The organism is Streptomyces sp. NPDC047706 (assembly GCF_043204795.1).
Lineage (GTDB): Bacteria > Actinomycetota > Actinomycetes > Streptomycetales > Streptomycetaceae > Streptomyces.
This window is the reverse complement of sequence record NZ_JBIDCW010000001.1, coordinates 113,137-170,432: the sequence shown is the minus strand read 5'-3', so window position 1 is coordinate 170,432 and position 57,296 is coordinate 113,137. Positions and strand designations below refer to the sequence as shown.

50 protein-coding genes and 3 pseudogenes (2 of these 53 only partly in view) are annotated in these 57,296 nt (G+C 71.1%); 17 read left to right on the top strand and 36 right to left on the bottom strand.

Features of this window, described 5'->3' with window-relative positions; all coding sequences use genetic code 11:
- Positions 1–449, bottom strand: partial view of an aldehyde dehydrogenase family protein gene (locus ACGF8A_RS00805; RefSeq protein WP_393102783.1) — the 5' end (the start) only. 937 nt of this gene lie to the left of the window's left edge; the window shows 449 of its 1,386 coding nt (coding positions 1–449); the start codon lies at positions 447–449; its stop codon lies off the left edge, out of view.
- A gap of 8 nt (positions 450–457) precedes the next feature.
- Positions 458–1,816, bottom strand: coding sequence for a glutamine synthetase family protein (locus ACGF8A_RS00800; RefSeq protein ID WP_393102781.1), 1,359 nt, complete (start codon positions 1,814–1,816; stop codon positions 458–460).
- 117 nt (positions 1,817–1,933) lie between these two features.
- Between ACGF8A_RS00800 and ACGF8A_RS00795 the strand changes: the two genes are divergently transcribed.
- The 3 genes from ACGF8A_RS00795 (at position 1,934) to ACGF8A_RS00785 (ending at position 5,044) form a co-directional block, all read left to right on the top strand.
- On the top strand, positions 1,934–2,677 hold the full coding sequence (locus tag ACGF8A_RS00795; protein WP_393102779.1) for a FadR/GntR family transcriptional regulator: 744 nt from the start codon (positions 1,934–1,936) through the stop codon (positions 2,675–2,677).
- Between the two features lie 174 nt (positions 2,678–2,851).
- Complete coding sequence (gene eat, locus ACGF8A_RS00790; protein WP_393102777.1) at positions 2,852–4,297, top strand: ethanolamine permease; 1,446 nt, start codon at positions 2,852–2,854, stop codon at positions 4,295–4,297.
- A gap of 66 nt (positions 4,298–4,363) precedes the next feature.
- Positions 4,364–5,044 carry a gamma-glutamyl-gamma-aminobutyrate hydrolase family protein gene (locus ACGF8A_RS00785; protein ID WP_393102775.1) on the top strand — a complete coding sequence of 227 codons (681 nt, stop codon included), beginning with the start codon at positions 4,364–4,366 and terminating at the stop codon, positions 5,042–5,044.
- 20 nt (positions 5,045–5,064) lie between these two features.
- Here the strand turns inward: ACGF8A_RS00785 and ACGF8A_RS00780 are convergent, their stop codons facing one another.
- Positions 5,065–6,018 (bottom strand): LysR family transcriptional regulator, encoded by a 954-nt coding sequence (locus ACGF8A_RS00780; protein WP_393102773.1) that lies wholly within the window; start codon positions 6,016–6,018, stop codon positions 5,065–5,067.
- A gap of 70 nt (positions 6,019–6,088) precedes the next feature.
- On the opposite strand from ACGF8A_RS00780, the gene ACGF8A_RS00775 reads away from it, so the two are divergent.
- On the top strand, positions 6,089–7,213 hold the full coding sequence (locus ACGF8A_RS00775; protein ID WP_393103165.1) for a TDT family transporter: 1,125 nt from the start codon (positions 6,089–6,091) through the stop codon (positions 7,211–7,213).
- Here the strand turns inward: ACGF8A_RS00775 and ACGF8A_RS00770 are convergent.
- The 4 genes and pseudogenes from ACGF8A_RS00770 to ACGF8A_RS00755 form a co-directional block, all read right to left on the bottom strand.
- Entirely contained in the window at positions 7,140–7,859 is a 720-nt protein-coding gene (locus ACGF8A_RS00770; RefSeq protein ID WP_393102771.1) for a helical backbone metal receptor, read from the bottom strand. The genes ACGF8A_RS00775 and ACGF8A_RS00770 overlap by 74 nt on opposite strands.
- A gap of 2 nt (positions 7,860–7,861) precedes the next feature.
- On the bottom strand, positions 7,862–8,428 hold the full coding sequence (locus ACGF8A_RS00765; protein ID WP_393102769.1) for a helix-turn-helix domain-containing protein: 567 nt from the start codon (positions 8,426–8,428) through the stop codon (positions 7,862–7,864).
- Positions 8,429–9,013: 585 nt separating this feature from the next.
- Positions 9,014–9,404 (bottom strand): annotated as a pseudogene (locus ACGF8A_RS00760) (glycine betaine ABC transporter substrate-binding protein); the annotation flags it as partial.
- Between the two features lie 12 nt (positions 9,405–9,416).
- A pseudogene (locus tag ACGF8A_RS00755) lies at positions 9,417–9,606 on the bottom strand (glycine/betaine ABC transporter ATP-binding protein); the annotation flags it as partial.
- A gap of 255 nt (positions 9,607–9,861) precedes the next feature.
- Here ACGF8A_RS00755 and ACGF8A_RS00750 point away from each other — a divergent pair.
- The 3 genes from ACGF8A_RS00750 to ACGF8A_RS00740 all read left to right on the top strand — a co-directional run bounded on the left by ACGF8A_RS00750 (position 9,862) and on the right by ACGF8A_RS00740 (position 12,831).
- On the top strand, positions 9,862–10,806 hold the full coding sequence (locus ACGF8A_RS00750) for a 5'-3' exonuclease H3TH domain-containing protein (protein ID WP_393102767.1): 945 nt from the start codon (positions 9,862–9,864) through the stop codon (positions 10,804–10,806).
- Between the two features lie 126 nt (positions 10,807–10,932).
- The gene (locus ACGF8A_RS00745; RefSeq protein ID WP_393102765.1) at positions 10,933–11,784 is read left to right on the top strand and encodes a siderophore-interacting protein; all 852 of its coding nucleotides are present in this window, start codon (positions 10,933–10,935) and stop codon (positions 11,782–11,784) included.
- Between the two features lie 90 nt (positions 11,785–11,874).
- Positions 11,875–12,831, top strand: coding sequence for an RluA family pseudouridine synthase (locus ACGF8A_RS00740; RefSeq protein ID WP_393102763.1), 957 nt, complete (start codon positions 11,875–11,877; stop codon positions 12,829–12,831).
- A 328-nt stretch (positions 12,832–13,159) separates the two neighbouring features.
- On the opposite strand, the gene ACGF8A_RS00735 is transcribed toward ACGF8A_RS00740, so the two are convergent.
- The 16 genes from ACGF8A_RS00735 to ACGF8A_RS00660 all read right to left on the bottom strand — a co-directional run bounded on the left by ACGF8A_RS00735 (position 13,160) and on the right by ACGF8A_RS00660 (position 29,696).
- Positions 13,160–14,680, bottom strand: a complete 1,521-nt coding sequence (locus ACGF8A_RS00735; protein ID WP_393102761.1) for a cytochrome P450 — start codon at positions 14,678–14,680, stop codon at positions 13,160–13,162.
- Positions 14,681–14,749: 69 nt separating this feature from the next.
- The gene (locus ACGF8A_RS00730; protein ID WP_393102759.1) at positions 14,750–15,370 is read right to left on the bottom strand and encodes an ATP/GTP-binding protein; all 621 of its coding nucleotides are present in this window, start codon (positions 15,368–15,370) and stop codon (positions 14,750–14,752) included.
- On the bottom strand, positions 15,351–15,800 hold the full coding sequence (locus ACGF8A_RS00725; protein WP_393102757.1) for a DUF742 domain-containing protein: 450 nt from the start codon (positions 15,798–15,800) through the stop codon (positions 15,351–15,353). Before ACGF8A_RS00725 ends, ACGF8A_RS00730 begins: the two co-directional genes overlap by 20 nt.
- Positions 15,797–16,204, bottom strand: a complete 408-nt coding sequence (locus ACGF8A_RS00720; RefSeq protein ID WP_189699588.1) for a roadblock/LC7 domain-containing protein — start codon at positions 16,202–16,204, stop codon at positions 15,797–15,799. Before ACGF8A_RS00720 ends, ACGF8A_RS00725 begins: the two co-directional genes overlap by 4 nt.
- Positions 16,201–17,802 (bottom strand): sensor histidine kinase, encoded by a 1,602-nt coding sequence (locus tag ACGF8A_RS00715; RefSeq protein ID WP_393102755.1) that lies wholly within the window; start codon positions 17,800–17,802, stop codon positions 16,201–16,203. The genes ACGF8A_RS00720 and ACGF8A_RS00715 overlap by 4 nt, the downstream gene beginning before the upstream one ends.
- 401 nt (positions 17,803–18,203) lie before the next feature.
- Positions 18,204–21,053 (bottom strand): DEAD/DEAH box helicase, encoded by a 2,850-nt coding sequence (locus tag ACGF8A_RS00710; RefSeq protein WP_393102753.1) that lies wholly within the window; start codon positions 21,051–21,053, stop codon positions 18,204–18,206.
- 212 nt (positions 21,054–21,265) lie between these two features.
- Entirely contained in the window at positions 21,266–22,222 is a 957-nt protein-coding gene (gene tatC / locus ACGF8A_RS00705; protein ID WP_393102751.1) for a twin-arginine translocase subunit TatC, read from the bottom strand.
- A gap of 47 nt (positions 22,223–22,269) precedes the next feature.
- Positions 22,270–22,554, bottom strand: a complete 285-nt coding sequence (tatA, locus tag ACGF8A_RS00700; protein ID WP_393102749.1) for a Sec-independent protein translocase subunit TatA — start codon at positions 22,552–22,554, stop codon at positions 22,270–22,272.
- 269 nt (positions 22,555–22,823) lie between these two features.
- Entirely contained in the window at positions 22,824–23,018 is a 195-nt protein-coding gene (locus ACGF8A_RS00695; RefSeq protein WP_393102747.1) for a hypothetical protein, read from the bottom strand.
- Positions 23,019–23,074: 56 nt separating this feature from the next.
- Positions 23,075–23,335, bottom strand: a complete 261-nt coding sequence (locus ACGF8A_RS00690) for a hypothetical protein (protein WP_393103163.1) — start codon at positions 23,333–23,335, stop codon at positions 23,075–23,077.
- A 26-nt stretch (positions 23,336–23,361) separates the two neighbouring features.
- On the bottom strand, positions 23,362–24,411 hold the full coding sequence (locus ACGF8A_RS00685) for a helix-turn-helix transcriptional regulator (RefSeq protein ID WP_393102745.1): 1,050 nt from the start codon (positions 24,409–24,411) through the stop codon (positions 23,362–23,364).
- A gap of 19 nt (positions 24,412–24,430) precedes the next feature.
- On the bottom strand, positions 24,431–25,384 hold the full coding sequence (locus tag ACGF8A_RS00680; RefSeq protein WP_393102743.1) for a helix-turn-helix transcriptional regulator: 954 nt from the start codon (positions 25,382–25,384) through the stop codon (positions 24,431–24,433).
- Between the two features lie 122 nt (positions 25,385–25,506).
- Positions 25,507–25,878 (bottom strand): FKBP-type peptidyl-prolyl cis-trans isomerase, encoded by a 372-nt coding sequence (locus ACGF8A_RS00675; protein ID WP_393102741.1) that lies wholly within the window; start codon positions 25,876–25,878, stop codon positions 25,507–25,509.
- 60 nt (positions 25,879–25,938) lie between these two features.
- Positions 25,939–26,940, bottom strand: coding sequence for an FKBP-type peptidyl-prolyl cis-trans isomerase (locus tag ACGF8A_RS00670; protein ID WP_393102739.1), 1,002 nt, complete (start codon positions 26,938–26,940; stop codon positions 25,939–25,941).
- Between the two features lie 125 nt (positions 26,941–27,065).
- Positions 27,066–28,427 carry a Pup--protein ligase gene (pafA, locus tag ACGF8A_RS00665; RefSeq protein WP_393102737.1) on the bottom strand — a complete coding sequence of 454 codons (1,362 nt, stop codon included), beginning with the start codon at positions 28,425–28,427 and terminating at the stop codon, positions 27,066–27,068.
- A 9-nt stretch (positions 28,428–28,436) separates the two neighbouring features.
- On the bottom strand, positions 28,437–29,696 hold the full coding sequence (locus ACGF8A_RS00660; RefSeq protein WP_393102735.1) for an MFS transporter: 1,260 nt from the start codon (positions 29,694–29,696) through the stop codon (positions 28,437–28,439).
- Between the two features lie 113 nt (positions 29,697–29,809).
- Here ACGF8A_RS00660 and ACGF8A_RS00655 point away from each other — a divergent pair, with 113 nt between their 5' ends.
- Positions 29,810–30,820, top strand: coding sequence for a LacI family DNA-binding transcriptional regulator (locus tag ACGF8A_RS00655; RefSeq protein ID WP_393102733.1), 1,011 nt, complete (start codon positions 29,810–29,812; stop codon positions 30,818–30,820).
- 71 nt (positions 30,821–30,891) lie between these two features.
- Here ACGF8A_RS00655 and prcA read toward each other — a convergent pair whose 3' ends face one another.
- The 6 genes from prcA to arc form a co-directional block, all read right to left on the bottom strand.
- Positions 30,892–31,641 carry a proteasome subunit alpha gene (gene prcA, locus ACGF8A_RS00650; protein WP_393102731.1) on the bottom strand — a complete coding sequence of 250 codons (750 nt, stop codon included), beginning with the start codon at positions 31,639–31,641 and terminating at the stop codon, positions 30,892–30,894.
- Between the two features lie 61 nt (positions 31,642–31,702).
- A complete protein-coding gene (gene prcB / locus ACGF8A_RS00645; protein ID WP_393102729.1) occupies positions 31,703–32,548 on the bottom strand; it encodes a proteasome subunit beta in 846 nt (281 codons plus the stop codon).
- Complete coding sequence (locus ACGF8A_RS00640; RefSeq protein ID WP_393103161.1) at positions 32,500–32,676, bottom strand: endonuclease domain-containing protein; 177 nt, start codon at positions 32,674–32,676, stop codon at positions 32,500–32,502. The genes prcB and ACGF8A_RS00640 overlap by 49 nt, the downstream gene beginning before the upstream one ends.
- Positions 32,677–32,826: 150 nt before the next feature.
- Complete coding sequence (locus ACGF8A_RS00635; RefSeq protein ID WP_393102727.1) at positions 32,827–33,045, bottom strand: ubiquitin-like protein Pup; 219 nt, start codon at positions 33,043–33,045, stop codon at positions 32,827–32,829.
- Positions 33,046–33,226: 181 nt separating this feature from the next.
- A complete protein-coding gene (gene dop / locus ACGF8A_RS00630; RefSeq protein ID WP_393102725.1) occupies positions 33,227–34,738 on the bottom strand; it encodes a depupylase/deamidase Dop in 1,512 nt (503 codons plus the stop codon).
- 234 nt (positions 34,739–34,972) lie between these two features.
- The gene (gene arc, locus ACGF8A_RS00625; protein ID WP_393102723.1) at positions 34,973–36,739 is read right to left on the bottom strand and encodes a proteasome ATPase; all 1,767 of its coding nucleotides are present in this window, start codon (positions 36,737–36,739) and stop codon (positions 34,973–34,975) included.
- A gap of 244 nt (positions 36,740–36,983) precedes the next feature.
- Between arc and ACGF8A_RS00620 the strand changes: the two genes are divergently transcribed.
- Positions 36,984–37,289 carry a ferredoxin gene (locus ACGF8A_RS00620; RefSeq protein ID WP_393102721.1) on the top strand — a complete coding sequence of 102 codons (306 nt, stop codon included), beginning with the start codon at positions 36,984–36,986 and terminating at the stop codon, positions 37,287–37,289.
- A 58-nt stretch (positions 37,290–37,347) separates the two neighbouring features.
- On the opposite strand, the gene ACGF8A_RS00615 is transcribed toward ACGF8A_RS00620, so the two are convergent.
- From ACGF8A_RS00615 to ACGF8A_RS00605, 3 genes are all read right to left on the bottom strand, one after another.
- Positions 37,348–37,911, bottom strand: a complete 564-nt coding sequence (locus tag ACGF8A_RS00615; RefSeq protein ID WP_393102719.1) for a hypothetical protein — start codon at positions 37,909–37,911, stop codon at positions 37,348–37,350.
- A gap of 191 nt (positions 37,912–38,102) precedes the next feature.
- Positions 38,103–39,005 carry a tRNA (adenine-N1)-methyltransferase gene (locus ACGF8A_RS00610; RefSeq protein WP_393102717.1) on the bottom strand — a complete coding sequence of 301 codons (903 nt, stop codon included), beginning with the start codon at positions 39,003–39,005 and terminating at the stop codon, positions 38,103–38,105.
- Positions 39,006–39,043: 38 nt separating this feature from the next.
- On the bottom strand, positions 39,044–40,534 hold the full coding sequence (locus tag ACGF8A_RS00605) for a site-2 protease family protein (RefSeq protein WP_393102715.1): 1,491 nt from the start codon (positions 40,532–40,534) through the stop codon (positions 39,044–39,046).
- A 176-nt stretch (positions 40,535–40,710) separates the two neighbouring features.
- Between ACGF8A_RS00605 and ACGF8A_RS00600 the strand changes: the two genes are divergently transcribed.
- Together ACGF8A_RS00600 and ACGF8A_RS00595 are read left to right on the top strand one after the other, a co-directional pair.
- Positions 40,711–41,769 carry a RecB family exonuclease gene (locus tag ACGF8A_RS00600; protein ID WP_393102713.1) on the top strand — a complete coding sequence of 353 codons (1,059 nt, stop codon included), beginning with the start codon at positions 40,711–40,713 and terminating at the stop codon, positions 41,767–41,769.
- Positions 41,770–41,783: 14 nt separating this feature from the next.
- Positions 41,784–42,455, top strand: coding sequence for a response regulator (locus ACGF8A_RS00595; protein WP_393102711.1), 672 nt, complete (start codon positions 41,784–41,786; stop codon positions 42,453–42,455).
- Between the two features lie 78 nt (positions 42,456–42,533).
- Here ACGF8A_RS00595 and ACGF8A_RS00590 read toward each other — a convergent pair whose 3' ends face one another.
- The 4 genes from ACGF8A_RS00590 to metH all read right to left on the bottom strand — a co-directional run bounded on the left by ACGF8A_RS00590 (position 42,534) and on the right by metH (position 50,548).
- The gene (locus tag ACGF8A_RS00590) at positions 42,534–44,114 is read right to left on the bottom strand and encodes an ABC transporter substrate-binding protein (protein ID WP_393102709.1); all 1,581 of its coding nucleotides are present in this window, start codon (positions 44,112–44,114) and stop codon (positions 42,534–42,536) included.
- Positions 44,115–44,184: 70 nt separating this feature from the next.
- Complete coding sequence (locus ACGF8A_RS00585) at positions 44,185–45,786, bottom strand: ABC transporter substrate-binding protein (protein WP_393102707.1); 1,602 nt, start codon at positions 45,784–45,786, stop codon at positions 44,185–44,187.
- Between the two features lie 424 nt (positions 45,787–46,210).
- The gene (locus ACGF8A_RS00580) at positions 46,211–46,903 is read right to left on the bottom strand and encodes an HAD family hydrolase (RefSeq protein ID WP_393102705.1); all 693 of its coding nucleotides are present in this window, start codon (positions 46,901–46,903) and stop codon (positions 46,211–46,213) included.
- A gap of 129 nt (positions 46,904–47,032) precedes the next feature.
- A complete protein-coding gene (metH, locus tag ACGF8A_RS00575) occupies positions 47,033–50,548 on the bottom strand; it encodes a methionine synthase (RefSeq protein WP_393102702.1) in 3,516 nt (1,171 codons plus the stop codon).
- Positions 50,549–50,861: 313 nt separating this feature from the next.
- Between metH and ACGF8A_RS00570 the strand changes: the two genes are divergently transcribed.
- From ACGF8A_RS00570 to ACGF8A_RS00545, 6 genes and pseudogenes are all read left to right on the top strand, one after another.
- Positions 50,862–51,626 carry an IclR family transcriptional regulator gene (locus ACGF8A_RS00570; protein WP_393102700.1) on the top strand — a complete coding sequence of 255 codons (765 nt, stop codon included), beginning with the start codon at positions 50,862–50,864 and terminating at the stop codon, positions 51,624–51,626.
- Between the two features lie 343 nt (positions 51,627–51,969).
- Entirely contained in the window at positions 51,970–52,764 is a 795-nt protein-coding gene (locus ACGF8A_RS00565) for an MIP/aquaporin family protein (RefSeq protein ID WP_393102698.1), read from the top strand.
- Between the two features lie 80 nt (positions 52,765–52,844).
- Positions 52,845–54,386, top strand: coding sequence for a glycerol kinase GlpK (gene glpK, locus ACGF8A_RS00560; RefSeq protein ID WP_393102696.1), 1,542 nt, complete (start codon positions 52,845–52,847; stop codon positions 54,384–54,386).
- A 49-nt stretch (positions 54,387–54,435) separates the two neighbouring features.
- Positions 54,436–56,052: an FAD-dependent oxidoreductase gene (locus tag ACGF8A_RS00555; RefSeq protein ID WP_393102694.1), complete on the top strand. Its 1,617-nt coding sequence runs from the start codon at positions 54,436–54,438 to the stop codon at positions 56,050–56,052.
- Positions 56,053–56,146: 94 nt separating this feature from the next.
- A pseudogene (locus tag ACGF8A_RS00550) lies at positions 56,147–56,667 on the top strand (FadR/GntR family transcriptional regulator); the annotation flags it as partial.
- Between the two features lie 166 nt (positions 56,668–56,833).
- Positions 56,834–57,296, top strand: partial view of a PAC2 family protein gene (locus ACGF8A_RS00545; protein ID WP_393102692.1) — the start only. It continues 491 nt past the right edge of the window; 463 of the gene's 954 nt are visible here — the first part of the coding sequence; its start codon is at positions 56,834–56,836; its stop codon lies beyond the right edge, outside the window.

The window sequence follows — 57,296 nt, the reverse complement described above, 5'->3', positions numbered from 1 at the left end:
TTGCCCGCCGCGAGGGCCGGTGCCGTGCCCCACGCCGCGATCGGCATGGGGAAGTTCCAGGGCGCGATGACGCCGACCACGCCGAGCGGTTCGAGGATCGTGACGTCGAGGCCGCCCGGCACCGGGATCTGACGTCCGGTCAGCCGCTCCACTCCCCCGGCCACGTAGTCGAGCAGGTCGCGGACGTTGCCGGCCTCCCAGCGCGCGTTGCCGATCACGTGCCCGGCCTCGCGGACCTCCAGCTGAGCCAGCTCTTCGATGTGTTCGTCGACCGTGACGGCGAACCGGCGCAGCAGACGGGCGCGTTCGCCCGGTGCCAGCGCGGCCCAGCCGGCCTGTGCCTTCGTGGCCCGTACGACCGCCGCGTCCACGTCCTGCGCCGTGGCGGCCGGGACGGAGGCGACGACCTCCTCCGTCGCGGGGTTGAGTACGTCGAGCAGTTGCGACACGTGATGCCTCACAGACGTTCGAAGGAGCGGCGCAGCTCCCAGTCGGTCACCGCGGCGTCGAAGGCTTCCAGCTCGACGCGCGCCATGTTGCGGTAGTGCGCGACCACCTCGTCACCGAAGGCGGCCTTGGCGATCGGGCTGTTGCCCCAGAGCTCGGCGGCCTCGCGCAGGGTGGTCGGCACCTGCGCGAAGCCGGCGGTGTACGCGTTGCCGGGGCACGCCTCGGGCAGTTCCAGCTTCTGCTCGACGCCGTACAGGCCCGCCGCCACCATCCCCGCCACCGCGAGGTAGGGGTTGACGTCGCCGCCGGGCAGCCGGTTCTCGAAGCGCAGGGAGTGTCCGTGGCCGACGACCCGCAGCGCGCAGGTGCGGTTGTCGTGCCCCCAGGCGACGGCCGTCGGGGCGAAGGACCCCGGCTGGAACCGCTTGTAGGAGTTGATGTGGGGCGCGTAGAGCAGCGAGAAGTCCCGCAACGCGGCGAGCTGCCCGGCGAGGAAGTGCCGCATGAGCTCGGACATGCCGTCCTCGCCGGGCATGGCGCTGCGGCCCTGGTCGTCGGCCAGCGACAGGTGGATGTGGCAGGAGTTGCCCTCCCGCTCGTCGTACTTGGCCATGAAGGTGAGCGACATGCCCTCCTGGGCGGCGATCTCCTTGGCGCCGGTCTTGTAGATCGCGTGCTGGTCGCAGGTGACGAGGGCCTCGGCGTAGCGGAAGACGATCTCGTGCTGGCCGGGGTTGCACTCGCCCTTGGCCGACTCGACGGTCATACCGGCGCCGGCCATCTCGTTGCGGATGCGGCGCAGCAGGGGCTCGACGCGGCCGGTGCCGAGGACCGAGTAGTCGATGTTGTACTGGTTGGCCGGTGTGAGCCCGCGGTAGCCCAAGTCCCAGGCCTGCTCGTAGGTGTCCCGGAAGACGATGAACTCCAGCTCGGTGCCGACCTGCGCGCTCAGGCCGAGCTCGGCGAGCCGGTCGAGCTGCCGGCGCAGGATCTGCCGGGGCGCGGCCACGACCGGGGAGCCGTCGGCCCAGGCGAGGTCGGCGACGAGCAGGACGGTGGCCTGGTTCCACGGGACGCGGCGCAGGGTGCTCAGGTCGGGGTGGAGGGCGAAGTCGCCGTAGCCGCGGTCCCAGGAGGACATCTCGTAGCCGTCGACGGTGTTCATCTCGACGTCGACGGCGAGGAGGTAGTTGCAGCCCTCCGTGCCGTGCTCCAGCACGTCGTCGAGGAAGAAGCGCGCGGCGAACCGCTTGCCCTGCAGTCGCCCCTGCATGTCCGGGAAGGCCAGGACGACGGTGTCGATCTCACCGCCCGCGACGAGGGCGTGCAGTTCCTCGACGCTGAGCGGGGGTGTGCGGTCTGCCACGGAGGGCCTCCTTGGGGCTTCTTCCGTCGTCTGCCGGCTGCTGTGAGGCTGTCGCCGGCCGGGCCGAGAGCCATAAGGTATTGCGGAGAACCATTGCTTGGGAAGGGGGCTCGCAAGATGGCGCTGGATCCGGTGGATTCCGACGGCGGCAGCGGTGACCGGCTGGCACCGGTGCTGCGGCCCGTGCGCGCCGGCAACGGCTTCGAGGAGGCGCTGGAGCAGATCCTGCAGGTCGTACGGCTCGGCCTGGTGCCGGGCGGTGAGCGGCTGCCCGCCGAGCGGGAGCTGGCCGAGCGGCTCGGGATCAGCCGGGTGACGCTGCGCGAGGTGCTGAAGGTGCTTCAGGACCAGGGCCTGGTGGAGGCGCGGCGCGGACGGTACGGCGGGACGTTCGTCCGGCCGCGCACGGACGCCGGCGGCGAGGACGAGCTGCGGCGGCGGGTGGCCGGGGTCGACATCGAGGACGTGCTGCGCTTGCGCGAGGTGCTGGAGGTGGGCGCGGCCGGGCTGTGCGCGGCGCACGGGCTCACGGACCGGCAGGCGGAGCGGCTGCGGCAGGCGCTGACGGCGACGCACGAGGCACCGCTGGCCGACTACCGGCGGCTGGACACACTGCTGCACCTCACGCTCGCCGAACTCTCCGGGTCACCGACGCTGACCGCGCAGTACGCGGCGGTCCGGGCCACCGTGAACGACCTGCTGGACTGCATCCCGCTGCTGGTGCGCAACCTGGAGCACTCGCAGCGCCAGCACGCCGCCGTGGTGGAGGCGGCGCTCGACGGGGACGCCGACGGGGCGCGGGAGATCATGCGGGAGCACTGCGCGGGGACGGCGGCCCTGCTGCGCGGATTCCTGACCTGAGACCGGCCCCGCGCACCGGGACGGCGTTCACCACGGATTGACGCAGGGGTCTTGCTTTCCGCTCCCCCTCCCACAAAGGTATCCATTCACTCCATTGAAGCAACGCCGAAAGTCCCGGCCGCAGCGCCTGCGAAAGCCCCCGTCCGTGCCCGCCGCCCCCTGGGGAGTCGTCCCATGACCGTGGATCCCTCGACACCGCCCGCCGCCCCCGAGGCGGACGACTATCTGCAACGCCGGGCGCTGCGCCGCGGCAGTGCCGGCTGGCTGCTGCTGACCGGCCTCGGCGTCGCCTACGTCGTCTCCGGCGACTACTCGGGCTGGAACTTCGGCCTGGCCGAGGGCGGCTTCGGCGGCCTGGCCATCGCCATGCTGCTGATGGGGGCCATGTACACCTGCATGGTGTTCGCCCTCGCAGAGCTCTCCTCGATCCTGCCCACGGCAGGCGGCGGCTACGGCTTCGCGCGCCGGGCCCTCGGCCCGTGGGGCGGCTTCCTGACGGGGACGGCGATCCTCATCGAGTACGTCCTGGCGCCCGCCGCCATCGTCATCTTCATCGGGGACTACGTCGAGTCGCTGGGCCTGTTCGGCCTGGAGTCGGGCTGGCCGGTTTACCTGGTCTGCTTCGCGATCTTCCTCGGCATCCACCTGTGGGGCGTCGGTGAGGCACTGCGCTTCAGCTTCGTCGTCACAGGCATCGCGGTGGCCGCGCTGGTCGTGTTCGCGGTGGCCGCCCTGCCCTCGTTCGACCTCTCCTCGCTCGACGACATCCCGGTGGACACCGCGGCGCTCGGCGCGAACTCGTGGCTGCCGATGGGGCTGCTCGGCATCTGGGCGGCGTTCCCGTTCGGCATGTGGTTCTTCCTGGGCGTGGAGGGCGTGCCGCTGGCCGCCGAGGAGACCAGGGACCCCGCCCGTACCCTGCCGAAGGCGATCCGCTGGTCCATGGGCATCCTGGTGGTCCTAGCGGTGGTCACCTTCGTCGCGGCGGCCGGAGCGCGCGGTTCGGCGGCGGTCCAGGACGCCGGCAACCCCCTGGTCGAGGCGCTCCAGCCGGACGGCGAGGCGACCGCGCTCAGCCGGATCGTGAACTACGCCGGCCTCGCGGGCCTGGTGGCCTCCTTCTTCTCGCTGATCTACGCCGGCTCGCGCCAGTTGTTCGCGCTCTCCCGTGCGGGCTACCTGCCGAGGTTTTTGTCCCTGACCAGCGGCCGCAAGGCTCCGTACCTGGGTCTGCTGGTGCCCGGGGTGATCGGCTTCGGCCTGGCCGCGGCCACGGGCGACGGAGCGCGGCTGCTGAACGTCGCGGTCTTCGGCGCCACCATCAGCTACGCGCTGATGTCCCTGTCGCACATCGTGCTGCGCCGCCGGGAGCCGGGGCTGCCGCGGCCGTACCGCACGCCGGGCGGTGTGCTGACGTCCTCCGTGGCCCTGGTGCTGGCCTGCGCGGCCCTGGTGGCCACCTTCCTGGTCGACGTCACCGCCGCGTTCATCGCGCTCGGTGTGTACGTCGTGGCGGTGGCCTACTTCGGCCTCTACAGCCGTAAGCGGCTGGTGGCGAAGGCACCGGAGGAGGAGTTCGCGGCGCTGGCCGCCGCCGAGGCAGAGTTGGTCAGGGACTGAGGACCGGCCGGTCCGCCGGCCCCCTCGCCTCCGTCCGTCCTCATCCCTTCGTCCAAGGAGCGCAGCGTGACCAGGCCACTCATCGGTGTCAGCACCTATCTGGAGCCCGGGGCGCGCTGGGGCGTGTGGGAGCTGGACGCGGCGCTGCTGCCGGCGGCCTATCCACGCCTGGTGCAGCGGTCGGGCGGCCTCGCGGCGATGCTCCCGCCGGACGCTGCGGACCACGCGGAGGCGACCGTCGCCCGCCTGGACGGCCTGGTGATCGCGGGCGGTCCGGACGTCGACCCGGCCCGCTACGGCGCCGAACGCGATCCGCGCACCGGCCCGCCCGCCCGGGAACGCGATGCCTGGGAACTCGCGCTGGTCGACGCCGCGCTGGCGGCGCGGGTGCCGCTGCTCGGCGTCTGCCGCGGGATGCAGCTGCTGAACGTCGCTCTCGGCGGCTCCCTCGTACAGCACCTCGACGGGCACGCGGAGGCCGTCGGGGTCTTCGGCGGCCACGCCGTCAAGCCGGTCCCGGGAACCCGGTACGCGGCTGCCGTGCCGGAGGAGGTGACCGTCCCGACGTACCACCACCAGTCCGTGGACCGGCTCGGCACGGGCCTGGTGCCGTCGGCCCACGCGGCGGACGGGACGGTGGAGGCCGTCGAGCTGCCCGGCTCCCCGTGGGTGCTGGGGGTGCAGTGGCATCCGGAGATGGGTGACGATCCGCGGGTGATGCGGGCGCTGGTGGAAGCGGCCGGGTGACCGGGGCGCGCCGGGGGCGCTCATCTCCCCTTGGGTGACTTGCGCGTCAGCCCCAGCAGTTCCCGCGCCGGCCCCGCCGGGCGGTGGCCGGCGCGCCACACCGCCCGCAGGTCCCGCCGCAGCCGTACGCCGTCCACGGGGACGCTCACCAGGCGCCGGGTGGCCAGTTCCTCGCCGACGGCCAGTTCGCTCAGCACCGCGGGTCCCGCGCCGCCGACCGCCGACGCCTTCACGGCCGTGGTCGAGGACAGCTCGATCAGGGGACGGGCGAGGCCCCCGAGGGCGGCGTCCAGCACCTGGCGGGTGCCCGACCCCTTCTCCCGCAGGACCAGCGGGGTCGCCGCCAGTTCCTCGGCCGGCAGGGGGCGGCGCCGACGGGCCCAGGGGTGTCCGGGTGCCGTCACGACGACGAGGTGGTCGTGGGCGACGACCACCGAGTCCAGCCCCGCCGGAACCGTCAGGCCCTCCACGAAGCCCAGGTCGGCCTCGTCGGACAGCAGCCGCTGCGCGACGGCCGCCGAGTTTCCCGCGAGCAGCGACACCGCCGTGTCCGGCCGCCCCGCCCGCAGCGCCAGCAGCCAGCCCGGCAGCAGATACTCCGCGATGGTCATGCTGGCCGCGACGCGCAGCCGCGAGTCCCGCCGGTCCCGCAGCGCCTGCGCCCCCACGTCGAAGGCCTCCGCCGCCTCGACGACCCGCCGCGCCCAGTCCGTGACCAGCACACCGGCGTCCGTGAGGCGGGAGCCGCGCGGCGAGCGGTCCACCAGCGCCACTCCCAACTGCCGCTCCATGGACCGGATCCGGCTGCTCGCCGCCGGCTGCGTGACCCCCACCTCCCGGGCCGCCGCGCCGAGGCTCCCCAGCCGCGCCACGGCCAGCAGCAGCTCCAGCGCGCCCAGATCCGGTACCCGGTGGGCCAGCGACCCCACCCCCGGGGTCGTCCGCCCGTCGCCCCGCCCCTCCGCACCGCTCATAACCCCACCTTATGCCCCCATAGGGAAATGGTCCCTGGTGGCGACCCCCGGCCGGCGTCACGGTGAGCACATGGTCACCGCCGCCCACCCTCTGCCGCGCCCCGCCGGGCGTGCCCTCGCCGTCCGTCACCTCGGGCCGAACTGGTACGCCGTCGTCATGGGCACCGCCGTGGTCGCCTCCGCGGGCGCCGCGCTGCCCGTGCGCCTCCCTGGCCTGCGCACCGTCTGCGCGGCCGTCTGGGCCCTCTCCCTGGCCCTGCTGGCGGCGCTGCTCGTCGCGCGGGCCCTGCACTGGACCCACCATCGCGACCAGGCGCGCGCCCACCTCCTGGACCCGGCGACGGCACCCTTCTACGGCTGCCTGGCCATGGCCCTGTCGGCCGTCGGCGCCGGCACGATCACCGTGGGGCGGGACTGGATCGGCACCGGGGCGGCGGTGGCTCTCGACGCCGTGCTGTTCACGGCCGGGACGGTCCTCGGGCTGGCGGCCGCCGTGGCCGTCCCGTACCTGATGGCCGTGCACCGCCGGCCGGATCCACGGCAGGCCACTCCGGTCTGGCTGCTGCCGCTGGTCGCGCCGATGGTGTCCGCGGCCGCCGGGCCGCTCCTCGTGCCGTATCTGCCGCCCGGGCAGGCGCGGGAGGCGCTGCTGCTCGCCTGCGTGGCGCTGTTCGGGCTGAGCCTGTTCGCCACCCTGCTCACACTGCCCGTGATCTTCGCCCGCCTCCTCACCGCCGGGCCGCTGCCCCTCGCCCTCACCCCCACGCTGTTCCTGGTGCTGGGCCCGCTGGGGCAGTCCACGACCGCCGTGGGCAACGTCGCGGACGCCGCGCCCCACGGCGACAGCGCCCTCGTCGTGCTGTACGGCGTGCCCGTGATGGGCTTCGCGCTGCTGTGGGCCGTACTGGCGACCGCGCTGGTGGTGCGGGCCCGCCGGCACGGCATGGGCTTCGCGATGACGTGGTGGTCGTTCACCTTCCCCGTCGGCACCTGCGTGACCGGCGCCGAGGCCCTCGGCCGGCACACCGGGCTCACCGCCTTCGACTGGCTGGCGACCGGTCTCTACGGCGTCCTGGTCGCCGCCTGGGCCGTCGTCGCCGTGCGGACGGCGCGCGGGCTGCTCAGCGGCCGGCTGCTCGCAGGGCCTCGTCCAGCACCCGCGGCGCCTCGGCCAGTGACGGCCCGTACCAGGTGAGATGCCGTCCGCTGACGAGCGCGCAGGGCAGCCCCGGGAAGGCCTCCGGGCCGTCGTCGGCGGTGAAGCGGTAGGGCTCGTCCGGCAGGACCACCACGTCCGGGGCCGTGGCCCGCAGGGCGTCCGGCGAAACCTTCGGGTAGCGGTCCGCGTCACCCGCGTACCGGTGGTCGACGCCGAGGCGGGCCAGGACGTCGCCCGCGAAGGTGTCACGGCCCAGCACCATCCAGGGCCGCCGCCAGATCGGCACCACGGCCGTCACCCGCGGGTCCCGCGCCGGTGGCCGCGCCCAGGCGGCCTCCGCGTCCCGCAGCCACGCCGGGCGCGGCCGGGCCCCGCAGGCGTCCAGCACGCGGGCCAGTTCCCGGAAGGCCTGCGGCACGTCGCGCACCTCGGTCACCAGGACCTCGGCACCGGCCGCGCGCAGGGCGTCGAGATCCGGGGCGCGGTTCTCCTCCTCGTTGGCGACCACCAGGTCGGGGGCGAGCGCGAGGACGCGGTCGATCGCGGGGTTCTTGGTGCCACCGACACGGGTGACGTCGAGGTCCGCCGGGTGGGTGCACCAGTCGGTGGCACCGACCAGCACACCGGGCGCGGACACCGCGACCGCCTCCGTCAGGGACGGCACCAGGGAGACGACGCGCACGGCTAGCGGTGCCGGTCCTGGACGGCCTCGATGTGCTCGGCGACGGCGACGACGAGCACGCGCGTGTCCGGCACGGTCGCCCGCCAGCGGTGCCGGACTCCCCCGGTGAGGTAGAGGGTGTCGCCGCGGCCCAGGCGGTAGGCGCGGCCCTCCGCCTCGATCTCGACGGCGCCGTCGGCGACATACATCAACTGGTCGTTGCGGTACTGGAATTCACGCCCCGCCTCGTGGTCCCCGGTGAACTCCGAGGCGTGCATCTGGTGGTGACCGCGCACCAGCGAACGCACCTGCGGGAAGGGGCCCGGCTCGGTGGTGTCGGCGCGCACCACGTCGACACTGCACGCCGGGTCGGCGGCGGCGAGGAGTTCCACGGCGGTGGTGCGCAGGGCGTCGGCGACCTTCTCCAGCGAGCTCTGGCTGGGCCGTGCGCGGTCGTTCTCGACCTGGCTCAGGAAGGGGACCGACAGGCCACTGCGCTCGGCCACGACGGCGAGGGTGAGCTCCAGGGCGCGACGGCGCCGCCGCACGGCTGCGCCCACCCGAAGGGGCTGCTCTTTGTGGTCGACCATCGCTCCGGCTCCCTCCTTCGCTCGTCGGCCGGTCCTCGTACGCCGCTGTCCGGGCGCACCCCTTTCTGATGAGTTCTCTGCACCCTACGCATGTTCGGCAAACCGTTTCATGCGCCCGTCACGTCCCCGTCACGCAGCGTGGCCCGGGACCTCACACTTCGCGCCACCGGAACAACCCCACGGCGGCGACGGCCGCCGGGCTCCTCCTGCGCGGCGAACACGCTGACCAGCGGGCCGCACTCCGCCGTGCACCACGGGGCCGCGCCGTTACGCCGCGACCCTGACCATCGATCAGTACGAGCCTCCCGCTGTTCTGTTCAATGCGCGACCGGTCACCGTTGTTCCCGCCGCGGGCCTGAGCCGACAAGGGGGCCGGGCGCCCCGCAAGTCCAGCCGGAGGCAGGGAAGTTGACACCGAACCCAGGGGGTGGCGTAGCGCTGCGTGGTTGTCCGGATCCTTTTCGTACGTACGGTGCACTCCGCGTGCCGGCCACACCACGAGGGGTGGGCAGCGAGGCCACACACCCGCGCGTGTGTGCCTCGCCGCCCACCCCTCGCCCCGGCGGCCGGGCCGGTCAGGTCAGGTCACCCGGCCGCCCGCCTCTGCCCCTCGCCCACCGGGGCCCACTTGCCGACCAGGCCGGGGTGCTGCTTCAGCCAGGTACGCACGGCGTCCTGCTCCTGCCCCTCGCCGGCCTTCTGGATCTGCGCCTCCGGGCCGGCGAGCTGCTGCTCCGTCATGGAGAAGTTCCGCAGCCACTCGCCGACCCGCGGGTTGTCACCGGCGAAGCCCTTGCGCGCCAGGGTGTGCACACCGTCGCCCCTGCCCCAGGCGCCCGTGGGGTCCTTGAGCTTCTTCAGGTCGCGGTCGCTGTACGCCGGGTGCGGCGACCAGAGCGTGACCACGATCGGCTGCTTCTTGGCGTGCGCCCGCTCGAGCTCGGCGAGCATCGCGGGGCGTGGAGCCGTCGAGGACGTTGCTGCATGCTCCCGACAGTTCGTCGGGCCAGGACGTCGCCCAGCCGTCAGGTCCGCACAGGGCCGGCGTCCCGCCGGCGCGGCGCTCGCGCTCCCGCGCGGGGCACGCCCCGCACGGCCAGGCCGTAGGCGGCGTTCTCCAGGACGCTGCGGTGCGGGAACAGCGCGAAGTGCCGGAAGACCGCGCTGATCTTCTTCGAAACGGTTGGAAACGCAACTTGCCTCGCTCCGGGGCGGCGCTTGCCGGACGTGATCGACGCGTCCTTCACCGTGGAACCCGGCGAGATCTTCGTCGTCATGGGTCTCCGCGGATCCGGCAGGTCCACCCTGCCGCGCCGCGCGTCGTCCAGGCCTGAGGCCCAGCATCTCCACCGCGTCCCGCCCGAACCCGGCCGTGATCCGCTTCACAGGGCGTTCGCGACTGCCACGCCCCGCACAGGAGCCCGTTCCTGTCGGTGGGGTACGGCATGATGCGGGACGTGACCGGACGACTGATGCTCCTCGACACCGCCTCGCTCTACTTCCGCGCCTACTTCGGCGTCCCGGACTCCGTGAAGGCACCCGACGGCACCCCGGTGAACGCCGTGCGCGGGCTGCTCGACTTCATCGAGCGGCTGGTCAGGGACCACCGGCCCGCACACCTCGTGGCGTGCATGGACGCCGACTGGCGCCCGAAGTGGCGGGTCGACCTGATCCCGTCCTACAAGGCGCACCGGGTCGCCGAGGAGCAGGAGACGGGGCCGGACGTCGAGGAGGTGCCGGACACGCTCTCACCGCAGGTGCCGGTCATCGAGGCGGTCCTGGACGCGCTGGGCATCGCACGCGTGGGGGTCGAGGGCTACGAGGCGGACGACGTCATCGGCACGTTCACCGCACGGGCCACCGGCCCGGTCGACATCGTGACCGGCGACCGGGACCTGTACCAGCTGGTGGACGACGCACGCGGCGTGCGGGTGCTGTACCCGCTGAAGGGCGTGGGCACCCTGCAGCTCACGGACGAGGCGTGGCTGCGCGAGAAGTACGGCGTCGCCGGCGGTGGGTACGCGGATCTGGCCCTGCTGCGCGGCGACCCCAGCGACGGCCTGCCGGGCGTGCCGGGCATCGGCGAGAAGACGGCCGCCAAGCTGCTCTCCGAGTTCGGCGACCTGGCCGGGATCCTGGCCGCGGTCGAGGACCGCGGGGCGAAGCTGACGCCGGCCCAGCGTAAGCGGCTGGACGAGGCGCGGCCCTACCTCGCGGTGGCGCCGACGGTCGTCCGGGTGGCGTCGGACGTGCCGCTGCCGGACGTCGACACGACCGTGCCGCGCACACCGCGCGACCCGGCGGCGCTCGACGCGTTGTCGGGGCGCTGGGGGCTGGGCGGCGCGTTGCAACGCCTCCTCACCACGCTTGAAGCGTAACGATTCGGGCGACTCGGACTCTTACACTTGAAAACCCTGGAGACGCACTTGGACAGCTAGGAGGCGTCCGCGGGGCGGAGGTGCTAGCTTAGGTAAGCCTAAGTTATTCGGATCAGGGAGGCCGTCATGGCAGAACGTCCGGCCCGCCAGCAACGCAAGGCTCACTCCGCTCAGGTCGTCCGCACCGAGCGGCTGACCCCTCACATGCAGCGAGTGGTCCTCGGCGGGGACGGCCTCGCCGAGTTCGAGGCGGGCACCTGCACCGACCACTATGTGAAGCTGCTGTTCCCGGCCGAGGGCGCGTCCTACCCGGTCCCCTTCGACCTGCAGCGGATCCGCGAGGAGCTCCCCCGCGACCAGTGGCCGGTCACCCGGACGTACACCGTGCGGTCCTGGGACCCCGAACTGCGCGAGCTGACGCTGGACTTCGTGCTCCACGGCGACGAAGGCCTGGCCGGCCCCTGGGCGATGCGCGCCCAGCCCGGCGACACCCTGCGCTTCCTGGGCCCCGGCGGCGCCTACGCGCCCGACGCGAGCGCCGACTGGCATCTGCTCGCCGGTGACGAGAGCGCGCTGCCCGCGATCGCCGCCGCCCTGGAGTCGCTTCCCGACGGCGCCGCGGTGCGGGCCTTCATCGAGGTCGCCGGGCCCGAGGAGCAGCAGAAGATCGACTCGGACGCGGAGGTCGTGTGGCTGCACCGCGGCGACCGCCCCGTCGGCGAACCGCTGGTCGAGGCGGTACGGGCACTGGAATTCCCCGAGGGCCGGATGCACGCGTTCGTGCACGGCGAGGCGGCCTTCGTGAAGCAACTGCGCGCGCTGCTGCGCCTGGAGCGCCAGGTCCCGCGCGAGGACCTGTCCATCTCCGGCTACTGGCGGCTCGGCCACAACGAGGACGGCTGGCAAGCCTCCAAGCGGGAGTGGAACGCCCGCATCGAGGCGGAGCAGGAGACCGGCGCCGGGGCGACGGCCGCGTAGACGACCGTCCGGGAGGCGGCGGCACCTCGCCGTTCACCGGCCTCCCCGTCCTTGGAGACCGCCCCGGGCGAGCGCCTACGCTGGACGGTCATGAGACGCAGGACCCGCATTCCGCCCTCCCCGTTGCCGCAGCGTCACGGGGTGGACCCGGTGCGGGTGCGGCTGCCCTTCGAGGGCTCGTGGGCGACCGTGCGGGAGCATCTGGTGGAGCGGCTCACGGGAGCCGGCGCCGGGGTCGTCGACGGGATGTTCGCGTCGGGGCTGATCGTCGGGGCGGACGGCACGGCGGTGGCGCCGGACGCGGCGTACGAGCCGGGGATGTTCGTGTGGTTCCACCGGGAGCTTCCCGACGAGGTGCGGGTGCCGTTCCCCCTGGAGGTCGCCTACCGCGACGAGCACATCGTCGTCGCCGACAAGCCGCACTTCCTGGCCACCACCCCGCGCGGCAGCCATGTCACCGAGACGGCGCTCGCCCGGCTCCGCCACGAACTGGGGATACCCACGCTCACCGCCGCGCACCGGCTGGACCGGCTCACCGCCGGGCTGGTGCTGTTCACGGTGCGGCCCGAGGAGCGGGGCGCCTACCAGACGCTGTTCCGGGACCGGCTGGTGCGCAAGGTGTACGAGGCGGTGGCGCCGTACGATCCGGCGCTGGGCCTGCCCCGGACCGTGCGCAGCCGGATCGTGAAGGAACGCGGCACGCTGACCGCCCGCGAGGTCGAGGGCGAGCCGAACGCGGTGAGCCGCGTCGAGCTGGTCGAGCACCGGGCGGATCTGGGCCGGTACCGGCTGGTGCCCGGCACCGGACAGACCCATCAGCTGCGGGTGCACATGAACGCGCTGGGCGTGCCGATCCTCGGCGACCCGCTCTACCCGGTGGTGACCGGCCCCGTGCCGGCCGGCGACTTCCGGCGCCCGCTGCAACTGCTGGCGCGGGAGCTGGAGTTCACCGATCCGGTCACGGGACTGGCCCATGCCTTCCGCAGCGGACGGACACTGACGGCCTGGTCCGCGGACGCGGAGTGGGACGGCCGACGGGAGGCCTGACGGGGCCGGTCGGCGGCCTGACCGGACGGTTCGGCGGGAAGTGACCGAACGGGCCGGCCCAAGGCCCGAGTGGACCGGTCGGCTGAAGGCCTCAGGGGACCGGTCCACAGCACAGGACCGAAATGACCGCTCCGCAACGGGAGCGAAGCCGACCCACCCCCAGCAAGCCCGAGGCGAACCGCTCCGCGACCGGAACCACGCCGGCCCACCCCCAGCAGGCCCGAGGCGGACCGCTCCGCGACCGGAACCACGCCGGCCCACCCCCAGCAAGCCCGAGGCGGACCGCTCCGCGACAGGCCCGACGTGCGCGCCCCGCGCACGGTGCGCGTCAGTACCCCCGCCACCAGCGCAGGAACCGCTGCCAGGCGCCCAGCCTGCGCGTGCCGCCCGGTTCCGCCACGGGGGCGGGCCGCACGGGCTGTCCGGGTGCCACGGTGGCGTCGGCCGCCAGGTCCGCGGGGGCGGACACGGGCTCGGCGGCGGGTGCCGGCTCGGGGGCCGCGGTGCCGACCTGCCAGTCGGTGCGCCGGCGCGGCACGGACGGCAGACCGGGCTTCTTCATCACTTCCTGCTGCGGCTTGGGGCCGAACCGCACGGGCAGTTCCACCAGATGCCGTGCGGAGATCGACTCGGCCCAGTCCAGGTCCTCCTCGTCGCAGTCGAGTTCGACGTCCGGCAGCCGCATCAGCAGCGTGTCCACCCCGATGTCGGCGATGGCACGGCCGATGTCCTGGCCCGGGCACTCGTGCGGGCCGCCGCCGAAGGCGAGGTGGGAGCGGTTGCCCTGCATGTTGGCGGTGAGGTCGGGACGCACCCGTGGATCGACGTTGCCGGGGGCCGGGGCGAACAGCAGCCCGTCGCCCTTGCGGATCCGCTGGCCGCCCAGCTCCGTCTCCTGCTTGGCGAAGTAGGCGAAGACCGCGCTGAACGGCGGCTCGTCCCACAGGGACTGCTCGACCGCCTCGGGCACGGTCATCTGCCCGCCGTTGAGCTGGGCGCGGAAGCGCGGGTCGGTGAGCACCGTGCGCAGCACGTTGGCCAGGAGGTTGGCGGTGGCCTCGTAGGCGGCGATGAGGACGACCCGCAGGTGTTCGCGGACCTCGTCGTCGGTGAGACCGGCCGGGTGGGTGACCAGATGGCTGGTGAAGTCGTCCTCGGGCTGGGCACGGCGCTGGGCGGCGAGCCGTCCGAGGGCGTCCACGATGTACTGGTTGCTGGCGATCGCGGTCTCGGTGCCTCTTAGCATGTCGCGCGCGGCGTGCACGATCCGGTCGCCGTACTCGTCGGGCATGCCGAGGATCTCGCACATCACGGCCATCGGCAGATGGTCGGCGTACTGGCCGACGAGGTCGGCCTCCCCCGCCTCGCAGAACCGGTTGACGAGGATCTGGGTGTAGCGGGTGATGTGGCGGCGCAGGCTGCGGAAGTCGATGGTGGAGACGGCGCCGGTGACCGCGCCACGCAGCCTGAGGTGCTCGTCGCCCTCGGCGTGCGAGCAGATCGGCTGCCAGGCGATGTGCGGCATGAGCGGGTGGTCGGGCTTGACCATGCCCTCCAGCAGCGGGCTCCAGATGCGGCTGTCCCGGGTGAACTGCGTGGGCGAGCGCACCATGTGCAGGTTCTCGGCGTGGCCGAGGACCACCCACATCGGGACGTCGTCGTGCAGCAGGACCGGCGCCACGGCACCGTGCTCGGAGCGGAGTTTCTCGTACAGGGCGCCCAGGTCGCGCGCGTCGGGGCCGTAGAGCCGGTGCAGCCCGCCGGGGCCGAGGTTGTGGGCGGGGCAGCCGGGGGGCGGGGTGATGCCGAGGTCGTCCGTGTCGGTCGTGGAGTGGGATTCAGGCGTCACAGCGAGTCGCTTTCGGAGACTGTGGGGGACCGTTGTCTGGGGAGTGGGGCTGCGGCGGTGCGGGCGGGGTCAGGTGAGCTGGCCCGTCATCGCGAGGGAGTGCAGAAAGCTCATCAGCGTCATGAGGACCTCCTTGCTGGAGGCGCGGCGCCGGGCGTCGCACTCCAGGATCGGGATCTCCTCGGACAGGTCGAGCGCGGCGCGCAGTTCGGGCAGGGGGTAACGGGGGCCGTCCGGGAAGGTGTTGACGGCGACCACGAAGGGCACGCCGCACTCCTCCAGCCGGCCCATGACGTCGAAGCTGACCTCCAGCCGGCGGGTGTCGACCAGGACGACCGCCCCCAGCGCGCCCTCGAACAGGCCGTTCCACAGGAACCAGAAACGTTCCTGGCCGGGCGTGCCGAAGAGGTACAGCACCAGCTGGTCCGTGATGCTGATGCGGCCGAAGTCCATCGCCACCGTGGTGGCCGTCTTGGAGTCGGAGCCGTAGTTGTCGTCGACTCCGACGCCGGCCTGCGTCATGGTCTCCTCGGTGGTCAGCGGCTTGATCTCGCTGACCGAGCCGACCATGGTGGTCTTGCCGACGCCGAAGCCGCCCACGATGACGATCTTCACCGCGGCCTGTGCCGTGTGCGGCAGATGGTCCTCGGTGCGTGGGCCCGGGATCGACTCAGAGCTTTTGAAGTCCATGCATCACCGCTTCGAGGATGGAACGGTCCGGCAGCGCCTGGCGGACGACCGGGGCGCGTGCCTGTACGAGTTCGGCCGTCAGCATCTGGGTGAGCAGGACGGTGATCACGCTGAACGGCAGGCTGAGGTAGGCCGACAACTCGGCCACGGAGAGCGGGGCGGCGCACAGCCGGAGCACCGCCGCCTGTTCCGGGCTGGTGGACGGCTTCGGCTCGGCGCGCGCCACGATCAGCGTGACGAGGTCGAGCTCGGCGCGGTCGCCGTCCACCTCGCCGATCACGAACAGGCGCTCGGGGTTGGAGGGCTTGCCGTCCTTGCCCTCCGTGCCGTCCGTGGTGCCGTCGCCCGCGCCGCCCTCCTGGGAGGACGGCTGCGGCAGCGGTGGCGGCTCCTGCCTCGGGGAGCGCCGCTTGCGTTTCGGAGGAGTCATACGGCCTTCCCGTTGCGCCTCGGCGGACTGGTCAGGTGGGGACCGATCCGGTCGACCAGGTCGCGCATCTGGGCGCTCATCAGCCCCGGTTCGGCGACGATGTTGGACAGCACCGCGAGATAGGCGTTGGGCCCCGCGGCCATCAGGTAGAAGTAGCCGCCGTTTACCTCGATGAGGACCATGCGCATCTGACCGTCGCTGGTCGGGATCTCGTCGGCCACGGCGCTCGCGAGGCTCTGCAGTCCGGCGCAGGCCGCGGCGACCCGGTCGGCGGTGTCCGGGTCGCCGCCGTGGCGGGCGATACGCAGTCCGTCGGCGGAGAGCACCACGATCATCTGAATGCCCGGCACGCCTTTGGCGAGGTCCTGGAGCATCCAGTCGAAGTTCGCTCGGTACGCCATCAGTTGGGGTCCCTCTCGTCGTCGGCCTGGACACTGGCCGGCTGGTCGGTCGGCTGGGTGGACGAGCCCGGCTTCGGCCGCTTGAGCCCCTCCATGAACGCCTCCACCCACATTCCGGGCGGAGGCTGGTCCTCGGGCTCTGGCTTGGGTTCGGGGGTGCCCCAGACGGGCCGGGGCTCGCGGCCCTCCCGCTCGGCGGCCTCCTTCTCGGCGCGCTCGGCTGCGTACTGCTCGCGGATCCGCTGGCTGAGCGGCGTCTTCATGCGGCTGCGGCGCTGCGGAAGGCCGCCCGCGGTCCACTCGGTGACGACCGGGACGTCGTCCTCCATCGAGACCGAGGCGGGGATCTTCGGGCTTGTCGGACGGCGCCGCTTCGGGGGCCGCTTGGGGCCCTCCAGCGCGTCGGGCGAGACGTTGGGAACGGAGGTGGCGCCGATGCCGTGGGCGAGTCCGACGCCGGGCTCGTCGGTCAGCATGTTGCTCGGCACGATGACCACGGCACGGACGCCGCCGTACGCCGAGGAGCGCAAGGCGACCTGCATGTTGTACGCCCGGCACAGCCGTCCGACGACCGCGAGGCCCAGACGCGGGGCCTCACCGATGTCCTGGAGGTCGACGCCGGCCTTGGCCCGCTCCAGCATGCCCTCGATCCGGGCACGGGCCTCCTCGCTGAAGCTGACGCCGGCGTCCTCGATCTCGATGGCGATGCCGGTCTGCACCTGGACCGCGGTGACGTGCACGTCGGTGTGCGGCGGCGAGTAGCGGGTGGCGTTGTCGAAGAGTTCGGCGCAGGCGTGGATGACCGGCTCGACGTAGATGCCCTTGACGCTGATGCGGCAGATGTTGTCCAGCTTGATGCGCCGGTACTCCAGGATGCGCGACATGGCGCCGCGCAGCGTGCTGTAGAGCGACACCGGCAGGGGCCACTGGCGGCCGGGGCGGCCACCGCCGAGGACGGAGATGGAGTCGGCGAGGCGGCCGATCAGCGCGTTGCCGTGGTCGATGCGCAGCAGGTCGTCGAAGACCTCGGGGTTGCGGCCGTGGTCCTCCTCCATCTCCCGCAGTTCGTTGGCCTGCTGGTGGACGATCGCCTGGACGCGCCGGGCGACGCTGACGAAGGAAGCCGCCGCGGAGTCGCGCAGGGCTTCCTCGTGGTCGACGATGCGGATGAGCTTCTTCAGCAACTGGCGTTGCGGGTCGGGCATGTCCCGGAACACCGGGTCGATCAGGCTCAGCTGGCGGATCACCTCAACGGCGGTGACACCACCGGCCATCCGCCGCAGCGCGGTCGGCACGACCTCCTCGCCGAAGCGGGCCCAGTCGTCGTGATGGGCGGTGATACGCCGCTCCAGGGACGCGCTGTGTCGGGCGTGCTCGGCCTGCGCGTCCCGCAGCGCGCGGCCGCGGCGCACCGCCTCGGACGCGGTGGCGATCACCAGCAGCGTGGCGACGACGCCGCACAGGGCGACCGCGGTCCGGGCCGAGGGCGTCACCAGGGCGACGGCGGCACCGGTCGCCGCGGCCATCAGTATCGCCGGGAGCAACAGCACGCGCGCGTAGGGAAGTTCACGGCGTGCGGGTGGGGATTGAACACTCACCATGGGGCCCTCTGAAAGCAGTCGGCGGAGAGTCGGGAGGCTTGTGGGGGTATGCGTCGTGGCACTGTTGGGATCATCAGGATTTTTGGGAACAAGCGCACGAATACACCGCAACTCGGTGCGCTGCGGGCGAGCTTAGTCCGACCGGATCATCGCCGTGTCATATTCGGCAAGCACCTGAAACGGGGCACGCAACAGGAGTACGCTCGGCCCCATTTGCACGCTGGGATCACATTCGAACACGGTGCGTAATGGTGTTCTGGCATGCGAAAGTCACTCACCGTGATGAGTGAAACCGGCGGTCGCTCAGTGGACCGCCTCAGGAGTGCGGGGGCTACGCGACCGCGGCTCGCCCCGTGGGGGCTACGCGACCGTGGCCCGCCCCGCACCCGCCGGGCGCGACGTCACCCCACCGACGAGTAGGCGACAACCCCCCGCAGCAGCCCCTCGACGGCCTTGCGCGCGTTCTTCACGACGGTCGACCCCTCAGGCGCTGCCGCCGAGATCTGCCCGAGCACGTCGATGACCTGCTTGCACCAGCGCACGAAGTCACCCGCCGGCATCTCCGCCTCGCGCAGCACCTCGTCGAGCCCCTTCCCCGAGGCCCACATGTACGCGGCCCAGGCGAACCCGAGATCCGGCTCCCGCTGCCCGACCCCCTCGGTCTGGGTGATCCGGAAGTCCTCCTCCAGCGCGTCCAGCCGCCCCCAGATCCGCACCATCTCACCGAGCGCGGCCTTCGCCCTGCCCGAGGGCAGCTTCGGCGCCATCGCGTCGTCACTGACCCGTGCCTCGAACACCAACGCCGAGACGCACGCGGCGAGTTCCGCCGGTCCCAGCCCTTCCCAGACCCCCTCGCGCAGACACTCGCTGGCGAGCAGGTCCAGCTCGCCGTACAGCCGCGCCAGCCGCTTGCCGTGCTCGGTTACCTCGTCGCCGCGCAGATAGTCAAGCTCGGTCAGCAGCGCGACGATCCGGTCGAAGGTGCGGGCGATGGTGTTCGTACGGCCTTCGATCCGCCGTTCCAGCTGCGAGGTGTCACGCAGCAGGCGGTGGTACCGCTCGGCCCAGCGGGCGTGGTCCTCACGGTCGTTGCACCCGTGGCACGGATGTGCCCGCAGCGCCGCCCGCAGCCGCGCGATCTCCCGGTCGTCCGCGGCCTGCGACCGCCGCTTGCGCTGCCGCTCAGGCGCGATGTGCCCGGCCTTGCTGCGCAGCGCCGACGCCAGATCGCGCCGCGACTGGGGTGAGCGCGGGTTGAAGGACTTCGGGATCCGCATCCGCTCCAGCGCCTCGACGGGCACCGGGAAGTCGATCGACGCCAGCCGCTTGACCTGCCGCTCCGCGGTCAGCACCAGGGGCCGCGGCCCGTCGTGGGACTCGAAGCCCCGGTGGCCGTTGGACCGCCCGGCCGGCAGTCCCGGATCCAGCACCAGCGCCAGCCCCGCGTACTTGCCGCTGGGCACGTGGATGACGTCACCGGGCCGCAGCCTCTCCAGCGCCACGGCCGCCTCGGCCCTGCGCTGTGCCACGCCCTGGCGCGCCAACTCGGTCTCGCGGTCCTTCAGTTCGCGCCGCAGCCGCGCGTACTCCTCGAAGTCCCCGAGGTGGCAGGTCATGGACTCCTTGTAACCTTCGAGCCCTTCCTCGTTGCGCTGCACCTGACGCGAGATCCCCACGACCGATCTGTCGGCCTGGAACTGGGCGAACGAGGTCTCCAGCAGTTCACGCGAGCGGTGCCGCCCGAACTGCTCGACCAGATTGACCGCCATGTTGTACGACGGCTTGAAGCTCGACCTCAGCGGATAGGTCCGCGTCCCGGCCAGTCCCGCGAGGTGCTCGGGGTTCATCCCCCGCTGCCACAGCACCACGGCGTGACCCTCGACGTCGATGCCGCGCCGCCCCGCACGCCCGGTCAACTGCGTGTACTCGCCCGGGGTGATGTCGGCGTGCTGTTCGCCGTTCCACTTGACGAGCTTCTCCAGCACCACCGACCGCGCGGGCATGTTGATGCCCAGAGCCAGTGTCTCGGTGGCGAACACGGCCTTCACCAGCCCGCGGACGAACAGTTCCTCGACGACCTCTTTGAAGGTCGGCAGCATGCCCGCGTGGTGGGCGGCGATGCCCCGCTCCAGGCCCTCCAGCCACTCGTAGTAGCCGAGCACATGCAGATCCTCGGCCGGGATCGAGGCGGTACGCTCCTGAACCAGCGTCCTGACCTGCTCCCGGGCCTCCTCGTCGTTCAGCCGCAGCCCGGCGTACAGGCACTGCTGGACGGCGGCCTCGCAGGCGGCGCGGCTGAAGATGAACGTGATGGCGGGCAGCAGCCCCTCCGCGTCCAGCCGTTCTATGACCTCGGGCCGGCCCGGTGTCCAGCTCCGCGACCGCTGCCGCCGCTCCCGCTCCCGGTCGGCCTCACGCATCGCGCGGCCCCGTCTGCGGTCCTGGAACGACGGCCGGCTGGCCTCCATGCGCGCCATGCGCGTGAGGTCGGGGTTGACGGCCTTGCGGTGGCCCTCGCCCTCCTCGAACAGGTCGTACATCCGGCGCCCGGCGAGCACGTGCTGGAACAGCGGCACGGGCCGGTGCTCGGAGACGATCACCTCGGTGTCGCCACGGACCGTGTCGAGCCAGTCGCCGAACTCCTCGGCGTTGGACACGGTCGCGGACAGTGACACCAGGGTCACCGACTCGGGCAGATGGATGATCACCTCTTCCCAGACGGCGCCCCGGAACCGGTCGGAGAGGTAGTGCACCTCGTCCATCACCACATGGCCGAGGCCCAGCAGCGTCCGGGAGCCGGCGTAGAGCATGTTCCGGAGCACCTCGGTGGTCATCACGACCACCGGGGCATCGGAGTTGACGCTGTTGTCGCCGGTGAGCAGGCCGACCTTGGCGCTGCCGTAGCGCCGGCACAGGTCGTTGTACTTCTGGTTCGACAGTGCCTTGATGGGTGTCGTGTAGAAGCACTTTCTGCCCTGCTGGAGGGCGAGGTGGACGGCGAACTCGCCGACGATCGTCTTGCCGGAGCCGGTGGGCGCCGCGACCAGCACGCCCTTGCCCGCCTCGAGCGCCTCGCAGGCCTCGATCTGGAAGGGGTCGAGGCCGAAGTCGTACATCTCGCGGAAGGACGCGAGCGCGGTGGCCTGCTCGGCGGCGCGCCGACGCGCCGCCACGTACCGCTCGGCCGGTGAGAGGTCCTCAGTCATCGTGCCTTCGAGCGTACCGGCCCGCACCGACAACAGGACGATCATTATCCGGATCCGCTTCCCCGGACCCGGCGATACGCCCAGCTCAGCGCCCCACGACCCGGAGCCTGCCGGCCCCGGTGCACCGTCGGGACAACCCGCGGGCGCGGCTCGGGGGCGCCCGCGGGGACCGGGCGAAGCCGTCACCCCGCGACGCGTCACGGAGACAGGGACGAGGTGGCCGGCGGTCTCGGACCAGCCCCGTGACGACCGCGGACTCAGGTCACGTCGTCGTACCCGTTGACGCGGTCCTTGCCCGGCTGCTCGGGAAGGGCGCGGCTCGCGCTGACGGTCTCCACCTCGCCGATCGCGTCGGGGGTGAGGTCCAGCTCGGAGGCCTCGTCGTCGGCGGGTCCCAGGGCCTCGCGCCGGCGGCGGCGCCGGTCGTTGAGGAGGGAGAGGACCACGGCGGCGAAGTACAGGATCCAGATCGGCCCGGCCAGCGCCAGCATGGTCAGCGGGTCGGTGCTGGGCGTGGCGATCGCCGCGAAGACCGTGATGCCCATGATCATCGCCCGCCACCAGCCGAGCATCCGCCTGCCGGAGATGGCGCCGGTGAAGTTGAGCATGACCAGCAGCAGCGGCAGCTCGAAGGAGAGACCGAAGACGATCACCATGCGCGTGACGAGGTCGAGCAGGTCGTCGAGCGGCAGCAGGTTGTCGACACCGAACGGCGTGAACTCGATCAGCACGTTGGCGGTGGTGGGCAGCACCTTGTAGGCGAAGAAGGCGCCGCCGAGGAAGAGCGGGAAACCGGTGGCGACGAACGCGTAGGCGTACTTCTTCTCGTGCCGGTGCAGGCCGGGGGCGACGAAGGCCCACAACTGGTAGAGCCAGACCGGCGAGGCCAGCACGACGCCGGCCATCAGGGACACCTTGAGCGCCAGCGTGAACGGGGCGAGCAGACCGTTGATCGTGATCTGGGCGCACGGCTCGGTGTTCTCGGCGGAAGCCGCCCGGGCCAGCTCCTCGAACGACTGCGAGCAACCGACCGAGTCGAGGATCGGTTCGGTGAAGAAGTTGATGATGTCGTTGTAGAAGAAGGCGGCGACGATGGTGACGCCGACGACGGCCAGCAGCGCCTTCGCGAGCCGGTTGCGGAGCTCACGAAGGTGCTCCGCAAGGGGCATCCGCCCCTCGGGATCCTTCTCCTTGCTGCGGGCAGGCTTCAGCAACCCACGTTCCCATCTCGTGCGGCAGGCCGGGGGTCTCCGGCCCTGCGTCAGCGCTTGGTCGTGTCCGTCGGTTCGTTGACCGGGCGGGAGCTGGACACGTCGCCGGGCGAGGACTGGATGATGCGCTGAGCCGGGGCCTGCTCGTCGTGGTGGGGCGGGTCGGCCGGGGCGGAGTTCTTGTTGTCGTCCTTCATCGCCTTGGCCTCGCTCTTCAGGATCCGGGCGGACTTGCCGAGCGAGCGCGCCATGTCCGGAAGCTTCTTCGCGCCGAACAGCAGGATGATGACGACGAGGATGAGAATGATCTCGGGGGCTCCGAGCCTTCCGAACATAAGCCTTTACCTTCTCACCGAGGCGGGTGTGTGGGTGCTGTCCGACCGGCCGGACAGCTGTCCGAACGACCGTGCTGGCAGCGATCGTAACGCTCAGGGGTGAACGTGAGGCAATCCCCGTGCGTACGCCCGGTCCACGGCCCGGGCCTCGTTTTCCGGGCCGCGATCAGCAGCGTACCTTCCGCGTGCGGGAAGTTGACAGGGCGAAGCGACCCAAAGGGACATCAAGCGCAGGAATCACCGGCCTGCTCAGGACACCTCAGGGCAGCTCACAGCGCGTCCACGGACCGGGCCGTGCTCACCGCGGACCGCTCCAGGTCCTCCGCGGCCCGGTTGATGCGGCGCGCGGACTCCGACACCTGCCTGCCCAGACGCTGTGCCTCCAGGAAGACCCGGACGGCGAGCACGCCGAGAACGGCGATTCCCAGGAAACCCACAGCTACCGCGAACATCGGCCAGAACATGCCCCTGAGCCTAGGCCCTGCCGCGCCACGGGCGCACACAGGGTGCGCCGGCGCCGCTACAGCGTGGAGTGCAGCCGCAGGGTCCGGACCCCGCCCCCGGTGAGCAGTTCGACCACCCGCTCCCCGGCCGGCTTGCGCACGGACGCGCCGCACTCCGGGCAGGTGAAGGAGTAGAAGGTCGTACGGCTCGTGGCGCCGATGGCCAGCCGCAGGGCTCCCGCGGCGAGCTCGAAGCGGCCCCGGCAGTCCGGGCAGCCGGCCCGGAACACCACGGGAGCCACGCTTCTCATCCCCGCGAACGCGGACGCCACCGTCATCTCCCGCACCCCAGCCGCCGGCTCGCTCAAAGTACCTGCTCCTGCCTGTCGTGTCCGTGGTGGCCCGGGTCCCCCGCCGCCGGGGGCCCCGCCTCGATCCCGTCGTACGCCGCCAGCGCCTCGCGGGCCGCCTGCCGGGCGCTGTCGGCCAGCTCCTGCGGGGCGGCGATCCGCCCGTCGCGCCCGAGGCGCAGGGCCAGGCGGCGCAGCGACGCCGGGTCGGGCGTGCGCAGGGTGATACGCAGCCCGCCGTCCGCGAGCTCATCGGCGGTGTCGTGCGGGTAGTACTCGGCGACCCAGCGCCCGCCGGGCCCGACCTCGACGACGACCTCCGGGTCCTCGGCCGCGGGCTGCACCAGCCCCTCGGAGAGGTCCCGCAGCTCGACCTCGGGCGGGGCGGAAGGCTGGTCCAGGACCTTGATCTCGGCGACCCGGTCGAGCCGGAAGGTGCGGCGCGCCTCGGAGCGGTAGCACCAGCCCTCGACGTAGGTGTGGCCGACGCTGACCAGCCGGATCGGGTCGACCTCGCGCTCGGTGACCTCGTCGCGGGCCGGCGAGTAGTAGCGGATCCACAGCCGGCGGCGCTCCGAGATCGCCCGGTCGACGTCGGCGAAGACACCGCCCTCGGACTCGAAGGTCACCGACAGCCGCGAGCTGGCCCCGGCCGCCTCGCCGGCCGCCGCCTCGACCTTCGCCGTCGCGCGCAGCAGCGCCTGCCGGTCGCTCTCGCGCAGGCCGGGCAGGGTCGACACGGCCCGCGCGGCCACCAGCAGGGCGGTCGCCTCGTCGGCGGCCAGACGCAGCGGCTCGGCCGCTTCCGCCCCGAGGGCGGCGGGGTTGTGCCACCAGATGCGCTCGCCGTCGGTGTCGATGTCGAGCAGATCGCCGCCCCGGAAGCTGGTGCCGCACATCGGCAGCACGTCGAGGTCGGAGACGAGCTCGTCCTCGGTGATGCCGAAGGCGCGCGCGACGTCCTCCACCCGCGCCCCGGGCCGCTCCCTCAGATAGGTCACCAGGGAGAGCATCCGCCGGGTCTGGTCGATGGCGTTCGCGGGCCTGATCGGTTTGCCGGCCACTGTCTTCTTCCGCTCCCCCTCAGCCCTTGGCCACGGCACGCAGCCGGTCCACCACGTCGGCCCGCAGCTCCGCGGGCTCCAGGACCACCACGTCCGGTCCGAACTCCACCAGCCAGGCGTCCAGCCCGTGGCCGTACGGAATCTCCAACTCGTCCCAGCCGTCCCCGAGTTCCCGGACGGCGGTGGCCTTCGCCCGCAGGGGGTATCCGGCGCCGGACCGCAGCCGGATCCGCGCGCTGCGGTCGGCGGTCTCGCCGGCCCACCCGGCGACGGTCTCGCGCACCGTGACGACATCGGGGACGGGCGCGGTGTACCGGCCGCCGCGGGTGCGGACCCTGCCGGTGATCCGGGACAGCCGGAAGACCCGCTCGGCGCCCCGCTCCCGGTCCCAGCCCGCGAGGTACCAGTGGCCGCGCCAGCACTCCAGCGCCCAGGGCTCCACCTGCCGGGCCTCGGGGTGGGCGGCGGTCGCCTTGCGGTACTCGAAGACGACCGGGCGGCGGTCGCGGCAGGCCAGCATCAGCGGCTCGAAGGCGGCCTCGTGCACGGGGATACGGGGCTCCAGGGCGCTGTGCGCCTCGTACGGGTCGACGTCCTCGGGGAGCCCGGCGGCGCGCAGCTTCTGCAGGGCCCCGCTGGCCGCGCCGGCGAGCCGGGCCTGCTGCCACACCTTGGCCGCCAGGCCCAGGGCGGCGGCCTCCTCGGCGTCGAGGGTGATGGGCGGGAGGCGGTTGCTGTCGCGGTGGGCGCGGTAGCCGACCTCACCGTCGAGGTTCTCGACGGTCTCGATCACCAGGCCCAGTTCGCGCAGGTCGTCCTTGTCCCGCTCGAACATCCGGTTGAAGGAGTCGTCGCTGCCCGCTTCGAGATAGGCCTCGATGGATTCTCGAAGCTCACGCTTGCTGAGCGGCCGCCGTGTTCCCAGCAGACACAGTGCCAGGTTCATCAGCCGCTCGGCCTTGGCAATGGCCATCGACGCCCTTCCCTATGGTGCCCCCGACCGATGACCGTACCGCTCCGCGGGGCCGTGGCAAAAGCCGAGGCCCATGCCTGGTCGGGCATGGGCCTGAGGTGATCGGCTCCGGTCGGTCCTGCTCAGACGCCGAGCAGGTCGACCACGAAGATCAGGGTCTCGCCGGGCTTGATCGCCGGGGTCGGGCTCTGGTCACCGTAGGCGAGGTGGGCCGGGATGGTGAGCTGGCGCCGCCCGCCGACCTTCATGCCCTGCACGCCCTGGTCCCAGCCGGCGATGACACGGCCGCCGCCCAGCGGGAAGCGGAACGGCGTGCCGCGGTTCCAGCTGGCGTCGAACTCCTCGCCGGTGCTGAAGGCGACACCGACGTAGTGCACGGTCACCGTCTGACCGGCCTGCGCAACGGGGCCGTCGCCTTCCCAGATGTCCTTGATCTCGAGGTCCGCCGGGGGCTCGCCGCCCGGGAAGTCGATCTCGGGCTTGTCGATGCTCACGTCTTCAGCTCCTGCTCGTGTGTGGAAAGGCGAACACGCACAGTCTTACATTCCCGGCGATCACATCGCCGCGAGGATGTCGACGGAGAACACCAGCGTCGAGTCCTTCTCGATGCCGCTGCCCTGCGGCGGGTTGTCGCCGTACCCGAGCTCCGGCGGGATGACGATGAGGACCCGGCTGCCGACCTTCTTGCCGGTCAGGCCCTGCGCCCAGCCCTTGACGACCTGCTGGAGGGAGAAGGAGGTCAGGGCCTTGCGGCTGTACGACGAGTCGAACTCCTTGCCGGTGTCCCACAGCACGCCCTTGTACTGCACGAGCACGGTGCTGTCGGCGGCCACCTCCGGGCCGTCGCCCTCGATCACGTACTCGGCCACGAGGCCGGTCGGGGCGTCGGTCTTGGGGACCTCGATGGAGGGGGCCTTGCCGTCGGTGTTGGTGCCGACCTCGGGCAGCGCCGCGTCGTCCTGCGGGACGTCGGTGCCCTGGGCGGAGCTGGAGGCGTTGTACGTGCCCTCGATGTCGATGACGAAGACGAGCGTGTCGGTGCCCTTGATGCCCGCCTGGGCGTTGCCCTGCTCGCCGTATCCCCAGGTGGGCGGGACGGCCATCTCGACGCGGCTGCCGGTCTTCCTGCCGCTCAGCCCGTAGCGCCAGCCGTCGATGATGCTGCCCTGGGAGAGCTGGATGAGCAGCGGCGTCTTGCGGTCGTAGGAGTTGTCGAAGACCTTCGCGGTGGCCCAGATCTGGCCCAGGTAGTTGGCCACGATGTAGTCGTTCTCCGCGACGGTGCGGCCGCCGCCCGCGATCACGGTCCTCACGGCGAGGTCCTTCGACGGCTCGCCGGTCCCCTTGGCCACCGTGGGCTTCTCCCCGAACTTCGTGCCCGCGGTGATCGCCGGCAGCGGCCCGTCGACGATCTTCGGCGACGGCGCGGCGGAGGCCGCGGGGTCCGTGGGCGACGCCGTGTCGCTGGCCTTGCCGGAGTCGGAGCCTTCGTCGCCGCAGGCGGCGAGTGTGGCCAGTCCGGCGGGAACGGCGATGAGAAGTGAGCGTCGGCGCACGGTGGGGGCCTCGTAATCGTCGATCTTGTTGATGGCGTGCGCGCAACTCTACGGCGTGAGAAGGGCGCCGTACGGGAAACGTACGGCGCCCGTGTTGCGTTCCGGCCTCACCGGTGACGCATGGCTCACATGCCGGCGATCAGCTTCTCCACCCGGTCGTCGACGGAACGGAACGGGTCCTTGCACAATACCGTCCGCTGGGCCTGGTCATTGAGCTTCAGGTGCACCCAGTCGACGGTGAAGTCCCGGCGCTGTTCCTGCGCCCGGCGGATGAAGTCGCCGCGCAGACGGGCCCGAGTGGTCTGCGGCGGAACCGACTTGCCCTCGAAGATCTTCAAGTCGTTGCAGATCCTCGCGGCCTGGCCCTTTTTCTCCAGCAGGTAGTACAGGCCCCGGCGGCGGTGGATGTCGTGGTAGGCGAGGTCTATCTGGGCGACCCGCGGATGCGACATGGTCATGTTGTGCTTCGCCCGGTACCGCTCGATGAGCTTGTACTTCATGACCCAGTCGATCTCGGTGTCGATCCGGTCCAGGTCCTCGGCCTCGATCGCGTCGAGCGTACGGCCCCACAGCTCCAGCACCTGTTCGACGGTGCCGGTGCGGATGCCGCGCCGCTCGCAGAAGTCCACGGCCTTCTCGTAGTACTCGCGCTGCACCTCCAGCGCCGAGGCCTCCCGGCCGCTGGCCAGCCGCACCTTGCGCCGGCCCGTTATGTCGTGGCTGACCTCGCGGATCGCCCGGATCGGGTTCTCCAGGGTGAGGTCGCGCATCACCGTGCCCGCCTCGATCATGCGCAGCACCAGGTCGGTGGCGCCGACCTTGAGCAGCATGGTCGTCTCGGACATGTTCGAGTCGCCGACGATGACGTGCAGCCGGCGGTAGCGCTCGGCGTCGGCGTGCGGTTCGTCGCGGGTGTTGATGATGGGCCGGGAGCGGGTCGTCGCCGAGGAGACGCCCTCCCAGATGTGCTCGGCGCGCTGGCTGACGCAGTACACGGCGCCGCGCGGCGTCTGCAGCACCTTCCCGGCTCCGCACAGCAGCTGCCGGGTGACCAGGAACGGAATGAGGATGTCCGCCAGCCGGGAGAACTCCCCGTGCCGGGCCACCAGATAGTTCTCGTGGCAGCCGTAGGAGTTGCCGGCGGAGTCGGTGTTGTTCTTGAAGAGGTAGACGTCGCCCGCGATTCCCTCCTCGTGCAGGCGTCGTTCGGCATCCACCAGGAGTCCTTCGAGAATGCGCTCGCCGGCCTTGTCGTGGGTGACCAGCTCGGTCACGTTGTCACATTCGGGTGTCGCGTATTCCGGATGCGAGCCCACGTCGAGATAGAGGCGGGCGCCGTTCCGCAGAAAGACATTGCTGCTGCGGCCCCATGACACGACACGGCGGAAGAGGTACCGCGCCACCTCGTCAGGCGACAGACGGCGCTGTCCCCTGAACGTGCACGTGACGCCGTACTCGTTCTCCAGCCCGAAAATGCGGCGGTCCATGACTGAACATTACGCCCGATCCCCTGAACTGAAACGGGGTTCGGCAGCACGATTTGGATCATTTTCCGATGAAGCCGCAACGACCGCCGTCCTGGCGGGAGCTGCGAGGACCCGCCCCGTGGCCAGCAGAACCAGCAACGACACGGCCCCCGCCGCGCCGGGCACGGCGAAGCCCCACAGCGCCCCGCCCCGCTCGACGACCGGCCCCGCCAGCCCCGTTCCGACCGAGGCGCCCACGGTGAACGTCGTGACAAGCCAGGAGAACGCCTCGGTGACGGTTCCTCGCGGAGCGTGCCGGTCGACGATGACGAAGGCGCACGCGATGGCGGGCGCGAGGAAGACCCCGGACACCGCGGCCAGGACCGTCATGAGGGCCGGCCCGGGCATCAGCATCAACGGCAGGTAACACACCGCCAGAAGCGCGACGAGCACACGCAGTCGCCGTTCGGGGGCACCCGCCCACTGCCGCGCCCCGTAACCGACGCCGCCGACCAGGGCGCCGAGCCCCAGGGCCGCCATCAGCCAGCCGTACACCACGTCGCCACCGCGGCCGTCGGCGTAGGAGAGCGCCGCGACCGTGATGGAGCCGAGCGCGACACCGATGAACAGGAACGCGGCCAGCAGTGCGAGCAGCCCGGGCGAGCGCAGCGCGCCGAGCCAGTGCGCCTCGCGCGGCGCCGACCGCCACGCGCGCGAGGGGGGCGACAGCACCACGGAAAGCGCGCCGAGCACACCCAGCACGTTCAGCACCAGCAGCGCGGCCTGCGCCGACCACAGCGACGCGCAGAGCGTCACCAGCAGCGGCCCCACCGTGAACATCACTTCCTGTGCCACCGCGTCCATGGCGTACGCCGTGTGGACCTGGTCCTCCCTGCGCAGCACCGACGGCCACAGCGCCCGCAGCCCGCCCTCCAGGGGCGGCGTGAAGAGCCCGGCGGCGCCGACGGCGGCGTAGGCGAGCGGCGGCGCCCCGGTGCCGCTGAAGGCGAAGACGGCCATGGCCAGTGCCGACAGCAGCGCGGCGGGCAACTGGACGCGTGGCTGTCCGTGCAGGTCGACAAGCCGTCCGAGCAGGGGCTGGCCCACGGCGTTCGCGACCCCGTAGACGGCCGCGAGAGCGCCGGCCAGGCTGTAGGAGCCGCCCTCGGAGCGGACGAACAGCACGATGGCGATCGCGGCGGTGGCGTTGGGCAGCCGGCCCACCAGGGTGCCGGTCAGCAGCCTGGCGGCGTGTCTCGCCCTGAGGATCTCGCCGTATCCCGCGGCCATGCGCCCGCCCTCCGCCGAAGTTTTACGTATAACGTCCACTGTCATACGTACCATGTGCGCTGTTCACCCGTCCAGGCGGAGCCCGGACCCAGCACGACGAAGGAGCAGGCCGAGTGGCACGAGCCGGCACCCGCCCCACCAGCCGGGACGTCGCCGAGGCCGCCGGGGTCTCCCAGGCCGCCGTCTCGCTGGTGCTGGGCGACAAGTGGCGCGGCCGCGTCTCGGAGGCGACCGCCGAACGGGTGAGGGAAGCCGCCCGTGACCTTGGCTACCGGCCCAACCTGGCCGCCCGCAACCTGCGCCTCGGCCACACGCGCACCGTCCTGCTGGTGGTCCCCGCCCTGACCACCGAGTTCTTCGCGGGCGTCTACACCGGGGCCGCCCGGGTGGCCGCCGCGCACGGCTTCGGCGTGGTGCTCTACCCCTCCCCCGAGGGCATCGGGCCGGCCCGTGACCCCTTCGCGTCCGCCCAGGCCGCCCTGGACGGCGTCATCGCCTCCTCCATGGCCGCCGACGCCCTCACCGCCATCCGGGGCGACCAGCTGCCCCTGGTGATGCTCGACAGCGACCCCACGGGCAGCCTGGGCGCGGCCACGGTCAACCTCGACATCGCCGACGGCGTCCACCAGGTCGCCGATCACCTGCTGGGCCTCGGGCACCGCCACTTCCTGCACCTCGCGGCCGACGTGCCGTCCTGGACCTTCGAGATCCGGGCCCACGAGCTTGCCGCACGCGTGGCCGCCGTCCCCGGGACGACCCTGGACACGGCCCGCGCGCCCATCTCCATCGACGGCGCCCTGACCGCCGCCGAGGCCGCCCTCACCGCACGCCGGGCCACCGCGGTCGTCTGCGACGACGACAAGCTGGCGGCCGGCGCCTGCAAGGCCGTGCGGCGGCTGGGCCTGCGTGTGCCGGACGACGTCTCCGTCACCGGCCTCGACGACCTGGCCCTGGCCACCGCCCTCGACCCGGAGCTGACGACCGTACGCCTGGACGCCGAGCTGTTCGGGGAACGCGGAATGCGGGCCCTGCTGGCGGTCCTGGAGGGCCGGGAGCCCGAGGGCGGGGACATCCCCGTCGAGCTCGTCGTGCGGGGCTCCACGGCGCCGCCACCGGCCCCATGAACACGGGATGCCCCGGCCGTCGACGGCCGGGGCATCCGCGGCCGGGTGGGACGCGGCGGAGTGGGACGCTGCTACTCGTCCTCGGAGGTGTCGTCCTCGGCCTCGGTGGCGGACGAGGCGCCGTCCGCCCCGAGCAGCCGGGCGAGCTGGCGACCGGAGATCCGCTTGAACTTGCGCTTCTGCGGGCGCGTCCGGTCCAGCACCGCCACCTCGAGGCGCTCGGCGGGGATCTCCCGCTGGCTGCCGTTGGTGTCACGGGACAGGGCCTGCACGGCCAGCTTCAGCGCCTCGGCCAGGGTCATCCCGTCCTGGTGGCGCTGGTCCAGGTAGCTGCTGATCTGCTCGGCGTTGCCACCGACCGCGACCGAGCCGTGCTCGTCCACGATCGAGCCGTCGTGCGGCAGCCGGTAGATCTGGTCGCCCTCGGGCGTCTCCCCGACCTCGGCGACGACCAGCTCCACCTCGTACGGCTTCTCCGCCGCGCTGGAGAAGATCGTGCCCAGCGTCTGCGCGTAGACGTTGGCGAGGCCGCGGGCGGTCACGTCGTCGCGGTCGTAGGTGTATCCGCGCAGGTCGGCGTAGCGGACACCGCCGATGCGGAGGTTCTCGTACTCGTTGTACTTGCCGGCCGCGGCGAAGCCGATCCGGTCGTAGATCTCGCTGAACTTGTGCAGCGCGCGGGACGGGTTCTCGCCGACGAACACGATGCCGTCGGCGTACTGCAGCACGACAAGGCTGCGGCCCCGGGCGATGCCCTTGCGGGCGTACTCCGCCCGGTCGGCCATGGCCTGCTGAGGTGAGACATAGAACGGCGTCGACACCGGTTATCCGTCCCTTTCTGTCGAAGTCACTGGATCACCCTCACAAAAGCAGCGGCCGCCGCTACAGCAGCGCGGCGCGCGGGCCGTCGGGCTGCTCCAGCCGCCGCTCGAGGATCGAGCGGGCGATCGCGGAGCCCTCGTCCTCGGTGAGCCGGCGGAAGCCGTCCTCGGTGATCACGGTGACGATCGGGTAGATCCGGCGGGCGACATCGGGACCGCCGGTCGCCGAGTCGTCGTCTGCCGCGTCGTACAGGGCCTGCACCACGAGGGTCGTGGCCTGGTCCTCGGTCAGGTCCTCACGGAAGAGCTTCTTCATCGCGCCGCGCGCGAAGATCGAGCCGGAGCCCGTGGCCGCGAAGCCCTGCTCCTCGGAGCGGCCGCCCGTCACGTCGTAGGAGAAGATGCGGCCCTTGCCGCGGTCCACGTCGTAGCCGGCGAAGAGCGGCACCACGGCGAGGCCCTGCATGGCCATGCCGAGGTTGGAACGGATCATCGTCGACAGCCGGTTCGCCTTGCCCTCCAGGGACAGCTGGGCGCCCTCGACCTTCTCGAAGTGCTCCAGCTCCAGCTGGAACAGCTTGACCATCTCGACGGCCAGACCGGCGGTGCCGGCGATGCCGACGGCCGAGTACTCGTCCGCAGGGAAGACCTTCTCGATGTCCCGCTGCGCGATGACGTTGCCCATGGTGGCCCGGCGGTCACCGGCGAGCACGACACCGCCCGGGAACGTCACGGCCACGATGGTGGTGCCGTGCGGCGCCTCGATCACACCCTGGGTCGGCGGCAGCTGCCGGTTGCCCGGCAGCAGCTCCGGCTGGTGTCCCGCCAGGAAGTCCATGAAGGAGGAGGACCCAGGCGTCAGGAAGGCAGCTGGTAGACGCCCGGTGCTACGAGTGTTGGCTTCCACGCGTTTCCTTCCAAGTAGTCGGCACCTCGGTGCACGGCTTCGGGAACGTCCCTCAACAGGCCGAGGCCGGTATCGCAGTTGAAGCAAGATATGCCACGGACCCTACCCGTCTCATGGCGGTGATCCACATGAACGGCGGAAGCCTTCCGGCGGAACACGCGGCGGCGCGGGAGAAAGCTACGCGCGGCTCGGTCGCACCGCACCGCGCGCAGCGCCTCGACTGCTTGTTCGCGTACACCCACGCCCCTGCCGGCCTTCGAATCGAAGGACGAGCTCCCCTACTGCCCGCCCTTCTGAACGAACGACCTGACGAAGTCCTCGGCGTTCTCCTCAAGGACGTCGTCGATCTCGTCCAGTACCGAGTCCACGTCGTCCGAGAGCTTCTCGTGCCGCTCCTTGAGGTCCTCGGAAGCCTGTGCCTCCGTGGCCTGCTCCTCGACCTCCTCGGTGGAGCGCGTCGCCTTCTGCTGTCCGCCGCCGGTGTCCTTGGTCGCCATAACCCTCACCCCGCTCGGTTCGCCCGACATGTTCGGCATCGCTGCCGATCGGTCATGATCAGACCCTACAAGCCGGGTCTGACAATGGCCCCGCAGTTTCTGCAACGTACGAGGGCCACCTCGATGATTCCCGGGCGCCGGGATTTCCACCCTGCGCGCCCGGCCCCGCCCGAGTACCCGCTCAGTTGCCGCTCAGGACCCTGACCAGGTCTTCCGCCGTACGGCAGCGGTCCAGGAGCTCCTTGACGTGATTACGCGTTCCGCGAAGCGGTTCCAGGGTTGGAACGCGCTGCAGGGAGTCCCTGCCCGGCAAGTCGAAGATCACCGAGTCCCAGGAGGCCGCCGCCACGTCGTCGGCGTACTGCTCAAGGCAGCGGCCGCGGAAGTAGGCGCGCGTGTCCTCCGGCGGCTTGGACATCGCCCGCTCGACGTCCTCCTCGGTCAGCAGCCGCTTCATCCGGCCACGCGTGGCCAGGCGGTTGTACAGGCCCTTCTCGGGGCGTACGTCCGCGTACTGGAGGTCGACCAGGTGGAGCCTGGCGGCGTCCCAGTCGAGGCTGTCGCGGCGCCGGTAGCCCTCCATCAGCTCCCGCTTGGCGACCCAGTCCAGCTCGCCGGACAGGCTCATCGGATCGTGCTCCAGCCGGTTGAGGGTGTCCTCCCAGCGCTGCAGGACGTCCATGGTCTGCTCGTCGGCGTCGGCCCCGAAGCGTTCCTCCACGTACTTGCGCGACAGCTCGTAGTACTCCATCTGGAGTTGGACCGCGGTCAGTGTCCGGCCGCTGCGGAGCGTGACCAAACGCTTCAGCGAGGCGTCGTGCGAGACCTGGTGCAGGGTGCGTACGGGCTGGTCGACGGCCAGGTCGACGGCGATGAAGCCGTCCTCGATCATGGACAGGACCAGGGCCGTGGTGCCCAGCTTGAGGTACGTCGAGATCTCCGACAGGTTCGCGTCACCGATGATCACGTGCAGCCGGCGGTACTTCTCGGCGTCGGCGTGCGGCTCGTCGCGCGTGTTGATGATCGGGCGCTTCAGCGTCGTCTCCAGGCCCACCTCGACCTCGAAGTAGTCCGCGCGCTGGCTCAGCTGGAAGCCGTGCTCGTGGCCGTCCTGGCCGATGCCGACGCGACCGGCTCCGGCGAAGACCTGGCGGGAGACGAAGAAGGGCGTCAGATGGCGCACGATGTCCGAGAACGGGGTCTCCCGCTTCATCAGGTAGTTCTCGTGCGTGCCGTAGGAGGCGCCCTTGTTGTCGGTGTTGTTCTTGTAGAGGTGGATCGGCTGGGCGCCAGGCAGCTGGGCGGCCCGCTCGGCCGCCTCGGCCATGATCCGCTCACCGGCCTTGTCCCAGAGGACCGCGTCACGGGGGTTGGTCACCTCGGGCGCGCTGTACTCGGGGTGGGCGTGGTCGACGTAGAGACGGGCCCCGTTGGTCAGGATGACGTTGGCGAGGCCGATGTCCTCGTCGGTGAGCTGGCTGGCGTCGGCGGCTTCGCGGGCGAGGTCGAAGCCCCGCGCGTCCCGCAGCGGATTCTCCTCCTCGAAGTCCCAGCGGGCCCGGCGGGCCCGGTGCATCGCCGCCGCGTAGGCGTTGACGATCTGGGACGAGGTGAGCATGGCATTGGCGTTGGGGTGGCCGGGGACGGAGATTCCGTACTCCGTTTCGATGCCCATTACTCGCCGTACGGTCATGCGGCCCTCCTTGCCCGGCGGTGCCCTCGGTCGTGGACGCCGCTCAGATACCGCTGGCGCTCGGCTGCGTGTGCGGTGCCCGTCCCCGCACTGCGCGATCCGGCGGTACGGAAGAGCCTAGAACGCCTTTGCGCTGGTGGGGAGATCATTTGCGTCATTGCTGTGCTCCAGCCGTGGCCTGAAAAACAGTCGGCTGCGGGTACCCGCTGAGGGCACCCGCAGCCGCCCTGCCTTTTACAGGTACTGACCCGTATTCGCCACCGTGTCGATGGAGCGTCCGGTGTCCGCGCCCTGCTTTCCGGTGATGAGCGTACGGATGTACACGATCCGCTCGCCCTTCTTGCCGGAGATGCGGGCCCAGTCGTCCGGGTTGGTGGTGTTGGGCAGGTCCTCGTTCTCCTTGAACTCGTCCACGCAGGCCTGGAGGAGGTGGGAGACGCGCAGGCCCTTCTGGTGGTGCTCCAGGAAGTCCTTGATCGCCATCTTCTTGGCGCGGCCGACGATGTTCTCGATCATGGCGCCGGAATTGAAGTCCTTGAAGTAGAGGACTTCCTTGTCACCATTGGCGTAGGTCACCTCGAGGAAGCGGTTCTCCTCCGATTCGGCGTACATGTGTTCCACAGCGGTCTGGATCATGCTCTGGACCGTCATGGACTTGTCGTCGCCGTGCTCGCTGACGTCGTCGGTGTGCAGCGGAAGACGCTCGGTGAGGTACTTGCCGAAGATGTCCTTGGCCGCCTCGGCGTCCGGACGCTCGATCTTGATCTTCACGTCCAGCCGGCCGGGGCGCAGGATCGCGGGGTCGATCATGTCCTCACGGTTGGAGGCACCGATCACCACCACGTTCTGCAGGCCCTCCACACCGTCGATCTCGGCGAGCAGCTGCGGGACGATGGTGTTCTCCACGTCCGAGCTGACACCGGAGCCACGGGTGCGGAAGAGGGACTCCATCTCGTCGAAGAAGACGATGACGGGGGTGCCCTCGCTGGCCTTCTCCCGGGCCCGCTGGAAGACGAGGCGGATCTGCCGCTCCGTCTCACCGACGTACTTGTTCAGCAGCTCGGGGCCCTTGATGTTGAGGAAGAAGCTCTTGCCGGCGGCCTGGCCGGTGACCTCGGCGACCTTCTTGGCCAGCGAGTTGGCGACGGCCTTGGCGATGAGCGTCTTGCCGCATCCGGGCGGCCCGTAGAGCAGCACGCCCTTGGGCGGGCGCAGTTCGTGCTCCTTGAACAGGTCCGGGTAGAGATACGGCAGCTCGACCGCGTCGCGGATGGCCTCGATCTGGTTGCCGAGGCCGCCGATCTGCTCGTAGCCGATGTCGGGGACCTCTTCGAGGACGAGTTCTTCGACCTCGCTCTTGGGCACGACCTCGTAGACGTAGCCGGAGCGCGGTTCGAGCAGCAGGGCGTCGCCGGGGCGGATGGTGACGTCCAGCAGCGGCTCGGCGAGCCGCACCACCCGCTCCTCGTCGGTGTGCCCGAGCACCAGGGCGCGCTCGCCGTCCTCCAGGATCTCCTTGAGGGTGACGATGTCCCCGACGCGCTCGTACTCCATGGCCTCGACCACGTTGAGCGCCTCGTTGAGCATGACCTCCTGGCCGCGCCGCAGGTCGTCGAGTTCGACGCTGGGGCTGACGTTCACGCGGAGCTTGCGGCCCCCCGTGAAGATGTCGGCGGTGCCGTCCTCGTTCGCCTGCAGGAAGACACCGAAGCCCGCCGGCGGCTGGGCGAGCCGGTCGACCTCTTCCTTGAGGGCCACGATCTGGTCGCGCGCCTCACGGAGCGTGTTGGCGAGTCGCTCGTTCTGCGCGGACACGCCGGCCAGGTTGGTCTGCAGCTCGACGATCCGCTCCTCGAGAATCCTCGTGTGCCGCGGAGAGTCGGCGAGCTTGCGTCGCAGGACGGCGATCTCCTGCTCAAGGTAGGCAATCTGCCCGGCCGGGTCGTCGGACCCGCGTCCCGGGCGGATGCCGCGGTTCATGTCGTCGTCGTGGGCTGCCACGGTCCTCACCTCCTCCAAGGGGAGCTGGACGCTTCCAGACCCTACCTGGGTGGGTGTCGATTGAAACCCCTAGATCACAAAGACTGTCGGGGTGTGTCCGATCTTCACCCTTGCGCTCTCCCTCACGCCAGGGGAATACCCAGCGAACGGGATACGAAAGCGAGCGAAGGTAGGGTCGAAGCGTTCAACACCCGTCAGAGCTGGCCGGATTCCCGTACGGCCGGGCGGGCAATCGGCAGGAGAGGTGAACGTGCAGCAGGAGGCCGGAGTCGACAGCGAGGCACTCGAGGTCTGGATCGATCAGGATCTCTGTACCGGCGACGGCATCTGCGCCCAGTACGCGCCCGAGGTGTTCGAGCTGGACATCGACGGTCTGGCCTACGTGAAGAGCGCGGACGACGAGCTGTTGCAGGACCGGGGGGCCACAACGCCCGTACCGCTGCCGCTCCTCACGGACGTGGTCGACTCGGCGAAGGAGTGTCCGGGCGACTGCATCCATGTACGACGGGTTTCGGACAGGGTCGAGGTCTACGGGCCGGACGCAGAGTGACCGGATCTCTACACCCTGTTACGACTGTCTGATTTCTCACACGCGCGGGTTGCGCGCCTCAGACGCTCCGGGCGCCGGCGGGTGACGAGCGGACGAACGCACCGTTGTGCCACTGCCACTTCGCGTCCTCCTCCAGGTCCGGGCAGCAGGTCGGGACGCCGGAGGACGAGTAGCCGAGCAGCGTCGCGAGGACGGCTCCGTCCCGGAGGGTGAAGTCGCGGACGGTGAACCGGTCCTTGGGGTCGACGAGCGTGGCGACCACGCGGGGGCGTGCCGGGTCGCTTCCGTGAGTGAGGACGTACACACCGTCGGGGGGCGTGCTGATGCCGGCGTCGCAGTGCACCACGGCGACCGTTTCCGGCCGCCCGTCGCCGTCGAGGTCTCCGGACGCCTTCCGCTCCACCACGGCCTTCACGGGTCCGCATTCGAGGGGGAAGGCGACGCCCTCGGTGGTGGGAGGCGCGGCGGCCGGCCGGGCGTCCGGTACCTGGGCGGCGGTCGCCGAGTCCGTCGGCAGCAGGGACGACAGGGCGACGACACCCGCGACGGCGGTCGCGGTGGCGACCCAGTGGATGGGACGGGTGTGCGTGTGCGCCAGTTCCGGAACGGCGGGTTGCTGCACGAGGAGTGTCTCCTGTGAGGGCTGTGCCGGTGGGGGTGGCCAGCATGGTGCCACACGTCACAGTGTCGGGGAACGGCGGGGTCGGCCCTTGTACGACGGGCGTCAACGCGGCGGCGCCGTGGCCGCGTTCCCCGGGGTCTGCGGGAACTCGGCCACGGCGCCGTCACGTTGTACGCGGTACGGAGGCCGCCTCAGCGGCCCATGCCTCCGTCGGCGTTGGGGCCGGAGTAGTCCTCGCCGTAGGCGCCCTTGGCGGGGCGGCGGCGGCGCATGGGCGGCTCGACGCCGTCGGCGAGGCGGCGGGCCGTGAGGAGGAAGCCGGTGTGGCCGATCATCCGGTGGTCCGGGCGGACGGCGAGGCCCTCGACGTGCCAGTTGCGGATCATCGTCTCCCAGGACGTCGGCTCGTTGAAGCAGCCGATCTCGCGGATGGACTCGACGGTCCGGGCGAGCTGGGTGGTGGTCGCGACGTAGCAGCACAGGATGCCGCCGGGCACCAGCGCCTTGGAGACGGCCTCCAGGCACTCCCACGGGGCGAGCATGTCGAGGATGACGCGGTCGACGTCGGCGTCGGACAGGTTGTCCTGGAGGTCGCCGACGGTGAGCTGCCAGGCCGGGTGCGGGCCGCCGAAGTAGCGCTCGACGTTGGCCCGGGCGATCTCGGCGAAGTCCTCGCGGCGCTCGTAGGAGTGCAGCATGCCCTGGTCGCCGATGGCGCGCAGCAGGAAGCTGCTGAGCGAGCCGGAGCCGACGCCGGCCTCCACGACGCGCGCGCCGGGGAAGATGTCGGCGAAGGACAGGATCTGTCCCGCGTCCTTGGGGTAGACGACGGCTGCCCCACGGGGCATGGACAGGACGTAGTCGGGGAGCAGGGGACGCAGCGCGAGGTAGGCGACGTTTCCGGTGGTGCGGACAACGCTGCCCTCGGGAGCGCCGATCAGTTCGTCGTGCGGGAAGGAACCCTTGTGGGTGTGGAAGTTCTTCCCGGCCTCGAGCGTGAACGTGTAGTGGCGGCCCTTGGGGTCGGTCAGCTGTACCTGGTCCCCGACCTTGAAGGGCCCGCGCCTGCGGGCGGCACCGGTCGGTTCGGACATGTGAACAGCCTACCGGCGTTTGCAGGGGCCGCCGACCACTAGGAGGGCCTGGCCATGGCCTTCACGAAGGCCCGCTCGACGTCCGCGGCGGACAGCACGCCGTAGATCTCGCCGGTCTCCTCGACCACCAGGTACTCGGTGGCGGGGTTGGCCCGGAGCACCTCCAGGAGGTCCTCGCCGGCCAGCTCTGCGGAGACGCGCATGCCGTCCGTGAGGTCCTGGGCGAGCCCGCTGACCTCGACCCAGGGACGGCGGTGCTCGGGTACGCCGACGATGGCGGCCTCGCGGACCAGCGAGAGCGGGTTCCCCTCGGCGTCGACGACGACCAGGGCGCGCGCTCCGGCGGCGTTGGCGCGGCGCAGGGCCTCGGACAGGGGGGTGTCGCCCTCGACCGGGACCGCGCGCCGGGTGAGGTTGCGGGCGCGCAGTTCGGGGAGGTGCTCGCGCAGCCGGGCGACGCGCAGGCTGTTGCCGGCGCCGGTCCAGATGATGGCGGCGAGGATCGCGGCCAGCAGGGCGTCCAGGACGGTGTCCATGCCGACGTTGTCCACGGCGTCCCGGCCGAGCGCGCCGGACTGGGTGAGCAGCGGGAGCCCGATCAGCACGGAGACGGCGAGGGCGCGGCCGACCCAGGCGGCGGCGACGGTGCCGCTCATCGGCCTGCCGGTGATCTTCCAGACCACGGCGCGGAGCATGCGGCCGCCGTCGAGGGGGAGGCCGGGCAGGAGGTTGAAGACGGCCACGAGTAGGTTGGAGATCATCAGGCCGGCCAGCAGGACGCCGGGGACCGTGCCGGGCTCGACGGGCTGCATGGCGAGGTAGAAGAGGCCGGCCAGCACGAGGGAGAGCAGCGGGCCGACGAACGCGAGTACGAACTCGCGGCCCGGTGTCTCGGCCTCCTTCTCGATCTCGGAGACCCCGCCGAAGAACTGGAGCTGGATACGGCGGACCGGCAGCTTGTAGCGCAGCGCGACCACGGTGTGGGCCAGCTCGTGCACGAGCACGGAGGCGTAGAAGGCGACGGCGAAGAACAGGGAGACCAGGTAGCGGGCGGCGCCCAGTTCGGGCAGCACGCGCTCCAGCTGCCCGCCGAACACCCAGGTGATCAGTGCGGCGACCAGGAACCAGCTGGGCGCGACGTACACCGGCACTCCGAAGAGTCGCCCCATCAGCAGCCCGCCGCGCGGCTCCGGGGGCCGGGGGGCGGCACCTTTGCCGGGGGCGGAGTGGGCGAGGGTGCGGTGGGCCGGGTGGGACGCGTGGTCGCCGCGTGGCTGGTCCGCCCCGTCTTGTGCGACGTGACCGGGGCGGGGCCGGCGGTCGTCCTCGGGGCCGTTCGGCTGATCGTGAGCGGCTCGTGCCTCCGGGGCCGGGCCGTGCTCGGGCCGGTCGGCGGTGGCGGGTGGGGATGCCGGCCGGGACGGGTCCAGGCGCGCGGGGCCCGTGGCCGGGGTCGTACGGTCTGGCTGGTGCCGGTGCGACTCGTCTGTGCCCGGCCGCGGCTGCCCGCTCCCGCCGCTCTCGTCCACGGTGTCCCCTCGTTCGAAGCGTCTCCCGCGCCTGCCGGGCGGAAGGGTCTCGGGTCGATGGTATGCGTCCGTTGGGGCGCGTTCCGCCCCGGCACCCCCTCTGTTTTCCCCGTCCTCGCCCCCTCAAGACCCGCGGCCGGGGTCACTGTCGGTGGCGGGCCGTATGGTCTGTGGGCATGGACACCAGCACCGAGGGCGCGGCGCAGCAGCCCCCAGGCGGCGGCAGGGCCGAGGCGGCGGCGGATCCGGATCCGTCCGTCGTGGTCGAGCCTACGACGCAGAGCGCGACGACGACGGTGACGGCGGCAGCCGGGGCCGCCGCCACGGCAGTGGTCGCCGAGCCCGTCGTCATAGCGCCGACCTCGCTCTCCCCCTCACGTGCCGGCGACTTCATGCAGTGCCCCCTGCTCTACCGGTTCCGGGTGATCGACCGGCTGCCCGAGAAGCCCAGCGCGGCCGCGACCCGGGGCACCCTGGTGCACTCGGTCCTGGAGCGCCTCTTCGACGCCCCCGCGGGCGAGCGGACCCCGCCGCGCGCCAAGGCCCTGATCCCCGGCCAGTGGCAGCGTCTGCGCGAGGCCAGGCCGGAGGTGGAGGAGCTGTTCGCCGACGACCCGGAGGGCGAGCGGCTGGCCGGCTGGCTGACGGAGGCGGAGCAACTCGTCGAGCGCTGGTTCACGCTGGAGGATCCGACCCGGCTGGAGCCCGCCGAGCGGGAACTGTTCGTCGAGACGGAGCTGGCCTCGGGCCTGCGCCTGCGCGGCATCATCGACCGGGTCGACGTGGCGCCGACCGGCGAGGTCCGGATCGTCGACTACAAGACGGGCAAGGCTCCCCGGCCCGAGTACGCCGAGGGCGCCCTGTTCCAGATGAAGTTCTACGCCCTGGTCGTCTGGCGGCTGAAGAAGGTGGTCCCACGCCGGCTCCAGCTCGTCTATCTCGGCAGCGGTGACGTGCTGACGTACGACCCGGTCCTCGCCGATCTGGAGCGGGTCGAGCGCAAGCTGCTGGCGTTGTGGGAGGCGATCCGCCAGGCCACGGAGACGGGCGACTGGCGGCCCCGTCCCACCAAGCTGTGCGGCTGGTGCGACCACCAGGAGCACTGCCCGGAGTTCGGCGGCACTCCCCCGCCGTATCCCCTGCCGGTGCGCCCGGCTGCCGGCGAGGCCCTGCCCGCTTCCGTGAGGGCGCCCGGATCGGGCGAAGCCCAGCAGGGCAGAATGGGGCCGGACTAGCGAAGGAGACTTCCGTGGCCATCCGCGTCCTACTGGTCGACGACCAGCCGCTGCTGCGTACGGGCTTCCGCATGATCCTGGAGGCCGAGCAGGACATCGCGGTCGTCGGCGAGGCCGGGGACGGCCTCCAGGCACTCGACCAGGTCCGGGCCCTGCAGCCCGACGTGGTGCTGATGGACATCCGCATGCCGCGGATGGACGGCGTGGAGGCGACCCGGCAGATCACCGGTCCCGGCCGGGACGGCCCGGCGAAGGTCCTGGTGCTGACCACCTTCGACCTCGACGAGTACGTGGTGGAGGCCCTGAAGGCCGGCGCCAGCGGCTTCCTGCTGAAGGACGCCCCGGCCACCGAGCTGGTGCAGGCGATCCGGGTGGTGGCGGGTGGTGAGGCGATGCTCGCCCCGAGCATCACGCGCCGGCTGCTCGACAAGTACGCCACGCATCTGCCGTCCGGGGAGGAGCCCGTCCCGGACGCCCTGGGCACGCTCACCGAGCGCGAGGTCGAGGTGCTGAAGCTGGTCGCGCGCGGCCTGTCGAACGCCGAGATCGCCGCCGACCTGTTCGTCAGCGAGACGACGGTCAAGACGCATGTGGGCCATGTCCTCACCAAGCTGGGGCTGCGCGACCGGGTGCAGGCCGCCGTGTACGCGTACGAGAGCGGTCTGGTGCGTCCCGGCGCGCAGTGACCGGCCGGCGGCCACGACGCCGAGGGCGCCCGCTTCCCCGGGGAAGCGGGCGCCCTCGGCGTTCGGCGTGAGAGGGCCTCAGCCCTTGCTGATCTCCCAGAAGCGGAAGACGGTCGAGGCGTCCAGGCAGTACTCCAGGCCGTAGACCTCCTCGCGGACTACCGCGTACTGCTTGGCCTGCCAGACCGGCAGCAGGGGGACGTCCTCGGCGACCATGTCCTGCAGCTCGCCGTACTCGTCGTCGGTGGCGGCGCGGTCGCTCTGGGCGGCCGTGCGCGGGATGAGCGAGCCGGTGATCGTGTCGTTGCTGTAGTTGTTCTCCAGGACGTTGCCCTCACCGAAGAACGGGGCGGTGAAGTTGTCGGCGTCCGGGTAGTCGGGCACCCAGCCCTTGACGTACACGCCGTACTTGCCTGCCGCGATGTCCTGCTCGTACTGGTCGAAGGCGACGGACTTCACGTCCGCGGCGAACAGGCCGCTGCCGTTCAGCTGGGCCGCTATGGCCTGCAGTTCCTCGTCGGTCGCCGGGCCGTAGCGGGACGGGGTGGACCACAGGGTGATCTTCACCTTGTCGGTGATCCCGTCGGCACGCAGCGCCGCCTCGGCCCTGGCCTTGGACGGGCGGGCGCCGTAGGTGTCGAAGAAAGCCGTGTTGTGGCCGGCGATACCGGCCGGGATGATCGAGTACAGCGGGGTCGCGGTGCCCTGGTAGACGTCCTCGATGAGGGCCTCGCGGTCGATCAGGTGGGCGATGGCCTGGCGGACGCCGAGCTTTCCGGCGACCGGGTCGTCCATGTTGAAGACCAGGTGCTGTACCTCGGCGCTGCTGCCCTCGATGACCTTGACGCCGGAGTCGGTGTCGGCCTGCTCGATGTCGGCGATGTCGGCGGCGCTCAGGCCTCGGTAGGCGATGTCGACGTCCTTGGCCTGGAGCGCCTTCTTCAGCGCGCCGCGGTCGCCGTGGAAGAACTTCAGGGTGACGCCGGAGTTCTGCACCTCGGCGGTGCCCTGGTAGTTCTCGTTGACCGAGAAGACGGCCACGTCCTCGGTGAACGAGTCGAGCTTGTACGGGCCGGAGCCGACCGCCTTGCCGTCCTTGCGCAGCGCGCCGGGGTCGTATTCGCGGTGGTTGACGATCGAGCCGGCGCCCGAGGCGATCTTGCTCGGGAAGGTGGCGTCGGCGACCTTCAGGTTGAACACGACGGTCTGCGCGTTCGGCGTCTCGACCGCGTCGAGCATGGGGAACATGATCGCCGGGCCGGCCTCGTCGTTGACCTTCAGCATGCGGTCGAAGGAGAACTTGACGTCCTTCGACGTGAGCGGGTCACCGTTGCTGAACTTCAGGCCGTCCTTCAGGGTGCACTTGTAGACCTTCGCCGAGGTGTCCGTGAAGTTGCACGCCTGGGCCAGGTCCGGCTGGGGCTCGGTACCGCCCTTGGGGAAGCTGAGCAGGGACTGGAAGACGTTGTTGAACAACAGCCAGGATCCGGGGTCGTAGCCGGACGCCGGGTCCGCGGCGAGGACGTCGTCGGACATCCCCACGACCACGTTGGAGCCGTTCTCCGCGGAGTCGCCGGACTCGGAACCGCATCCGGTCAGCAGGCCGGAGGCCAGACCGGCCACGATCGGCAGGACCGGCCACTGGTTGCGCATGTTCACGTGCGTGCCTTACGTCGTTCTCGAAGTTCCCCAGGCCGCCGTCCAGCACCCGGGTGCGTGCCGGTGGTCGTCAGTCGCTCACACCACGGCCGAGCTCCCACAGTTGGAGGGTCGCGGAGGAGTTGAGCGCGTAGGCGACGCCGGTGACGTCGCTGTGTGCCGCCACGTACTGCTTTCCCTGCCACAGGGGCAGCACGGGTACGTCCTCGGCCACGATGTCCTGAATCCTGTTGAGGCTGTCGGAGGCGGCGAGACGGTCGGCCTCGCGCCGGGAGTCCGGGATCAGGGTGTTGCGGATCTCGCTGTTCGCATACGGCGACTTGAGGAAGTTGTCCTTGTCCAGGAAGGGCGCGACGTAGCTGTCGGCGTCCGGGAAGTCGGGGAACCAGCCCATCCCGAAGACGTCGTACTCGCCGTTGCGCTCGGCCGGGACGAAGGTGTCCCAGGGGGCGCCCTCGATGCCGACCTCGAACAGGCCGCTGCCGTTGAGCTGCGCGCGCAGTTCCTCGAACTCCTTCTTGGTGGCGGCGCCGTAGTGGTCGGTCGTGTAGTGCAGGGTCAGCTTCACCGGCGTGGCGACACCGGCGTCCTCGAGCATGGCCTTGGCCTTGGCGACGCTGGGGTCGCCGTACTTGTTGAAGAACGCGTTGGAGTGGCCGGTGATGGAGGCGGGGACCAGCGAGTACAGGGGCTCGGCCTGGGAGCCGTAGACCGCGGAGACGAGTTCGTCGCGGTTGACGATCTGCGCCATGGCCTGGCGCACGGCCTTGCTCTTCACCCTCGGGGCGTCGGTGTTGAAGGCCAGGTAGCGGATCTCCAGGCCGGGCATCTCGACCAGGTCGACATCGCTGTCGGCGGTCGCCAGCTTGTTGATCTGCTCCGGCGTCATGGTGCGGGTCATGACGTCGATGTCGCCCTCGTCGAGGGCGGCGCCCATGGCGTCGGCGTCGTCGTAGGACACCATGTCGATCTCCTCGTTGTTCACCTTCAACGCCCCCTGGTAGTGGGGGTTCTTGGTGAACACGGATCTGACCAGCTCGCCGTCCTTCTCCTCGGCCTTGAGGGTGTACGGGCCGGAGCCGTCGACCTGGAAGCCGTCGCGCAGCTTGTCCTTCTCGTAGTTGTCGGGGTTCACGATGCCCGCGACCGGGGTCGACAGCTTGTACGGGAAGGTGGCGTCGGCGGTCCTGAGGTGGAAGATGACCTCTTCGTCGCCCTTGGTCTCGACCGTGTCGACGGTGGACAGCAGGGCGAAGACACCGCTGTCCGCCTTGATGGCGAGAGCCCGGTCGATGGAGAACTTCACATCGGCCGCGGTGACGTCGTCGCCGTTGGAGAACTTCAGGTCCGGGCGCAGCTTGCAGGCGTAGCGCTCGTTGCCGGAGTCGGTGAAGCCACAGCTCTCGGCGGCCTCGGGGACAGGGGCGCCCTCGCCACGCGGCTGGACCATCAGGGTCTGCACGGTCTGGCGGAGCACGTTCCAGGAGCCCACGTCGTAGGCGTACGCCGGGTCGAGGGGGGCGGGGGCGTCCTTGGTGGCGATGAACCGGTCCGTGGTGCCGACGGCGATCGCGGCGCCACCGCCACCTCCGCCGCCGGACCCTGCGCACGCCGCCAGCGCGGGAGCAAGCAGACTGACCACGGCCGGCAGCACCAGGGTCTTGCGGTTCATGCTCGGATTCTCCACAGCTGTCTGGTCCGTGTACCCGGCATGCAGGGGTGGCGCAGCCGGGCACAGGGGCGAGGTGAGGTTCTCGCGATGAGATTAGTGCGCGCTCGTGACGGGGCTGGCGGGCACCGGAGTTGAACGTCCATCACGCTGCGAAACCGGGCGCGGACGCACCGAAAACCCGACAGGGGAAGGATTCGTGCGGCATCCCCTGAATCAGGACACAAAGGCGGGGCAGCTGCCCTGCTATGGGGCCGGTCAGCACAGCCGCGCCACCCTGTCGACCCCTGCCGCAGTGGGGAACGTCACACTGCCGACGCGGTGTGGACGTGCCGGGATTCGGCCATCCGCGGGCTGCCCGTTCTCCCGCGATTGAACTGCCGTTCAGCCGCCGCGCGGTGCGTGAACGCCCCGCGCGTTCGTGGCATCAGTTCAGCAGGCCGCGCAGAAACGCCAGGTCGACCTCTTCGAGGGAGCGCACCACGGTGCGCCGCGCGGCCGGGGAGATGGGGGCCACCGAGGGGACGGCGACCACGTGGCAGCCCGCCGCCTCGGCTGCGGCCACACCGGTCGCGGTGTCCTCGACCACCGCGCATCTGGCCGGATCCGCGCCCAGCCCGGCGGCGGCGAAGAGGTACGGGTCCGGGTGCGGCTTGGTGCGGGCGACCTCGTCACCGGCCACCGTCAGGGCGAAGTACTGGGCCCCCAGGATGCCCAGGACGCGGTCGATGACGCGCCGGTGGGAGGCCGAGACCAGCGCCGTCGGGATCTCGTGGGCGGCGAGTTCGCCCAGCAGCCGGGCGGCTCCCGGCATCAGCGGCAGCGCCCGGTCGATCCGGTCCTCGAACCCCTGGTTGAGCAGCACGGTGAGCTCGGCGAGGGTGATGTCGGCGCCGGTGGCCTCGATCAGGAACCCCCCACTGCGGGTCATCGGGCCGCCGACCACGACATGGCGCCAGGAGTCGTCGAGGGTGTGGCCGAGACCCGCGAAGACCTCGCACTCCACGTCCCACCAGAAGCCCTCGGTGTCCACCAGTGTGCCGTCCATGTCGAGGAGCACGGCCTGCAGCGCGGAGCCTTCGGCCGTACGGGTGCCGATTGCGGGGACCGTCGTCGTCATCCGGCGTACCTCCTGGAGGGACGAGCAGGCCGGTTCCCGGGTAGGGAACCGGCCTACTGTGGACCGACCAGTGTACGTCCGATCCGATCAGCGCGCGGTGTGACAGGTCACAGGGAGTCGCGCCGGGCGTCACCGTGCGTTGAAGTACTTCGCCTCCGGGTGGTGGATCACGATGGCGTCGGTGGACTGCTCGGGGTGCAGCTGGAACTCCTCCGACAGCTGCACACCGATCCGCTCCGGCTCCAGCAGCGCGGCGATCTTCGCCCGGTCCTCCAGGTCGGGGCAGGCGCCGTAGCCGAGCGAGAAGCGGGCGCCGCGGTACTTCAGCGCGAACATGTCCTCGATGTCGGCGGGGTCCTCGCCGGCGTAGCCGAGTTCGGCGCGCACCCGCGCGTGCCAGTACTCGGCGAGCGCCTCCGCGAGCTGCACCGACAGGCCGTGCAGCTCCAGGTAGTCGCGGTAGGAGTCGGACGCGAACAGCCGGGCGGTCTCCTCGCCGATCCGGGAGCCCACGGTGACGACCTGGAGGCCGACGACGTCCGTCTCGCCGGACTCCTCCGGGCGGAAGAAGTCCGCCAGGCACAGCCGGCGGCCGCGGCGCTGGCGCGGGAAGGTGAAGCGGGTGCGCTCGTTGCCCGCGTCGTCGAGGATGATCAGGTCGTCGTCCTTGGAGACGCACGGGAAGTAGCCGTAGACGACCGCCGCCTCAAGGAGGTTCTCCGTCTGGAGCCGGTCCAGCAGCCCGCGCAGCCGGGGCCGGCCCTCGCTGTCGACCAGTTCCTCGTAGGAGGGGCCCTCGCCGGTGCGGGCCTGCTTCAGACCCCACTGGCCCTTGAACAGCGCGCCCTCGTCCAGCCAGGACGCGTACTCCTTGAGCTGGATGCCCTTGATGACGCGGGTGCCCCAGAACGGCGGCCGGGGGACCGGGGTGTCGGTGGCGACGTCGGAGCGGACGTGGCCCTCCTCCGGGCGCTCCTCGACCTCGACGGCGGCCGCCCGCACCCGGCGCTGCCGCAGCTCCGGCAGCTTCGCGCCGGGCACGCCGCGCTTGACGCCGATCAGCGCGTCCATCAGGCGCAGGCCCTCGAAGGCGTCGCGGGCGTAGCGGACCTCGCCCTCGTAGATCTCGTGCAGGTCCTGCTCGACGTACGCCCGGGTGAGCGCGGCCCCGCCGAGGATGACCGGGTAGCTGGCGGCCAGGCCCCGGGCGTTGAGCTCCTCCAGGTTCTCCTTCATGATCACCGTGGACTTCACCAGGAGACCGGACATGCCGATGACGTCGGCCCTGTGCTCCTCGGCGGCCTCCAGGATCGCGGAGACGGGCTGCTTGATGCCCAGGTTGACGACGTTGTAGCCGTTGTTGGACAGGATGATGTCGACCAGGTTCTTGCCGATGTCGTGTACGTCGCCGCGCACGGTGGCCAGCACGATCGTGCCCTTGCCGTCGTCGTCGGTCTTCTCCATGTGCGGCTCCAGGTAGGCCACCGCGTTCTTCATCACCTCGGCGGACTGGAGCACGAAGGGCAGCTGCATCTGACCGGAGCCGAACAGCTCGCCGACGACCTTCATGCCCTCCAGGAGCGTGTCGTTGACGATGTCCAGGGCGGGGCGGTCCTGAAGGGCCTCGTCGAGGTCCTGCTCCAGGCCGTTGCGCTCGCCGTCGATGATGCGCCGCCGGAGCCGCTCCTCCAGCGGCAGGGCCGCCAGTTCCTCGGCCTTGCCGGCCTTGAGCGACTTCGCCGTGGCGCCCTCGAACAGCGCCATCAGCTTCTGCAGCGGGTCGTAGCCCTCGCTGCGGCGGTCGAAGACGAGGTCGAGGGCCGTGTTCACCTGCTCGTCGTCGAAGCGGGCGATCGGCAGGATCTTGGAGGCGTGCACGATGGCCGAGTCGAGGCCTGCCTTGACGCACTCGTCGAGGAAGACGGAGTTGAGCAGGATGCGAGCGGCCGGGTTGAGGCCGAAGGAGATGTTGGACAGGCCCAGCGTGGTCTGCACGGCGGGGTGCCGGCGCTTCAGCTCACGGATCGCCTCGATGGTGGCGATGCCGTCCTTCCGGGACTCCTCCTGGCCGGTGCAGATCGTGAAGGTGAGGCAGTCGATGAGGATGTCCTCCTCGCGGATGCCCCAGTTGCCGGTCAGATCGTCGATGAGCCGCTCGGCGATCTCGACCTTCTTCTGCGCGGTGCGGGCCTGGCCCTCCTCGTCGATGGTGAGGGCGATCAGCGCGGCGCCGTGCTCCTGGGCCAGCCGGGTGACCTTGGCGAAGCGGGAGTCGGGGCCGTCGCCGTCCTCGTAGTTGACGGAGTTGATCACCGCGCGGCCGCCGAGCTTCTCCAGGCCCGCCCGGATGACGTCCACCTCGGTCGAGTCGAGGACGATCGGCAGGGTGGAGGCGGTGGCGAAGCGGCCGGCCAGTTCCACCATGTCGGCGACGCCGTCCCGGCCGACGTAGTCCACGCACAGGTCGAGCAGGTGCGCGCCCTCGCGGATCTGCTCGCGGGCCATCTCCACGCAGTCGTCCCAGCGGCCGTCCAGCATGGCCTCGCGGAACTTCTTCGAACCGTTGGCGTTGGTGCGCTCGCCGATCGCCAGGTACGAGGTGTCCTGGCGGAACGGCACGGACTGGTAGAGGGAGGCGGCGCCGGGCTCCGGGCGCGGATCGCGCTCGGTCGGGGTGAGGTCACGGACCCGCTCGACGACCTGGCGCAGGTGCTCCGGAGTGGTACCGCAGCAGCCGCCGACCAGGGAGAGGCCGTAGTCGCGGACGAAGTTCTCCTGGGCGTCCGCGAGCTCCGGCGCGGTCAGCGGGTAGTGGGCGCCGGACGCGGTCAGCACGGGCAGACCGGCGTTCGGCATGCACGACAGCCGGACACGGGAGTGGCGGGCGAGGAAGCGCAGGTGCTCGCTCATCTCCGCCGGGCCGGTCGCGCAGTTCAGGCCGATCATGTCGATCCCGAGCGGCTCCAGGGCGGTCAGCGCGGCGCCGATCTCGGAGCCGAGCAGCATGGTGCCGGTGGTCTCGACGGTCACCGAGACGATCAGGGGTACGTCGTAGCCGGCCGTCTCCATCGCCCGGCGGGCGGCGATGACCGAGGCCTTGGTCTGCAGGAGGTCCTGGGTGGTCTCCACCAGCAGCGCGTCGGCGCCGCCCGCGAGCAGGCCCTCGGCGTTCTGCTGGTAGGCGTCCCGGATCGCGGCGAAGGTGGTGTGCCCCAGGGTGGGCAGCTTGGTGCCGGGGCCCATGGAGCCGAGCACCCAGCGCTGCTGTCCCGTGCGCCGCGTGTAGTCGTCGGCCGTCTCGCGGGCGATGCGCGCGCCGGCCTCGGCCAGCTCGACGATCCGGTCGGCGATGTCGTACTCGCCGAGGGCGGACAGGTTCGCGCCGAAGGTGTTGGTCTCCACGCAGTCCACGCCCGCGTCGAAGTACTCGCAGTGGACGGAGCGGACGATGTCCGGACGGGTGACGTTCAGCACCTCGTTGCAGCCTTCGAGGTTCTGGAAGTCCTCCAGTGTCGGGTCCTGCGCCTGGAGCATGGTGCCCATCGCTCCGTCGGCCACGACCACACGGGTGGCCAGTGCCTCACGGAGGGCGGACGCGCGGGTCCTGCTGTCGGTGACGGGGGACTGCTGCGGCGACGAGGCCATTTAAGGGGCTCCCTGGAGTGCGACGGCTGTCGGCTTTGCGTCTTCCCGGATGCCGTCCGGCACTTCCCGGGAAGGGCGCACGCGGCAAGCGTAGCCGGGACCGGGGCCTTGGGGTCAGGGGCGTCCACGACCCGGACCCGGCGTGGCGTCGGGGCCACTGCCGGGCGGCGTGGGAGACCACAGCGGCTGACCGGCCATTGGCGGGACATCGGCATGGACCGGTAGTGTTCGGCATTGCCGAACAGTGGACATTGCCGTACGGCGGCAGCGACGCCGCTGCCCGACGGTCGAAGGGGACGGAGGCAGGACGGCGATGGCACGGAACATCCAGTCGCTCGAACGGGCGGCCGCGATGCTGCGCCTGCTCGCGGGCGGTGAGCGGCGGCTGGGCCTGTCGGACATCGCCTCCGCGCTGGGTCTGGCCAAGGGCACCGCCCACGGCATCCTGCGCACCCTCCAGCAGGAGGGCTTCGTCGAGCAGGACGAGGCCTCCGGGCGCTACCAGCTGGGCGCCGAGCTGCTGCGCCTCGGCACCACCTACCTGGACGTGCACGAGCTGCGCGCGCGTGCCCTGGTGTGGGCCGACGACCTGGCCCGCTCCAGCGGCGAGAGCGTCTACCTGGGGGTTCTGCACCAGCAGGGCGTGCTGATCGTGCACCACGTCTTCCGGCCCGACGACAGCCGGCAGGTGCTGGAGATCGGTGCCATGCAGCCACTGCACTCCACGGCCCTGGGCAAGGTGCTGTCGGCCTACGACCCGGTCGCGCACAGCGAGGCCCTGGAGTCGGACCGCAAGGCCTTCACGGACCGCACGGTGTGCGACCTGAGCGCCTTCGAGCACGTCCTGGACCTCACCCGCGCGCGGGGGTACGCCGCGGACGTGGAGGAGACCTGGGAGGGCGTCGCCTCCGTGGCCGCGCCCATCCACGACCGGCGGCGCATGCCCGTGGGCGCCGTCGGCATCACGGGCGCGGTGGAGCGCCTCGGCCGGGACGGGGGGCTGCGGCCCGAGCTGGTCGCGGCGGTACGGGACTGCGCCCGCGCGGTGTCGCGCGATCTCGGGGCCGGGCGGTTCTGAGCCGCCTGCGGGCGCCCTGACCAGCACTTGGGTCATTCGCCGGAGGACACCGGGACGTCGTCGCGCCGTTCCGGATCTCGAAATGCCCAAAACGGGCATATAACTCACGTGAGGGCCTACTCGACGCAGGGGCTCATAACTCAACACAACCGATCGCCATCACACTTTCGGCAAGAGACCTCTTGACGTGCGTGTAACGCCGAAGCAAGACTCCCGTCCATCGGTCGGCATTGTCGAACACCTACCGGCAATACGCGCTAGAGTGTGATGACGCCAAGGGCCGACTGAACCCCGAAGGGACTCGGGGTTCCGCTCCCCTGGACGAAGGACAAAGGAGTCGCGGGTGTCCAGCTCCGACATCTTCATCGGCGAGACCATCGGTACCGCCATACTCATCCTCCTCGGCGGAGGCGTCGTCGCCGCCGTCGTGCTCAAGGCCTCCAAGGCCCGAAACGCCGGCTGGCTCGCGATCACCTTCGGGTGGGGTTTCGCGGTCCTCACGGCCGTCTACATCTCAGGGCCGCTGTCCGGCGCACATATCAACCCGGCCGTGACCCTCGCCCTCGCGATCAAGGACGGCGACTGGAGCAATGTCCCCCTCTACTGGGGCGGACAGCTGCTCGGCGCCATGATCGGCGCGACCCTGGTCTGGGTCGCCTACTACGGCCAGTTCCACGCACATCTCACCGACCGGGAGATCGTCGAGGCGGCCGACGCGCAGGTCAAGCAGGCCAAGGCGGTCGAGGCACGCGAGAAGGGCGCAGGCCCGGTGCTCGGCGTCTTCTCCACCGGCCCGGAGATCCGGAACGTGGCGATGAACCTCGCCACGGAGATCATCGGTACGTTCGTGCTGGTCCTCGCCGTTCTCACCCAGGGCCTGAACGACAACGGCAACGGCCTCGGCACCCTCGGCGGTCTGATGGTCGCCCTCGTCGTGGTCGGCATCGGCCTCTCCCTCGGCGGCCCGACCGGTTACGCCATCAACCCGGCACGTGACCTCGGACCGCGCATCGTGCACGCCCTGCTGCCCCTGCCCAACAAGGGCGGTTCCGACTGGGGCTACGCCTGGATCCCGGTGGCCGGCCCGCTGATCGGCGCCGCGGCCGGCGCAGGCCTCTACAACGTCGCGTTCGCCTGAGACGCGGTCCGTCCGCTCTCGCAGCCGCAAGCATCACGCCGTAACCACCCCCAGACCAAACGGACCTCCAGGAGCACACAGTGACCGACGCCCACACGGCCGGCCCCTTCATCGCAGCCATCGACCAGGGCACCACCTCCAGCCGCTGCATCGTCTTCGACCGGGACGGCAGGATCGTCTCCGTCGACCAGAAGGAGCACGAGCAGATCTTCCCCAAGCCCGGCTGGGTCGAGCACGACGCCACCGAGATCTGGACCAACGTCCAGGAGGTCGTCGCCGGAGCCGTCGAGAAGGCCGGCATCACCCGCGACGACATCAAGGCCATCGGCATCACCAACCAGCGCGAGACCACCGTGCTGTGGGACAAGAACACCGGTGAGCCCGTCCACAACGCCATCGTCTGGCAGGACACCCGTACCGACGCTCTCTGCCGGGAGCTCGGCCGCAACGTCGGCCAGGACCGCTTCCGCCGTGAGACGGGCCTCCCCCTCGCCTCCTACTTCGCCGGCCCCAAGGCCCGCTGGCTGCTCGACAACGTCGAGGGCCTCAAGGAGCGCGCCGAGGCGGGCGACATCCTCTTCGGCACCATGGACACCTGGGTCATCTGGAACCTGACCGGCGGTGTCAACGGCGGCCACCACGTCACCGACGTCACCAACGCCTCGCGCACCCTCCTCATGAACCTGCACACCATGCAGTGGGACGAGAAGATCGCCGAGTCCATCGGTGTCCCGCTGGCGATGCTGCCCGAGATCCGTTCCTCCGCCGAGGTGTACGGCGAGATCACCGGCGGCAAGCTGGGCGACCTGCTCGGCGGCATCCCGGTCGCCTCCGCGCTGGGCGACCAGCAGGCGGCCCTGTTCGGCCAGACCTGCTTCTCCGAGGGCGAGACCAAGTCGACGTACGGCACCGGCACCTTCATGGTGATGAACACCGGCGACAAGATCATCAACTCCTACAGCGGGCTGCTGACCACCGTCGGCTACCAGATCGGCGGACAGCAGCCGGTCTACGCCCTGGAGGGCTCGATCGCCGTCACCGGGGCGCTGGTGCAGTGGATGCGGGACCAGATGGGCCTCATCTCCACCGCCGCCGAGATCGAGACGCTCGCGCTGTCCGTCGAGGACAACGGCGGCGCCTACTTCGTGCCGGCCTTCTCCGGCCTGTTCGCCCCGTACTGGCGCTCCGACGCCCGCGGTGTGATCGCCGGCCTGACCCGGTACGTCACCAAGGCGCACCTCGCGCGCGCCGTGCTGGAGGCCACCGCCTGGCAGACGCGGGAGATCGCCGACGCCATGACGAAGGACTCCGGCGTGGAGCTGACCGCCCTCAAGGTCGACGGCGGCATGACCTCCAACAACCTGCTGATGCAGACGCTCTCGGACTTCCTGGACGCCCCTGTGGTGCGCCCGATGGTCGCCGAGACCACCTGCCTCGGCGCCGCCTACGCCGCCGGTCTCGCCGTCGGCTTCTGGAACAGCACCGACGACCTGCGCGCCAACTGGCGGCGGGCCGCCGAGTGGACCCCCCGCATGGACACGGCCGACCGTGACCGTGAGTACAAGAACTGGCTCAAGGCCGTCGAGCGGACCATGGGCTGGCTCGACGAAGACGAGAGCTGATTCGGACGAGGGCCGACGCACCGTCGGCCGACGAGGAGTAAGAACCGACATGACCAGCCAGTCCACCCTGCAGTCCGTGCCTGCCCTGGGCACGCACCCGGCCTCCGGCTCGAACCCGAGCCGAGCCGAGACCCGGGAGCAGCTCGCCAAGGCGTCGTACGACCTTCTCGTGATCGGCGGCGGCATCCTGGGCATCTCCACCGCCTGGCACGCCGCGCAGTCCGGCCTCAGGGTGGCGCTGGTGGACGCCGGAGACTTCGCCGGCGCCACCTCCTCCGCCTCCTCCAAGCTGCTCCACGGCGGTCTGCGCTACCTGCAGACCGGCGCGGTGAAGCTGGTGGCGGAGAACCACTTCGAACGGCGTGCGGTCTCTCGCCAGGTGGCCCCCCACCTGGCGAACCCGCTCACCTTCTACCTGCCCGTGTACAAGGGCGGCCCGCACGGCGCCGCGAAGCTCGGCGCCGGTGTGTTCGCCTACTCGATGCTGTCCGCCTTCGGCGACGGCGTGGGCCACCTGCTCTCCCCCGCCAAGGCGCAGGCGGACGTGCCCGAGCTGCGCACCGAGAACCTCAAGGCCGTGGCCGTGTACGGCGACGACCAGATGAACGACGCCCGGATGGCCCTGATGACGGTCCGCGCGGCCGCCGAGTCGGGCGCCGTGGTCCTCAATCACGCCGAGGTCACGGGCCTGCGCTTCACGCGGGGGCGGGTGACCGGCGCCGAGTTGCGCGACCGCCTGTCCGGCGACGAGTTCGGCGTGAGCGCCCGTCTGGTACTGAACGCGACCGGCCCGTGGGTCGACCACCTGCGCAAGATGGAGGACCCCGACGCCGCGCCGTCCATCCGCCTGTCGAAGGGCGCGCATCTGGTCCTGAAGCGCACCTCCCCGTGGAAGGCGGCGCTCGCCACCCCGATCGACAAGTACCGCATCACCTTCGCCCTGCCCTGGGAGGACATGCTGCTGCTCGGCACCACCGACGAGGTCTACGAGGGTGACCCGGCCGACGTCGCGGTCAACGACAGGGACATATCCCAGATCCTCGACGAGGCCGCGTTCTCCATCCGCGACCAGCAGCTCGACCGGGACCTCATCACGTACGCCTTCGCGGGTCTGCGGGTGCTGCCGGGCGGGCCCGGCGACACCTCCAAGGCCAAGCGCGAGACGGTGGTCACCGAGGGGCGGGGCGGGATGCTGTCCGTAGCGGGCGGCAAGTGGACGACCTTCCGCCACATCGGCCGCACCATCATGAAGAAGCTGGAGTCGCTGCCCGGTCACCCGCTGGGCGAGGACTTCGAGCCGATCTCCTCGCTGCCGAAGAGGCTGCCGCTGCCGGGTGTCGCGAACCCGCGCGCGGTCGCCCACCGGCTGCTGGTCGACGGCCCGGCCCCCGGCCCGCGGATGGCCGCGGACACCGCCAGGCACCTTGCCACGCACTACGGTTCGCTGGCCTTCGACATCGCCCGCATCGCCAACGAGAACCCGGAGCTCGCCCGGCGCGTCCACCCGGACGCCCCGGAGATCTGGGCACAGGTCGTCTGGGCCCGTGACCACGAGTGGGCCGAGACCGCGGACGACGTGCTGCGCCGCCGCACCACCCTGACCATCCGCGGCCTGGCCACGGAGGATGTCCGTGCCCAGGTTCAGGACCTGCTCGACGAGAAGTAGCCGGCACGCCGGTCAGGGGCGGCTCCACGCCGACGGAGCCGCCCCTCGCCGTGCCCGGGAGCGGGGACGGCGCACCGGACCGTTCCTCCTGGTGTTGTCGCCGTTCCGGATGCCGGACGTACGTCGGGGCGACGGCACGTACGTCACCAGCCTGGACCCCCAACTGCTGCTGGAGGCAATGGGCTTCGTCCTCGACTTCCACCGCGACGACACCGTGCTGGGGCTCCTGGCCGTGCGCCGCATCCTGGAGCCGGCCGCCACGGCGCGGCCGCGCGCATCGGCGAGCGGGAACTGGACGTGCTCACGGACCGGTCGGACGCGCTGGGCGCGCAGCCCCCGGCCGAGGAACTCGTCGCCTGCGACCGGGAGTTCCACCGTGCCGTCGTGCGGGCGTCGGGCAACTCCGTGCTGTGCTCACTGCTCGACGGCCTGTCCGGGCCGACCACCCGGGCCCGGATCTGGCGCGGACCGACCCGGCGGGACGCGGTCAGCCGCACCCTGCACGAGCACCGGGCGATCCTCGCCGCCCTGCGCGAGCGGGACGCGGAGGCGGCCCGCTCCTGGGCCACGGTGCACATCGCGAGCGTGGAGCAGTGGCTGCGCGGTTCGCTGTGAGCAAGCGTGTACGAAAGGGTGACAGCTCGGATGAATCGCGGGTGTCCGGGGCGGGCGAACGGGGCAGTGATCCGTTCACTCCCCCGTGCATGGGGGCTGCGGGCGCCCCCGCCGCACGCCGTAAGGTTGGGACGTCAGGCGAGGGCACGTCGGAAGGAGGCGCTGGGTGATCGAGCTCGAGGGGGTTCCCGAGCTGATCGACCCGGTCATGGTGGCCGCGTTCGAGGGCTGGAACGACGCCGGCGACGCCGCCTCCACCGCGGTCGCGCATCTGGAGCGGGAGTGGAAGGGCGAGGTGTTCGCGGCACTGGACGCCGAGGACTACTACGACTTCCAGGTGAACCGGCCCACGGTGTGGATGGACTCCGGCGTCCGCAAGATCACCTGGCCGACGACCAGGTTGTCGGTGGTCCGGGTCGGCGGCGACAAGCCGCGCGACCTGGTGCTGGTCCGCGGCATCGAACCGTCCATGCGCTGGCGCTCGTTCTGCAACGAACTGCTCGGCTTCGCGCACGAGCTGGGCGTGGAGCTGGTGGTGGTCCTGGGCGCGCTGCTCGGCGACACCCCGCACACCCGTCCGGTCCCGATCAGCGGGACCACGTCCGACGCGGACCTGGCCCGCCGGATGG

Bases quoted from the DNA above. Each gene is read 5' to 3' on its own strand.
- ACGF8A_RS00775 (WP_393103165.1), top strand. From the start codon at position 6,089: ATGGTCACCGCCGCCCACCCTCTGCCGCGCCCCGCCGGGCGTGCCCTC.
- ACGF8A_RS00580 (WP_393102705.1), bottom strand. From the start codon at position 46,903: ATGACGACGACGGTCCCCGCAATCGGCACCCGTACGGCCGAAGGCTCC.
- ACGF8A_RS00660 (WP_393102735.1), bottom strand. From the start codon at position 29,696: ATGGCCGCGGGATACGGCGAGATCCTCAGGGCGAGACACGCCGCCAGG.
- ACGF8A_RS00710 (WP_393102753.1), bottom strand. From the start codon at position 21,053: ATGATCGTCCTGTTGTCGGTGCGGGCCGGTACGCTCGAAGGCACGATG.
- metH (WP_393102702.1), bottom strand. From the start codon at position 50,548: ATGGCCTCGTCGCCGCAGCAGTCCCCCGTCACCGACAGCAGGACCCGC.
- ACGF8A_RS00555 (WP_393102694.1), top strand. From the start codon at position 54,436: ATGACCAGCCAGTCCACCCTGCAGTCCGTGCCTGCCCTGGGCACGCAC.
- ACGF8A_RS00600 (WP_393102713.1), top strand. From the start codon at position 40,711: ATGGACACCAGCACCGAGGGCGCGGCGCAGCAGCCCCCAGGCGGCGGC.
- ACGF8A_RS00740 (WP_393102763.1), top strand. From the start codon at position 11,875: ATGAGACGCAGGACCCGCATTCCGCCCTCCCCGTTGCCGCAGCGTCAC.
- ACGF8A_RS00610 (WP_393102717.1), bottom strand. From the start codon at position 39,005: ATGTCCGAACCGACCGGTGCCGCCCGCAGGCGCGGGCCCTTCAAGGTC.
- ACGF8A_RS00730 (WP_393102759.1), bottom strand. From the start codon at position 15,370: ATGGACTTCAAAAGCTCTGAGTCGATCCCGGGCCCACGCACCGAGGAC.
- ACGF8A_RS00745 (WP_393102765.1), top strand. From the start codon at position 10,933: ATGGCAGAACGTCCGGCCCGCCAGCAACGCAAGGCTCACTCCGCTCAG.
- ACGF8A_RS00780 (WP_393102773.1), bottom strand. From the start codon at position 6,018: ATGAGCGGTGCGGAGGGGCGGGGCGACGGGCGGACGACCCCGGGGGTG.
- ACGF8A_RS00715 (WP_393102755.1), bottom strand. From the start codon at position 17,802: ATGGTGAGTGTTCAATCCCCACCCGCACGCCGTGAACTTCCCTACGCG.
- ACGF8A_RS00635 (WP_393102727.1), bottom strand. From the start codon at position 33,045: ATGGCGACCAAGGACACCGGCGGCGGACAGCAGAAGGCGACGCGCTCC.
- ACGF8A_RS00765 (WP_393102769.1), bottom strand. From the start codon at position 8,428: ATGGTCGACCACAAAGAGCAGCCCCTTCGGGTGGGCGCAGCCGTGCGG.
- ACGF8A_RS00795 (WP_393102779.1), top strand. From the start codon at position 1,934: ATGGCGCTGGATCCGGTGGATTCCGACGGCGGCAGCGGTGACCGGCTG.
- dop (WP_393102725.1), bottom strand. From the start codon at position 34,738: ATGACCGTACGGCGAGTAATGGGCATCGAAACGGAGTACGGAATCTCC.
- ACGF8A_RS00570 (WP_393102700.1), top strand. From the start codon at position 50,862: ATGGCACGGAACATCCAGTCGCTCGAACGGGCGGCCGCGATGCTGCGC.
- eat (WP_393102777.1), top strand. From the start codon at position 2,852: ATGACCGTGGATCCCTCGACACCGCCCGCCGCCCCCGAGGCGGACGAC.
- ACGF8A_RS00725 (WP_393102757.1), bottom strand. From the start codon at position 15,800: ATGACTCCTCCGAAACGCAAGCGGCGCTCCCCGAGGCAGGAGCCGCCA.
- ACGF8A_RS00690 (WP_393103163.1), bottom strand. From the start codon at position 23,335: ATGACGGTGGCGTCCGCGTTCGCGGGGATGAGAAGCGTGGCTCCCGTG.
- ACGF8A_RS00585 (WP_393102707.1), bottom strand. From the start codon at position 45,786: ATGAACCGCAAGACCCTGGTGCTGCCGGCCGTGGTCAGTCTGCTTGCT.
- ACGF8A_RS00680 (WP_393102743.1), bottom strand. From the start codon at position 25,384: ATGGCCATTGCCAAGGCCGAGCGGCTGATGAACCTGGCACTGTGTCTG.
- ACGF8A_RS00695 (WP_393102747.1), bottom strand. From the start codon at position 23,018: ATGTTCTGGCCGATGTTCGCGGTAGCTGTGGGTTTCCTGGGAATCGCC.
- pafA (WP_393102737.1), bottom strand. From the start codon at position 28,427: ATGGACCGCCGCATTTTCGGGCTGGAGAACGAGTACGGCGTCACGTGC.
- tatA (WP_393102749.1), bottom strand. From the start codon at position 22,554: ATGTTCGGAAGGCTCGGAGCCCCCGAGATCATTCTCATCCTCGTCGTC.